This window comes from Limnobacter sp. UBA7229, from assembly GCF_002473065.1.
Taxonomy (GTDB): Bacteria; Pseudomonadota; Gammaproteobacteria; order Burkholderiales; family Burkholderiaceae_B; genus Limnobacter; species Limnobacter profundi.
Window position 1 is genome coordinate 115,195 of record NZ_DKTN01000020.1, and the last position, 46,983, is coordinate 162,177.

At 54.0% G+C, this 46,983-nt stretch carries 46 protein-coding genes and 1 pseudogene (1 of these 47 only partly in view); 28 read left to right on the top strand and 19 right to left on the bottom strand.

The genetic code is table 11. The features are described from left to right. Together pdxA and rsmA are read left to right on the top strand one after the other, a co-directional pair. A protein-coding gene (gene pdxA / locus B4C79_RS11340; protein WP_171100350.1) for a 4-hydroxythreonine-4-phosphate dehydrogenase PdxA crosses the window boundary here: on the top strand, nucleotides 1-573 show its 3' portion. 450 nt of this gene lie to the left of the window's left edge; only the last 573 of its 1,023 coding nucleotides appear in the window; its start codon lies off the left edge, out of view; the stop codon is at nucleotides 571-573. Beyond that, nucleotides 570-1,337: a 16S rRNA (adenine(1518)-N(6)/adenine(1519)-N(6))-dimethyltransferase RsmA gene (rsmA, locus tag B4C79_RS11345; RefSeq protein WP_105027137.1), complete on the top strand. Its 768-nt coding sequence runs from the start codon at nucleotides 570-572 to the stop codon at nucleotides 1,335-1,337. Before pdxA ends, rsmA begins: the two co-directional genes overlap by 4 nt. Here rsmA and murI read toward each other — a convergent pair. Continuing rightward, on the bottom strand, nucleotides 1,334-2,170 hold the full coding sequence (murI, locus tag B4C79_RS11350) for a glutamate racemase (protein WP_291740345.1): 837 nt from the start codon (nucleotides 2,168-2,170) through the stop codon (nucleotides 1,334-1,336). The two genes, rsmA and murI, sit on opposite strands and share 4 nt — an antisense overlap. Before the next feature lie 105 nt (nucleotides 2,171-2,275). Between murI and B4C79_RS11355 the strand changes: the two genes are divergently transcribed. Further along, nucleotides 2,276-3,133, top strand: coding sequence for a phosphate/phosphite/phosphonate ABC transporter substrate-binding protein (locus B4C79_RS11355; RefSeq protein WP_105027139.1), 858 nt, complete (start codon nucleotides 2,276-2,278; stop codon nucleotides 3,131-3,133). Further along, nucleotides 3,130-5,394, top strand: coding sequence for a response regulator (locus B4C79_RS11360; protein WP_291740348.1), 2,265 nt, complete (start codon nucleotides 3,130-3,132; stop codon nucleotides 5,392-5,394). Before B4C79_RS11355 ends, B4C79_RS11360 begins: the two co-directional genes overlap by 4 nt. On the opposite strand, the gene B4C79_RS11365 is transcribed toward B4C79_RS11360, so the two are convergent. Then, nucleotides 5,383-5,748 (bottom strand): RidA family protein, encoded by a 366-nt coding sequence (locus B4C79_RS11365; RefSeq protein WP_291740350.1) that lies wholly within the window; start codon nucleotides 5,746-5,748, stop codon nucleotides 5,383-5,385. The genes B4C79_RS11360 and B4C79_RS11365 overlap by 12 nt on opposite strands. A gap of 12 nt (nucleotides 5,749-5,760) precedes the next feature. On the opposite strand from B4C79_RS11365, the gene B4C79_RS11370 reads away from it, so the two are divergent. Continuing rightward, complete coding sequence (locus B4C79_RS11370; RefSeq protein WP_291740351.1) at nucleotides 5,761-6,279, top strand: SRPBCC family protein; 519 nt, start codon at nucleotides 5,761-5,763, stop codon at nucleotides 6,277-6,279. A 13-nt stretch (nucleotides 6,280-6,292) separates the two neighbouring features. On the opposite strand, the gene B4C79_RS11375 is transcribed toward B4C79_RS11370, so the two are convergent. From B4C79_RS11375 to B4C79_RS11385, 3 genes are read right to left on the bottom strand one after another with little or no spacing between them, the layout of a single operon-like run. Continuing rightward, on the bottom strand, nucleotides 6,293-6,631 hold the full coding sequence (locus B4C79_RS11375) for a TIGR01244 family sulfur transferase (RefSeq protein ID WP_008252062.1): 339 nt from the start codon (nucleotides 6,629-6,631) through the stop codon (nucleotides 6,293-6,295). A gap of 47 nt (nucleotides 6,632-6,678) precedes the next feature. Then, complete coding sequence (locus B4C79_RS11380; RefSeq protein WP_171100362.1) at nucleotides 6,679-7,677, bottom strand: cytochrome d ubiquinol oxidase subunit II; 999 nt, start codon at nucleotides 7,675-7,677, stop codon at nucleotides 6,679-6,681. 14 nt (nucleotides 7,678-7,691) lie between these two features. Next, nucleotides 7,692-9,080 (bottom strand): cytochrome ubiquinol oxidase subunit I, encoded by a 1,389-nt coding sequence (locus tag B4C79_RS11385; protein WP_171100364.1) that lies wholly within the window; start codon nucleotides 9,078-9,080, stop codon nucleotides 7,692-7,694. 135 nt (nucleotides 9,081-9,215) lie between these two features. Here B4C79_RS11385 and B4C79_RS11390 point away from each other — a divergent pair, with 135 nt between their 5' ends. From B4C79_RS11390 to B4C79_RS11405, 4 genes are all read left to right on the top strand, one after another. Beyond that, nucleotides 9,216-10,388 (top strand): multidrug effflux MFS transporter, encoded by a 1,173-nt coding sequence (locus B4C79_RS11390; protein WP_171100366.1) that lies wholly within the window; start codon nucleotides 9,216-9,218, stop codon nucleotides 10,386-10,388. A 149-nt stretch (nucleotides 10,389-10,537) separates the two neighbouring features. Further along, nucleotides 10,538-11,407 (top strand): alpha/beta hydrolase, encoded by an 870-nt coding sequence (locus B4C79_RS11395; RefSeq protein ID WP_008252055.1) that lies wholly within the window; start codon nucleotides 10,538-10,540, stop codon nucleotides 11,405-11,407. Between the two features lie 102 nt (nucleotides 11,408-11,509). Further along, on the top strand, nucleotides 11,510-11,806 hold the full coding sequence (locus B4C79_RS11400) for a hypothetical protein (RefSeq protein ID WP_171100368.1): 297 nt from the start codon (nucleotides 11,510-11,512) through the stop codon (nucleotides 11,804-11,806). 19 nt (nucleotides 11,807-11,825) lie between these two features. Beyond that, on the top strand, nucleotides 11,826-12,725 hold the full coding sequence (locus B4C79_RS11405; protein ID WP_291740358.1) for an NAD(P)-dependent oxidoreductase: 900 nt from the start codon (nucleotides 11,826-11,828) through the stop codon (nucleotides 12,723-12,725). A gap of 332 nt (nucleotides 12,726-13,057) precedes the next feature. Here the strand turns inward: B4C79_RS11405 and B4C79_RS11410 are convergent, their stop codons facing one another. After that, nucleotides 13,058-14,011 (bottom strand): CysB family HTH-type transcriptional regulator, encoded by a 954-nt coding sequence (locus B4C79_RS11410; protein WP_291740360.1) that lies wholly within the window; start codon nucleotides 14,009-14,011, stop codon nucleotides 13,058-13,060. 112 nt (nucleotides 14,012-14,123) lie between these two features. Here B4C79_RS11410 and B4C79_RS11415 point away from each other — a divergent pair, with 112 nt between their 5' ends. Genes B4C79_RS11415 through cobA form a run of 7 tightly spaced genes read left to right on the top strand, consistent with a single transcriptional unit; the run spans nucleotide 14,124 to nucleotide 21,156 of the window. After that, the gene (locus B4C79_RS11415) at nucleotides 14,124-14,921 is read left to right on the top strand and encodes a sulfite exporter TauE/SafE family protein (RefSeq protein WP_291740362.1); all 798 of its coding nucleotides are present in this window, start codon (nucleotides 14,124-14,126) and stop codon (nucleotides 14,919-14,921) included. Continuing rightward, a complete protein-coding gene (locus B4C79_RS11420) occupies nucleotides 14,922-16,601 on the top strand; it encodes a nitrite/sulfite reductase (RefSeq protein WP_291740364.1) in 1,680 nt (559 codons plus the stop codon). It begins immediately after the preceding gene. Further along, entirely contained in the window at nucleotides 16,602-17,141 is a 540-nt protein-coding gene (locus tag B4C79_RS11425) for a DUF934 domain-containing protein (RefSeq protein WP_291740366.1), read from the top strand. Between the two features lie 2 nt (nucleotides 17,142-17,143). Continuing rightward, nucleotides 17,144-17,941: a phosphoadenylyl-sulfate reductase gene (locus B4C79_RS11430; protein ID WP_291752312.1), complete on the top strand. Its 798-nt coding sequence runs from the start codon at nucleotides 17,144-17,146 to the stop codon at nucleotides 17,939-17,941. Nucleotides 17,942-17,980: 39 nt separating this feature from the next. After that, on the top strand, nucleotides 17,981-18,904 hold the full coding sequence (gene cysD / locus B4C79_RS11435; RefSeq protein WP_105027150.1) for a sulfate adenylyltransferase subunit CysD: 924 nt from the start codon (nucleotides 17,981-17,983) through the stop codon (nucleotides 18,902-18,904). Between the two features lie 52 nt (nucleotides 18,905-18,956). Further along, on the top strand, nucleotides 18,957-20,306 hold the full coding sequence (locus tag B4C79_RS11440) for a sulfate adenylyltransferase subunit 1 (protein ID WP_105027151.1): 1,350 nt from the start codon (nucleotides 18,957-18,959) through the stop codon (nucleotides 20,304-20,306). A gap of 55 nt (nucleotides 20,307-20,361) precedes the next feature. Further along, on the top strand, nucleotides 20,362-21,156 hold the full coding sequence (gene cobA, locus B4C79_RS11445) for a uroporphyrinogen-III C-methyltransferase (protein ID WP_291752314.1): 795 nt from the start codon (nucleotides 20,362-20,364) through the stop codon (nucleotides 21,154-21,156). 19 nt (nucleotides 21,157-21,175) lie between these two features. Here cobA and B4C79_RS11450 read toward each other — a convergent pair whose 3' ends face one another. The 4 genes from B4C79_RS11450 to lptF are packed head-to-tail and all read right to left on the bottom strand — an operon-like array spanning nucleotide 21,176 to nucleotide 24,207. Further along, nucleotides 21,176-21,436, bottom strand: coding sequence for a hypothetical protein (locus B4C79_RS11450; RefSeq protein ID WP_008252035.1), 261 nt, complete (start codon nucleotides 21,434-21,436; stop codon nucleotides 21,176-21,178). 22 nt (nucleotides 21,437-21,458) lie between these two features. Beyond that, nucleotides 21,459-21,836: a sirohydrochlorin chelatase gene (locus tag B4C79_RS11455; RefSeq protein ID WP_291739703.1), complete on the bottom strand. Its 378-nt coding sequence runs from the start codon at nucleotides 21,834-21,836 to the stop codon at nucleotides 21,459-21,461. Next, the gene (lptG, locus tag B4C79_RS11460; RefSeq protein ID WP_105027154.1) at nucleotides 21,833-23,071 is read right to left on the bottom strand and encodes an LPS export ABC transporter permease LptG; all 1,239 of its coding nucleotides are present in this window, start codon (nucleotides 23,069-23,071) and stop codon (nucleotides 21,833-21,835) included. Before lptG ends, B4C79_RS11455 begins: the two co-directional genes overlap by 4 nt. Then, complete coding sequence (lptF, locus tag B4C79_RS11465) at nucleotides 23,068-24,207, bottom strand: LPS export ABC transporter permease LptF (RefSeq protein WP_291739701.1); 1,140 nt, start codon at nucleotides 24,205-24,207, stop codon at nucleotides 23,068-23,070. Before lptF ends, lptG begins: the two co-directional genes overlap by 4 nt. Nucleotides 24,208-24,317: 110 nt before the next feature. Between lptF and B4C79_RS11470 the strand changes: the two genes are divergently transcribed. The 3 genes from B4C79_RS11470 to B4C79_RS11480 are packed head-to-tail and all read left to right on the top strand — an operon-like array spanning nucleotide 24,318 to nucleotide 26,604. Further along, nucleotides 24,318-25,919 carry a leucyl aminopeptidase gene (locus B4C79_RS11470; RefSeq protein ID WP_291752316.1) on the top strand — a complete coding sequence of 534 codons (1,602 nt, stop codon included), beginning with the start codon at nucleotides 24,318-24,320 and terminating at the stop codon, nucleotides 25,917-25,919. A 10-nt stretch (nucleotides 25,920-25,929) separates the two neighbouring features. After that, nucleotides 25,930-26,352, top strand: a complete 423-nt coding sequence (locus B4C79_RS11475) for a DNA polymerase III subunit chi (protein ID WP_291740339.1) — start codon at nucleotides 25,930-25,932, stop codon at nucleotides 26,350-26,352. A 21-nt stretch (nucleotides 26,353-26,373) separates the two neighbouring features. Further along, entirely contained in the window at nucleotides 26,374-26,604 is a 231-nt protein-coding gene (locus B4C79_RS11480; protein WP_105027157.1) for a hypothetical protein, read from the top strand. On the opposite strand, the gene B4C79_RS11485 is transcribed toward B4C79_RS11480, so the two are convergent. Beyond that, complete coding sequence (locus tag B4C79_RS11485; protein WP_291740337.1) at nucleotides 26,605-28,230, bottom strand: methyl-accepting chemotaxis protein; 1,626 nt, start codon at nucleotides 28,228-28,230, stop codon at nucleotides 26,605-26,607. A 261-nt stretch (nucleotides 28,231-28,491) separates the two neighbouring features. Here B4C79_RS11485 and B4C79_RS11490 point away from each other — a divergent pair, with 261 nt between their 5' ends. Continuing rightward, a complete protein-coding gene (locus B4C79_RS11490; RefSeq protein WP_291752318.1) occupies nucleotides 28,492-31,341 on the top strand; it encodes a valine--tRNA ligase in 2,850 nt (949 codons plus the stop codon). Nucleotides 31,342-31,403: 62 nt separating this feature from the next. Here the strand turns inward: B4C79_RS11490 and B4C79_RS11495 are convergent, their stop codons facing one another. The 7 genes from B4C79_RS11495 to B4C79_RS11525 all read right to left on the bottom strand — a co-directional run bounded on the left by B4C79_RS11495 (nucleotide 31,404) and on the right by B4C79_RS11525 (nucleotide 37,856). Beyond that, a complete protein-coding gene (locus B4C79_RS11495) occupies nucleotides 31,404-32,381 on the bottom strand; it encodes an MBL fold metallo-hydrolase (RefSeq protein WP_291741660.1) in 978 nt (325 codons plus the stop codon). Between the two features lie 23 nt (nucleotides 32,382-32,404). Continuing rightward, the gene (locus tag B4C79_RS11500) at nucleotides 32,405-32,878 is read right to left on the bottom strand and encodes a BLUF domain-containing protein (RefSeq protein ID WP_171100397.1); all 474 of its coding nucleotides are present in this window, start codon (nucleotides 32,876-32,878) and stop codon (nucleotides 32,405-32,407) included. A gap of 72 nt (nucleotides 32,879-32,950) precedes the next feature. Further along, nucleotides 32,951-33,604: a PIN domain-containing protein gene (locus B4C79_RS11505; protein ID WP_171100399.1), complete on the bottom strand. Its 654-nt coding sequence runs from the start codon at nucleotides 33,602-33,604 to the stop codon at nucleotides 32,951-32,953. A gap of 15 nt (nucleotides 33,605-33,619) precedes the next feature. Continuing rightward, on the bottom strand, nucleotides 33,620-33,847 hold the full coding sequence (locus B4C79_RS11510) for a sulfurtransferase TusA family protein (RefSeq protein WP_008252019.1): 228 nt from the start codon (nucleotides 33,845-33,847) through the stop codon (nucleotides 33,620-33,622). Between the two features lie 70 nt (nucleotides 33,848-33,917). After that, a complete protein-coding gene (locus tag B4C79_RS11515; protein ID WP_291741657.1) occupies nucleotides 33,918-34,430 on the bottom strand; it encodes an NUDIX domain-containing protein in 513 nt (170 codons plus the stop codon). A 21-nt stretch (nucleotides 34,431-34,451) separates the two neighbouring features. Beyond that, nucleotides 34,452-37,088 (bottom strand): alanine--tRNA ligase, encoded by a 2,637-nt coding sequence (gene alaS, locus B4C79_RS11520; RefSeq protein ID WP_291752320.1) that lies wholly within the window; start codon nucleotides 37,086-37,088, stop codon nucleotides 34,452-34,454. A 54-nt stretch (nucleotides 37,089-37,142) separates the two neighbouring features. After that, nucleotides 37,143-37,856 carry a glycerophosphodiester phosphodiesterase gene (locus B4C79_RS11525; RefSeq protein ID WP_291740545.1) on the bottom strand — a complete coding sequence of 238 codons (714 nt, stop codon included), beginning with the start codon at nucleotides 37,854-37,856 and terminating at the stop codon, nucleotides 37,143-37,145. 157 nt (nucleotides 37,857-38,013) lie between these two features. Between B4C79_RS11525 and doeB2 the strand changes: the two genes are divergently transcribed. From doeB2 to B4C79_RS11550, 5 genes are read left to right on the top strand one after another with little or no spacing between them, the layout of a single operon-like run. Beyond that, nucleotides 38,014-39,198 (top strand): N(2)-acetyl-L-2,4-diaminobutanoate deacetylase DoeB2, encoded by a 1,185-nt coding sequence (doeB2, locus tag B4C79_RS11530; RefSeq protein WP_291740547.1) that lies wholly within the window; start codon nucleotides 38,014-38,016, stop codon nucleotides 39,196-39,198. Nucleotides 39,199-39,203: 5 nt separating this feature from the next. Next, entirely contained in the window at nucleotides 39,204-40,481 is a 1,278-nt protein-coding gene (locus B4C79_RS11535; protein WP_240965806.1) for an aspartate aminotransferase family protein, read from the top strand. Then, the gene (doeA, locus tag B4C79_RS11540) at nucleotides 40,478-41,734 is read left to right on the top strand and encodes an ectoine hydrolase (protein ID WP_171100408.1); all 1,257 of its coding nucleotides are present in this window, start codon (nucleotides 40,478-40,480) and stop codon (nucleotides 41,732-41,734) included. Before B4C79_RS11535 ends, doeA begins: the two co-directional genes overlap by 4 nt. Beyond that, the gene (locus B4C79_RS11545) at nucleotides 41,731-43,104 is read left to right on the top strand and encodes an NAD-dependent succinate-semialdehyde dehydrogenase (protein ID WP_291740549.1); all 1,374 of its coding nucleotides are present in this window, start codon (nucleotides 41,731-41,733) and stop codon (nucleotides 43,102-43,104) included. Before doeA ends, B4C79_RS11545 begins: the two co-directional genes overlap by 4 nt. 25 nt (nucleotides 43,105-43,129) lie before the next feature. Beyond that, complete coding sequence (locus B4C79_RS11550; RefSeq protein ID WP_291740551.1) at nucleotides 43,130-43,447, top strand: EthD family reductase; 318 nt, start codon at nucleotides 43,130-43,132, stop codon at nucleotides 43,445-43,447. Here B4C79_RS11550 and B4C79_RS11555 read toward each other — a convergent pair. Then, entirely contained in the window at nucleotides 43,444-43,899 is a 456-nt protein-coding gene (locus B4C79_RS11555; protein WP_291740560.1) for a YaiI/YqxD family protein, read from the bottom strand. The two genes, B4C79_RS11550 and B4C79_RS11555, sit on opposite strands and share 4 nt — an antisense overlap. Before the next feature lie 116 nt (nucleotides 43,900-44,015). Between B4C79_RS11555 and B4C79_RS11560 the strand changes: the two are divergent. The 3 genes and pseudogenes from B4C79_RS11560 to B4C79_RS11570 all read left to right on the top strand — a co-directional run. After that, nucleotides 44,016-44,894 (top strand): annotated as a pseudogene (locus B4C79_RS11560) (NAD(P)-dependent oxidoreductase); the annotation flags it as partial. 36 nt (nucleotides 44,895-44,930) lie between these two features. Then, nucleotides 44,931-45,851 carry a DMT family transporter gene (locus tag B4C79_RS11565; protein WP_171100414.1) on the top strand — a complete coding sequence of 307 codons (921 nt, stop codon included), beginning with the start codon at nucleotides 44,931-44,933 and terminating at the stop codon, nucleotides 45,849-45,851. Next, on the top strand, nucleotides 45,848-46,834 hold the full coding sequence (locus B4C79_RS11570) for a quinone oxidoreductase family protein (protein WP_291740556.1): 987 nt from the start codon (nucleotides 45,848-45,850) through the stop codon (nucleotides 46,832-46,834). Before B4C79_RS11565 ends, B4C79_RS11570 begins: the two co-directional genes overlap by 4 nt. Nucleotides 46,835-46,983 lie beyond the last annotated feature (149 nt).

Below are 46,983 nucleotides of genomic sequence, written 5' to 3' on the forward strand. Positions count from 1 at the left end.
CGATGTGGGCAAAGCGATGTCGTCATGATGCTGATGGGCGGTCAAATGAAGGTAGCACTGGCCACCACCCACATTCCACTGGCCCAGGTACCGGCAGCAATTACCCGGGACAGCCTCACCCGCACGCTTGAAATCATGCTTCACGATCTACGCCTGTACTGGGGTTTGCCAAAACCCCGAATTCTGGTGACTGGGCTGAATCCGCACGCTGGCGAATCAGGCGACCTGGGGAATGAGGAATTTGACACCATCACACCGACCATCCGAGCCTTGCAAGCGAAGGGGCACGATGTGCAAGGCCCCTTTCCTGCCGACACCCTGTTTCAACCCAAATATCTGCAAAACAGCGATGCGGTGCTTGCCATGTTTCACGACCAGGGCTTGCCCGTACTAAAGCATGCAAGTTTTGGTCAAGGTGTGAACATTTCGCTGGGTTTGCCTATTGTTCGAACCTCGGTTGACCACGGCACCGCACTTGACCTGGCCGGTACCCGGAACATGGATGCGGGCAGCCTGAACGAAGCGATAGAATGCGCGCACCACATGGACCTTTGCCGCAGGAACGCGCAATGAAACATCAAGCAAAAAAACGATTTGGCCAACACTTTTTGACCGATCAAAGTGTGTTGTCAAACCTGATCGGTGAGATGCGACCGCGTGCAGACGACACGCTGGTTGAAATTGGCCCCGGTTTGGGTGCGCTGACATTCTGGCTACTCAAGGCAGTGAATCACCTGCAGGTGATTGAAATTGATCGGGACCTGGCAGAGAAACTTCGAACCGGTGGCTGGAAAGACAAGCTCACGGTTCACGAAGTGGATGTGTTGAAATTTGACTTCGGGCAACTCCCCGCGCCTTTTCGCGTGGTGGGCAACTTGCCCTACAATATTTCCTCGCCCATCTTGTTTGCTTTGCTTGAAGTTGCCGACCGGGTGATTGACCAGCACTTCATGTTGCAAAAAGAAGTAATAGATCGCATGGTCGCTGCCCCAAAAACCAGCGACTACGGCAGATTGTCGGTGATGTTGCAGGCCTACTACGACATGGACCATTTGTTTGATGTGCCGCCCGAGTGCTTCGACCCACCACCCCGTGTCATGTCAGCAATCGTTCGAATGGTGCCAAAACCCGCGCATGAACGTGCGGCAATTCCTGGTGAAATTTTTAGTCGGGTGGTCAGCACTGCTTTTTCACAACGCCGCAAAATGTTACGCAACACCTGGGCCAATGTGGTACCTGAACACATGGCAAACGCTGCGGGCATCGCACTTACCGCGCGCGCCGAGGAAATTGCACCCCAACAGTTTGTACAAGTGGCACAAATGATGGCCAGTTAAACATCCAACTGCTGCACATGGGCATTGCGCCAATCACTGCCCAACAAATTCACCAGCTTTGTCTTGAAAGACTCGGGTTGACCTGTTGTAAAAAAACTCACACGCTCAAGCAAAGGCACATGTTGGTTGCCCATATTCAACAAGCGCTCGCTTTCCAGACGTGTTTTTAACTGCTTGGCCACTGGCAAACCAGTCTCGATTACGGCCACGCCGGGGCCAGCCAGTTTTGAAATGAGATGTGCAACAAAAGGGTAGTGCGTGCAACCCAGCACAATGACGTCGGCCTGTTTTTGAAGCAACTCGGCTACCATGGGCTTTAACAAAGCCTCAATAGCAGGCTCGGGCATGGGTGATTGTTCGATCAGTTCAACCAGCCCCGGGCACGGGTGTGCAATTACCTTGGCCATGGGGTCAAACCTTTCAACCAAAGCCTTAAACCGTTCGCTGGCCACCGTGTTGGTGGTTGCCAAAATACCCACCACGCCCGTTTTGGTCAGCATGCTGGCGGGTTTGACTGCAGGCTCAATGCCCACAATCGGCCAGTTCGCATGGGCAGCGCGTGCCTGGTTTGCACCTGCGGCAGTGGCGGTGTTGCAAGCCATGACCATGGCTTTACAACCCTGGTTTCTCAGCCAATTGGACAGGGTTAATACACGGTCAGTAATTTCATGTTGCGGTTTGTCGCCATAGGGCAAATGCCGTTCGTCGGCCACGAACTGAAAGCGCTCGGCCGGCAAGTGATTCAACATCGCTTTCAGCACGGACAGGCCGCCAACACCTGAATCGAACACACCCACCGCATGTGCGGATTCAAGCAATACGGGCTTTGCCATTCAACACCTTTGAAATACCGGGTAAATCAATGCTTGTTTTCATGATTCGATGAAACCAATAAATCTTAAAATATTAATTACCAATTAATTTAACATTTATACATCATGCCCACTTTCTCGGCTTTCATCGCCCGCACAATATTGCCTTGTATTGTCACACTGTTTGGATTGACTGCAGGGCAATTTGCGCATAGCGCAGAAAAGAATTCAACTCTTCGTCTCTTGGTGGTTCCGCAATTCCCAGCCACTGAAATTCATGCTACCTGGAGCAAATTACTGGATGGGTTGAAGAAAGACGGTCTCCCAGAAATCGAACTGGTTTTCGCAAAAGACATTACCGAGTTTGAGAGCCAGTTCAAGGCTGGACAAGCCGAGTTGATTTACTGCAACCCTTATCACATGGTGATGGCCAAAAAGGCACAAGGCTACACACCGCTCATTCGGGACAGCAAACCATTGACCGGCATTCTGGTTGCAACAACTGGCAGTGCCCACGATGGCATCAAAGAACTCAGCGAGTTGAACGGCAAAACCCTGCTTTTTCCATCACCCAATGCATTCGGTGCTTCGCTGTATATGCGTGCCTTGCTAAAACGGGAGAAGGGACTGGAATTCACCACCAAATATGTAAAGACACACTCCAATGTCATTCGTGGCGTGGTACGTGGTGAAGGGCAAGCTGGTGGCATGGTCAACGCCACGCTACTGGCAGAAACGCCTGAGCTTCAACAGAAGGTCAAGGTGATTTACGAAACCCCACCCGCACCACCTCACCCGATTGCAGCGCACCCTCGCGTAGATGCCTCCACCCGGGAAGCAATTGCGGCCGCTATTTTGGGACACATCAAAACACACAAACAGGTGGGTGAAGACATTCAAATGCCCAACCCTGTGCGGGCCGATTATTTCAAAGATTACAAACCACTTGAAAACCTCGGACTTGAAGCATTTCTTTCCAATTGAAACCGTCTTTTCACACCATCACTCATCCCAGCCTGGGCACCAAACTGTTGGTGTTGGGCATTGGTTTGGTGTTGACGCTTGCGCTGGCATTTACCTGGTTTAACACCAAAACCCAGCGCAATGAATTGCAAGGCGTATTCAATCAACAAGCCACAGCCCTCGCGTTCAACATTGCAGTTTCAAGCAACAGCCATTTGCTTGAAAAAGACTTTGCCATCATTGAAACCTTGTTACTGAAGGCCAATGGATTCAAAGACCTGTATTCAGCCACTGTGGTTTCCGCCGATGGTCAAGTATTGGCCCAGGTTTTGCGCGACTCGAACACCCAGCGCCTGTCCCCCCGCTACGATGTTGCTCGCTTGCATGTGGACAAACGCGATCTACACACGCAGTTGCTCAGCAGCGAACGCCACCTGACCGTGATTGAACCGATTGAATCGGGGCGACTGATCGGTCATGTGGTGCTGGAGTTTGATTTGACACCGCTCCAGGCCCGCCAGTCTGAACTCATAGAGCGCAATATTCTGCTGGCTGTAATTCTGATTTTTCCAGCCGCCCTGGCCTTGTGGCTTTTCATCCGCAAAACCATTCTTGAATTGAATGCGCTCACCGATTTCGCGCAGCGTATGGTGAAAGACCAGGGTATTGAGCAAGCTACCTCCCCCACTTCCCGAGAGCTGGCCATGCTGCACCACACGTTGAATTGGGCATCGGTCACACTGAGAAAAAAGAACCGGGCACTGGAAGCTGCCAAACTGAAAGCCGACAAATCCAATGACTTGAAGTCGCAGTTTGTGGCCAACATGAGCCATGAAATCCGAACACCTTTGAACGGCATACTGGGACTGACTGAGATTACCTTGAGCAACAGCGCACTGGCCGAAAAACCGCGCCGCAATCTGGAACTGATTCAACTCAGCGCCGAGCACCTGTTAAGGGTGGTCAACGACATTCTGGATTTTTCAAAGATCGACGCCAATCGCCTGGACATGGACCCTCAACCCTTCGAGTTGCGCCCCAATGTGCAAGCCATGGTGAAAATGGTGTCCAGTGCCTACGCCAAACCCAGTGTTGCAACCGTGCTCGACATTGATCCCGCCATTCCGCACTGGCTGTTTGGCGATTGTCCGCGAATTATGCAGGTGCTGAACAACCTGCTGAGCAATGCGCTGAAGTTTACCCAGCATGGCCAAGTCAGCCTGACAGTTACTGCAAAACAGGGATCCGATAAACACTCAAAAATCAAAAGCAAAATTCATTTCGCAGTGCGCGATACTGGCATGGGAATTTCTGAGTCAGCCCGCACCGAGATTTTCAAGGCGTTTTCTCAGGCAGAGCCTGGCACGGCGCGCAAGTATGGCGGCACGGGCCTGGGCTTGACAATTACCCAGCGCTTGCTTGAATTGATGAATAGTCGGATACATCTCTGGTCTGAAGAAGGCATTGGCAGTGAATTCAGCTTTACACTGGAGCTGCCGATCGTCGAAGAACAAAAAACCACTGAAAATGAAACACTGGCTGTCGATATGACCTCGAACAACAACCCTGCCGCCCCTGAGTTTGGCCACGCCTCCACCGGCCTGCGTGTATTGGTGGCAGAGGACAATATGGTGAACCAAACCTTCATTTCGCATGTGCTGACCCAGCTCGGTATCTCCTATCGCTTTGCAGATGATGGTTTGGCAGCCGTGCAAGCTGTGGAACAGGAGAGGTTTGATATGGTGTTCATGGACATGCACATGCCCAATATGGGCGGGCTTGAAGCATGCCGTACAATTCTTGCCAAACCACAGCACAAAAACCTGCCGATTGTTGGGTTGACAGCCGATGCGATTGCCGACACCCGCGAGGCCTGCATGTCTGCAGGCATGCGCGAATACATTTCAAAACCATTCAAGCGCAGCGACATTGAGGCTGTACTTGCTCGCCTGAAATTCAACGTGTCGCCAATTCCCATGCAAAACTTTGACCACGACAAAGAATTGCTGAAAACAACCATCGACATGATTGCAGCGGAAATTCCGCAACTTGCCGACGAGACCGAAAAACAGCTTTTGGCCATGAATTTATCAGAGGCCAAACGCGCCTTGCACACATTGAAAGGGCATTGCAAACTGGTGGGGGAACTTGCGTTTGCCGACTTTATTCAACAACTGGAAAACCAGTTGGCGCAAAACCAGATGCCCGCGGCCGATTCAATCGAGCACCTGAAAACCAACCTGCGGGTACTTCAACAACGCCTGCGTCTGTTAAGCCAATAAAGCCTTGTCCATAGCTGCAGTCACCACCAGTTCGACTTTCCAGCCTGGCTTGGCCAGTCCCTTGACTTCCACGCACGCGCGCGAAGGCGCGGTGTCTTCGGGCAACCAAGCGTCCCACACGGCATTGAACCCCTCGTAATCGCGAACCATATTGGTTAAATAAACCTGAACCAATAGCAAATGGCTTTTGTCAGTGCCGGCACCCGCCATCGTGCGCTCCAGGCTATTCAACAGGTCTCGGGTTTGGGCCTGAATATCCCCTTCCTCGGTAGAAGGCACTTCAACCAAATAAACCACCCCGTTGAAGCTGGTGGAATCGGAGTAACGTTTTGTAGTACCTTGTCTGTGTATCACAGGACCCCCTTCATGAAATTTGAACATTTGGTGCAGATCAACGACCCAAGCTTGCCTGGTATTGACTGGTTAACACGGCAACAACTCTGGTTTGGTTTGGTTGCACGGGCCTGGAAACCCACCCGCTTCGTGCTCGGCCTCGAAGACGCGCAAGTGATGCAAACCAGTCAACAAGGCAATGTCACCACGCTTGCACGCGTGCTCAATTACGGCCCCTTTCAAATTGAAGACACCATTGAGCTGATCGAAGAAGACCGTACCAAGACCCGCATTTTAGCGAATCAGTTTTGCGGCGACAGCACACTGACCATTTCGATTGAAGAACCTGAATCGGGTGAACTGTGGCTGCGGTTTCAGTACCAGGTCAGCGATGCGCCAGTCAGCCAGGGTGGCCCCGAGGTGTCGTCACACGACGTGGACGAGATTCGAAAGCAGGCTTATCGCGCAGCAGACATTGACACCGTGCGAATGATTCGCGAGCTGGCCATGGCCATGCCAGCGAATCAACCTGACAACCGGAAAGACCACTAGGTGAAAAGCATGCTCATTTCAGGGCACAGGCACCCATGTAAATTTGGCCGGAACGATTGCCGCTGCGGCAGTAAGCCAAAACCGGTTTTTCCGCTGCATCCAGAATGCGTTTGAAGTCCTCAAGCAGCACTTCCGAGGGGGGTTGCCCCACTTCCATGGGCAAATAGTGAATGGCCAGGCCCAGGCTTTTCGCCTTGGCTTCAATGACTGAGTGGGCCAGTTGAGCGCCCACCTCGTGGTCGGGCCGGTTATTCACAATCGTTTTAAAGCCCAGTTCAGCGATTGCTTCCAAATCTTCCGGACTGATTTGGCCGCACACTGCGACCTCATTGCTCAGTTGCCTGATGCTCATTTCAACAAATTCCTTCGGTGCGTTGTCACAGCATGAAAGCTGCGCTGTTACTGATAAGACAGTTCTTTGGCCTTGCCCCAGAACACTTTGTAAGAAAACGCAGTGTACCCGAGGATGGTTGGCAAAGTGATCACCACACCCACCAGAATAATCTTCAATGCTTCGGGGGAAGAAGCAGCCTCCCACACGGTTAGCTGATTCAGCACCACGTACGGATACTGACTGTAGGCCAGACCCATGAAGGCCAAGGTCATGACACCCGCAGTGAGTGCAAACACCATCCAGCCGTAGCCAGCGTCCATCAAACGTTGACTGCCAAGCACATGGTGAATGCCCCACAGGCACAACATCGATGCGATCGGAATGGGTGCCAGCGCCACAATGTTGGGGAAGCTGAACCACTTGTCAAAAATTTCAGGCACCACCAAAGGGGTCATGGCCGAAATAAAAGCGATTGAAGCCAGCATGGGCCAAAAACTGATTCGCCCCCACCGGCGGGATTTTTCAATCAAATCGCCTTCCGTTTTCATGATCAACCAACCACTGGCCAACAAGGTGTACGCAAAAGGCAAGGTAATGGCCACGCCCAAATTGAACACCAATTGGGACCAATGGTTCGAGAAGCCCGTAATGTAGCTACCCAGCATCCAGCCTTGCGAAACCGACGTAACCAGTGAACCAATGAAAAAAATCCGGTTCCACAAAGGCTTGTAGGCAATATCCACCTTTACCCGGAAATCAAATGCCACTCCCCTTAACACCAGGCCCAGCAGCATGAAAGTAACAGGCAGGTACAAGGCCGTGAGCACCACACCGTGGGCTTTGGGAAAGGCCACCAGCAGCACGCCCACGCCCAGCACCAGCCACGTTTCATTCGCATCCCAGAACGGGCCGATAGAGTTGATCATTGTGTCTTTTTCGTCGTCGGTCGCATGGGGCAACAGCAGGCCTACGCCCAGGTCGTACCCATCCAGCACCACGTAAATCAACAGGGACAAACCCATTACACCCATGAAAAGCAAAGGTAAAAACTCATTGAATGTCATGGCAGGCACCCCTTTTATTGTTCACGGCGAAGTTTGTCAGCGGGCGTGGTGGCCGGTGCTGCACCGCCCCAATTGACTTTCTTCGACGAGCCAATGCCACCCAGCAGCATGTACCGCAACACCCACACGTACGAAATAATCAGCCCAATGTACATGGCCATGTACAACAACACCGTGAAAGCCAGCAATTGGGGCGGGTGTTGAGCCACCACATCGGCAGTACCCAACACGCCATACACCACGTAAGGCTGGCGACCAATTTCAGTGACCCACCAACCCGCCACGGTGGCCACCCAGCCCGAGAACATCATGAACATCAAAGCCGTCAATATTAGTCGATGGGTTTTGTTTTCAAGCACTGGGCCGGTTTTGCGGAAAGCCCATACCGACGCCCAAGAAACCAGCAGCATCAATACACCCATGCCCACCATCACCCGGAAGGAATAAAACACAGGCCCTACCGGGGGGTGGGTATTCAGGAAATCATTGAGCCCTTTGATTTCGCCGTTGAAGTCGTGCGTCAAAATAAAACTGGCCATTTTCGGTATGCCAATTTCAAAATGATTGGTGCGCGCTTCGCTGTCAGGAATGGCAAACAACAGCAGTGGTGCACCCTTCTCGGTCTCCCACACACCTTCCATGGCAGCCACTTTGGCAGGCTGGTGTTTCAAGGTGTTCAAACCATGCAAATCGCCCACAAAAATCTGGACAGGAATCAGTGCTGCTGCGCCATAAACACCCAGCTTCAACATGTGGCGAGTGAAAGGCTTTTCACGTTTGCGCAGAATTTGAAGTGCGCTACCGCCCGCAATCACAAAGAACACAGTCAAGCCGCTGGCCAGCAACATGTGCGTGAAGCGATACGGGAAAGATGGGTTCCAGATGATTTCCAGCCAATTGGTGGCGTGCATCTGGCCATCAATAATTTCGAAACCCTGCGGGGTTTGCATCCAGCTGTTCAGCACCAGAATCCAGAAGGCCGACAAGGTGGTGCCAAAAGCCACCAAGAAAGTCGCCAACAAATGAACCTTGGGCGACACACGTTGTTTACCAAACAGCATCACGCCCAAAAAAGTTGCTTCCAAAAAGAAAGCGGTCAACACCTCGTAGCCCAGCAGGGGGCCGGAGATATTTCCGGTCTTTTCCATAAAGCCCGGCCAGTTGGTGCCAAACTGAAAACTCATGGTGATGCCAGACACCACGCCCATGGCGAAAGTCAGCGCAAAAATTTTTGTCCAGAAATAATGGGCCTGCTCCCATTCGGTTTTTCCGGTGCGTACATGCTGCAAGCGCAGATAAAACATCACCCAGCCCAGGCCGATGGTGATGGTTGGAAACAAGATGTGGAAGGTGATGTTGGCCGCGAACTGAATTCGGGCAAGATCGAGCGACGTGAATTCCATACTGCACCCCATAAACCGAACTGGCTACATGATCATGACCATAAATAGGTAAACGCGCTCTGTCAAATTGCTTTACTCAATGGTGCGCTGCGCAACGCGTACAATGCCGAATTACCCAGAAAACGGAACCCGGTCTTGATTAACCGCCCCATGTTTTTCCTGCTGGCTGCACTGGCCGCATTCGCCCCACTGGCGATTGATCTTTATTTGCCCAGCCTTTCGGCAATCGGCAACGAACTACAGGCACCAGCAGGGCGTGTTCAACAAACAGTGACTGTGTTTCTGGCCGGGTTTGCCATGGGTATGCTCTTTTATGGACCACTTTCCGACCGGTTTGGCCGCAGGCGAATGATCTTCGCCGGCACCAGTGTATTCGTCGTTGCAAGCGTGGCCTGCATGTTGGCTCAAAGCATTGAACAACTTTTGCTGTTTCGCCTGATTCAGGCTTTTGGCGGCGGCGCAGCAGCTGTCATTTCGCGTGCTGTTATTCGAGACCTGTTTGGCGAAACCGATTCAGCCCGGGTCATGGCCATGATTGCCATGGTTACTTCGATCGCCCCCATGATTGCGCCACTTTTGGGGGCCTACATTCTGGAACTGGGTTCCTGGCGTTATGAATTCCTCTCCTTGGCGCTGTTTGGTGCAGCGTGCACGGTCGCCGCCTACCTGTTGCTGCCCGAAACATTAAGTCAAACCCACAGCCAAACTTCCATTTCCCTGGCCTTCCGGGGATATTTGACGGTATGTCAACACAGCGATGCACGCCTGCTGATCATTGCAGGTGGAGCGCACTTTGCCGCCATGTTCGCTTACATCACTGGCACGCCATTTGTGTACATCGAGTTTTTTGGTTTGAGTGAAAAAACATATGCTGTGCTGTTTGGCTCAAACGTATTGACATTGATTGGTTTTGGCTATGCCTCCACACGTTTGGTGAAACGCACAGGCACCACACCGCTCATTAAAGTCGGTTCTGCCTTGGGTTTGCTCGGTGCTCTCGTGGTATTGGCCAGCGCCTGGCATGCAGGCACGACCAGTGGGAATTTGGGATTGATGGTAGTTGGCTTTTTGCTGTGTGTGGGTTCACTGGGGTTTGTTGCACCCAACACCACGGCACAGTTGTTGAGCAAACATCCCAAAAATGCCGGGGCAGCTTCGGCCCTGTATGGCTGTGCGCAATTTGGTTTGGGGGGATTGGCCAGTTGGGCTGTTTCAGTGGTGCACGACGACACTGCCCTGCCCATGGCCGCTGCGGTGGTGGGCTTTGCAGCGCTTGCGTGTTGGGCAAGCATTCGACTAAAACGCTGAACTTTTCATTGTAAGCACAAAATTATTGCCATTGTGTTTAATCAACCGCGAAATTGGCATGAAAATTGGACTTTTTGGTCCCTTTACGGTATGTTGTGTCACGAATTTATTCTGCCCAACAACCTAAACACACATTTTTGCACTGCCATATGGCCGACACAAAAGCCCAAAGTGGCGAGAACCAGCCCGACGTGGCTTGGCTCGAGAGCCAGTACAACGTCCGCTCTTACCTGCCCGATCACCCCAAAACCTTTGCTCGCTGGGCTGAACAGTCCCGCTACGCCCGTTTTGATCTGGATGGGTTCTGGAATCAGTATTTCGGCGAATCGGAAGCAGAAACCGTGGATGTCATTCCTGGCAAACCCGGCAAGCCGCTGTTGATTTTCATCCATGGCGGCTATTGGCGTTCGCTGGACAAATACGACTTCACCTTTTTGGCCAAGCCGTATGTGGCCCGTGGCTACTCGGTGGCACTGCTGAATTACGGCCTGATTCCACGCGTGACAATTGAAGACAGTGTTCGCCAAACCTTACGCGGCATTGAGTGGCTCTATCGCCAGGCGGACCGCTTTGGCTTTGATGCCAACCAAATTGTGGTGTGCGGACATTCTGCCGGAGGGCATTTGGGCGTGATGAGCGCGCTGGCGTTTTGGCCCCTGTGGGCCTCTGACCTGCCCCAAGACGTGGTGAAGTCGGTGATCGCAATTTCGGGCATTTACGATTTGAGCCCCTTGGTGCACACACCCTTCATTCAGAAAGACCTGAAGCTGAATCAGAAACGCACCCGCATGGTCAGCCCGGCATTGATGCCCAAGCCCACCATTCCCGTGCACCTGGCCTTTGGCACCAAAGAAACGGATGCCTTCAAGGAACAAAGCGCTTATTTGGCGTCGCACTGGGGTCTGAACCCACCGTTGCAGGTGAATGCCGATCATTTCAGCATTTGCGACAGCATTGCCGACCCAAACAGTGAGCTGTTCATGCTGATTCAGAACCAGTTGCTGTTGCCATCTCACTAAGACAGCGCTAGAAACTGAACGGGTTATCCCCCCATGTTCGGTAAACTGCTTTTCAGGCTGGTGCCGTATAACTAAACTGTACACACCAGCCTGGAGGCAAGAATGCCCCTCACAATCGCCTACTCCAACGCCGCAGGTTCACTTGGGCCGCGTTACCCCGATGGTCAAACCCTGATGCGCAAACGTACACTTCGCCAAACCGCGAGGTTGTTCAAAGTAGGCGCTGAAGTACTGCTGAACACAGCGCCTGCCACGGTGATCGCCTACAACATTGCCGAGTTTGGCCGCTGGATTTCAACCAGCCACCCAGTACTGGTTCAGCTGCACACCGGCGAACTGCAATATTGCCGCTTAAGCGATCTGCACACTGCTGAAAACCCGAGCATGCAAACCCACTGACGCTGACTATAATCCGGGGATGAACTCAACATCCCCAACACCCAAAACCATTGGCTTCATAGGCCTTGGCAATATGGGGTCCGCCATGGCGGGCCACCTTTGCAACGCGGGCTACACCGTGCTGGCCTGGGCGCGTAACGCGTCTACCCTCGAAGCACTGGCTGACATCCCTCTTGTTGCGCAACCCAGTATTGCAGCCTTGTGTGCAGGCACCCGCCTGCTTGCTTTAAATGTCACCAACACCGCGGATGTTCAATCGCTGCTGTTTCGCGACGGCGGTATTGCGCAACATGCACAGCCCGGATCAATCATTGTGGATTTCAGTACCATAGACGCGGCCGCCGTGGCTGACATTGCGCGCCACTTGAAGTCTCGGAACGTTGATTACATTGACTGCCCCGTTTCCGGCGGCGCTGCGGGCGCGCGTGCTGCAACCTTGAGCATGATGGCGGGTGGGGATTTGGCAGCCTTCAATCAGATCGAGCCCATGCTGAAACACTTGGGCAAAACCATTCGACATGTGGGGCCGTCCGGCGCGGGTCAGGCCATCAAAGCAGCCAATCAAATGGCACTATGCATTCAATTGGTAGGCATTGCCGAAGCCATGAATTACGCACTGGAGCAAGGTGCTGAATTGAGCGTGGTACTTGAGCTGTTGCAAGCGGGCTTACCCGCGAGCCGTGTGTTGGATTGGGCTGGACCCCACATGGTGAAAGGTTTCACTGACCCGGTTTCCATTGAAGCGCACCTGCATGCAAAAGACGTTCGTATGGTGGCCGATGCTGCAAAGAAGCAGGGTTTGCATTTGCCGCTGTTGTTTAAAACCGCAGAACTGCTGGATGAACTGGTAGCCAATGGGCCGAAGAGTCAGGACACATCGAGAGTTTTTGAGGTGGTTCGCAAGCACATGCGAGCTTAGTGGCAAGCTACACAGCTGCACTATTCGGGCCTTGCGCTGGTCGAGTGCGGCAGTGTGCGGCCTGCAGCATACAGGTTTGATCGGGTGCGCATGTGCTTGTTGCGACAGTCAGGAAAATCTGCCCAAGCGTGCCAAGCCAGGCTGGTGCCCTTCAGGGCAGAAGCCGCCCCGACCGCCTTCTTCGAGGGGCGGTTTCAGGCAAGGCGAGGTTCAGCTTGGGGCCAACAGATTTTCCGTCGCAACAGGCACTGCGCTCCGAACAAATCAACCACGCCACACACCCAAACCACACCGCATAAACGAACAACGCAGCATACCCAAACCATGCAGCATCAAATGTCGTACGCCTGCCCGCCACCCAACACGCGGTCTATCAGCTTCGGGGTCAACATCGGTGCAAACACCGCAATGAATTCATACATCAGCGTGCGCATGAACACACCTTGCCGCAGGGCAATTCGCGTGGTGTTGCGGCCAAACAAGTGGTCCACTGGTACAGCCATCAACCCTTTGTCTTTCAACGCATCAAAAGCTACTTCAGCAATAATACCCACGCCCAAACCCAATCCCACGTAGGTTTTAATCACGTCCGCATCAATGGCCTCAAGCACCAGGTCAATGTTCACCCCAGCCTTCTGAAACGCTGCATCAATTTTCTTGCGGCCCGCAAAATGGGTTTCATAGGTGATGATAGGCATTTGATCGAAATCAGCCAGCGCAATTTGCCGCCCGCCCGATGCAAAAGGTTTTAACAGGGGCGAGTCGGTGGGCGCCACCGCAATGTGTCCCCAGTCGTAACAGGGAAATGTCACCAAGTCAGGCTCATCGGCCAAAGCCTCGGTGGCCACAGCCAAGTCGGCCTGGTCTTTGCGCACCCACTGGGCCAGTTGCTCGGGGGTGCCCTGCAACAAAATCAGCTTCACCTTCGGGAATTTTTTACGAAAAGCAGCCACCGCCTGTGGCAAAACGTAGCGTGCCTGTGTGTGGGTCACGGCCACGGTCAACTGCCCGCTCTCGCGCGCTGCAAATTCTTCGCCTACACGCTTGATGTTCTCAAGCTCGGCCAACACGCGCTCGCAGGCTTGATACACCAATTCACCGGGAGGCGTTAAACCTTTGATGCGTTTGCCGTGTCGCTTGAAAATCTGAAAGCCCAGCTCTTCTTCAAATTCGATGATTGCCTTGGACACACCTGGCTGAGAGGTGAACAGCGCTTTGGCCGCATCGGTCAAGCTGAAGTCATGGCGAACCGCTTCCCGAACGAATCGAAGCTGATGCAAGTTCATAAAAACCCTTTATTCCACAGGGGAATATATAAATGGAAATACTATCGTTTGAATTATAAGGGCTAGCGCTTACACTTCAAGTCCCAAAAAACCATTTTCATCGAGCTTTCACGTGCCTTTCGACATCAATTTAGTCTACGTAGCTTCTGGCCTGGCGGTCGGCCTTCTGGTCGGCCTGACCGGTGTGGGTGGTGGCTCGCTGATGACGCCATTGCTCACCGTGTTGTTCGGTGTACCTGCCACAACTGCCGTGGGCACAGACCTGGCCTTCGCTGCAATTACCAAGGGCGCGGGCACCGTGGTGCACCGCCTGCGCAGCACGGTGAAATGGAAAATTGTAGCCCTGGCCTGTTTGGGCAGTGTGCCAGCGTCATTGATTACAATTGCGATTTTGCACGGCTTGGACATTCAAAACGCTGGCAAAGGCAGCCCGATTGATGTGTTCATTCGCTGGTCCATTTCCATTTGCGTGATGTTGACCGTGGGCGTGCTTATTTTCAAAACAAAAATTGTTCATTGGCTGCAAAACCATCCACAGGCCCAATTGCAAGACAAAACGCGTACTATCGCGACCGTGGTTGCATTTGCAGTCATCGGCATGTTGGTGACCGTTTCATCGATTGGTGCCGGTGCAATTGGCGCCATGGTGCTGATCATGCTGTATCCGCACCTGAAAGCCTCTGAAATTGCGGGTACCGACATTGCTTATGCGGTACCACTTACGACTGTGGCGGCCTTTGGTCACTTTAGCCTGGGCACAGTTGATTTTGGTTTGTTGGGCGCACTGTTGCTGGGGTCCATTCCCGGCATCACGGTGGGCAGTTATTTAAGTCGCGCAGTGCCTGAAAAGTTCTTGCGCGGGGTATTGGCCACGACCCTCACCGCCGTGGCCGCAAAACTGGTGATGTAAATGTACAAATACGACGACTACGACCACGCCCTTGTACGCGAACGCGTGGCTCAGTTTCGCAACCAAACCGAGCGCTTTTTGAAGGGTGAACTGACAGACGAAGAGTTCCGCCCCCTGCGCCTGCAAAACGGCCTGTACATTCAGCGCCATGCGCCCATGCTGCGCGTGGCCATTCCTTACGGCCTGCTGGGTGCAAAACAATTACACAAGCTTGCCGATATTGCGGCCAAATACGACCGCAACTACGCACACTTCACAACGCGCCAGAATATTCAGTACAACTGGCCTGCACTGGAAAATGTACCTGCGATTCTTGCTGAACTGGCTGAAGTTGAAATGCACGCCATTCAAACCAGCGGCAACTGCATTCGCAACACCACCAGCGATCCGTTTGCAGGTATTGCGAAAGACGAATTTGTAGACCCACGCCCATTCTGCGAATTGATTCGCCAGTGGAGCACCTTCCACCCTGAGTTCGCTCACCTGCCCCGCAAATTCAAGATTGCAGTGAATGGCGCAGCAGAAGATCGCGCTGCCGTGCAAGTGCACGACATTGGTGTGAATTTGACCCGCAATGCTGCTGGCGAAGTGGTAGCACAAGTGCTGGCGGGCGGTGGTCTGGGTCGTACACCCGTGATCGGCTCTGTCATCAAGAACGACCTGCCCTGGCAGGAACTGCTGACCTACATCGAAGCGGTGATGCGCGTGTACAACCGCTATGGTCGCCGCGACAACCTGTACAAAGCACGCATCAAAATTCTGGTGCGTGCCATTGGCCCCGAAGAATTCTCCAGGCAGGTTGAAGAAGAGTGGCAGCACATCAAAGGTGGTGTGTCGGTGATTCCCCAGAAAGAATTTGACCGTGTTTCATCTTTCTTCACGGCCCCCGCCTACGAGCAGTTCAGTGCTGAACAGGTGGCCACCATTGCAGAGCAAAACCGTGGCCTGCGCGCCAAGCATGTAGGCTTTGACCGCTGGCTAACCCGCAATGCACGTGAACACCGCCAGCCCGGTTATGTGGCCATCAGCATTTCACTGAAGCGCCCTGGTATCGCCCCTGGCGACGCCACCACCGATGAAATGCACTTGATCGCAGACCTGGCCGAGCAGTATTCATTCGGTGAGCTGCGTGTGACTCACGAACAAAACTTTGTGCTGTCCGATGTGGCTGAGCAAGATTTGTTCGAGTTGTGGAGCACCCTGAAAGAACACAATTTGGCCATGCCGAATATTGGTTTGGTCAGCGACATGATTGCCTGCCCGGGCGGTGATTTCTGTTCACTGGCCAACGCCAAATCCATTCCGATTGCCTTGGGCATTCAGGAAGCCGTGGACAACCTCGATTACCAGTTTGATTTGGGCGATCTCAGCTTGAACATCTCGGGATGTATCAACTCCTGTGGTCACCACCACATCGGCAACATCGGTATTTTGGGTGTCGATAAAAACGGTGAGGAGTGGTACCAGGTTACGCTGGGCGGCCGCCAAGGAAACAATGCATCCATCGGTAAGGTGATCGGCAAATCGTTTTACGCCGAAGACGTACCCGGTGTGGTGGTGAAGCTGCTTGAAGTTTATGTGCGGGAGCGTCATGAAGATGAACTGTTCATCGACACCCTTGACCGCATTGGCGCCGAGCCCTTCAAAGACCACGTGTACGCCAACAAGGAGGCTGCATAAATGAGCCAAATTATTGTTAAGCCGTTAAACGGTGAAGCCGCAATTGTTACCGATGAATTTGTGGTTGTTGAAGTGGGTACGGCTGAAGCACCTGTGGCAGTTCCCTCCGAGGGCAAAGTGCTGGTGCACTTGTCCGTGTGGGAAGCAAGCAAGGCAGAATTGACTGCACGCGCCGAAGCGGGCGATTTGGGTGTGTACCTGAACCCCGAAGACAACCCGGAACAATTGCAGGGCGACGCGAATGTGCTGAAGTTGATTGCATTTCACTTCCCGGTGTTCAAATACGGCCAGGGTTATTCAGGCGCAGTATTGCTTCGCACACGCTATGGCTTCAAAGGCGAAATTCGTGCATTTGGCGACATTTGGCGCGACCAGTTTTTCTACCTGGCGCGTTGCGGCTTTACGCAATTCGACATCAAGGAAGGCAAGTCGCTTGAAGACGCATTGAATGCGTTTTCCGATTTCACCATTCCATACCAAACCAGTGCCGACGGCTCGCTGCCTGTGTTCAATCGCAGGGCAGCCGCCGCGGGAGCATAAGCATGAATGCAGTGAACACTTCACGCTTTCACAGTGTTGAAGCAAGCCCTGAAAACAACGCTGCATTCGAGCAAGTGATTGCTGTGTTTCGTGGCCCGCACCAGCCTGCTACCGACATTGCAGGCAAAGTGCAGGCGCTGGAAACCCTGTTGACCCAAGCCGCGCAAGAGTTCGACAACATTGCACTGGCCAGCAGCCTTGCGGCTGAGGACAATGTGTTGTTCGATGTAATCGCACGCTTGAAGCTGAACATTCGCGTATTCAGCCTGAACACGGGTCGCCTGCACCAGCAAACACTGGATGTAGCCCCAGCCTTGCAAGCCAAGTATGGTCAAACAGTGCAGTGGTTTGAACCGCAGGCGCAAGCTGTTGAAACCTACGTGAACACCAAGGGTAAAGATGCTTTCTATGAAAGCACCGCGCTGCGCAAAGAATGCTGCGGTATTCGCAAGGTAGAACCTTTGGCGCGTGCCCTTCAAGGTGCAAAAGCCTGGGTAACCGGCCAACGCCAGGCGCAGGCAGCGACCCGCGCCGCACTGCCTGTGCGGGAATTCGATGCCGACCGCGGTATTGAAAAATTCAATCCGCTGGCGGATTGGAGCGAGGCCGATGTGTGGACCTATGTTCGCCAGTTTGAGGTGCCCGTGAACAAGCTGCACTTCGAAGGTTTTCCGTCGATTGGCTGCGAACCCTGCACTCGAGCAATCACCATTGGTGAAGACATTCGCGCCGGCCGCTGGTGGTGGGAAGACCCAAGCAGCAAGGAATGCGGTTTGCACAACGCAAATTTAAAGAAATAAGTTCAAGAAACACACTGAATCTACAAGTTGAGAAAAATCATGAGCACGCAAGTGAGCACGCAAAAACACACCATGTCCCATCTGGACTGGCTTGAAGCAGAAGCCATCTACATCATGCGCGAAGTCGCGGCGGAATGCGCACGTCCCGCCATGCTGTTCTCGGGCGGCAAAGATTCCATCGTGATGCTGCGCCTTGCGGAAAAAGCATTTCGCCCTGGCAAGTTTCCATTTCCCCTGGTGCACATTGACACCGAACACAACTTCCCGGAAGTGATTGAATTTCGCGACTGGAAAGCCAAGCAATTGGGCGAAGAACTGATTGTTCGTTCACTGGAAGGCTCCATCAAAAAGGGCACCATTCGCCTGCCGCACCCAGACGCTTCACGCAATGCGTTTCAAAGCGTCACACTGCTTGAGACCCAGGAAGAATTTGGCTTTGACGCACTGATGGGCGGCGCACGCCGTGATGAAGAAAAAGCACGTGCGAAAGAACGTATTTTTTCGTTCCGCGATGGCTTTGGTCAATGGGACCCAAAAAACCAGCGTCCTGAACTTTGGGACCTGTACAACACCCGCGTTCACCCCGGCGAACACATGCGCGTGTTCCCGATTTCCAACTGGACTGAACTGGACGTGTGGCAATACATTGAACGCGAAAAGCTGGAACTGCCCAACATTTACTACGCCCATGAACGCGAGATTATCGAGCGCAATGGTTTGTTGGTGCCTGTTACCGAGATGACCCAACCCAAGGCCGGTGAAACTGTCACAACGCGCACAGTGCGCTTCCGCACTGTGGGCGACATTACCTGCACCTGCCCAGTGGCAAGCACTGCAGCCACGCCGGCTGAAATCATTACTGAAACAGCGGTGACCGACATTACCGAGCGCGGCGCAACCCGCATGGACGATCAAACTTCCGAGGCCTCTATGGAGCGCCGCAAGAAAGAAGGTTATTTCTGATCCCCGGGCCTACGAGAAACACACGCGCGAAATAAACAACGAGATGAATACCATGAATGCAATTAACGAAGCCTTGAAACTGAGCACCCAAGACCATGGGGTACTGCGCTTCATCACAGCCGGTTCTGTCGACGACGGAAAGTCTACCCTGATCGGCCGCCTGCTCTTTGACAGCAAAGGTATTTTTGCCGACCAGCTGGCTGCCATTTCCAAGGCAAAAAACAAGCGCACTGCCGGCGATACCATCGACTTTTCATTGCTAACCGATGGCTTGGAAGCCGAGCGTGAGCAAGGCATTACCATCGACGTGGCTTACCGCTACTTCGCCACGCCTGCGCGCAAATTTATTGTGGCCGACACACCGGGCCACGAGCAGTACACCCGCAACATGGTGACTGGTGCGTCCACAGCCGACGTAGCGATTGTGCTGGTCGACATTACCCGCGTTACTTTTGAAGAAAGCACAGAAGGCCTGAAAGCCACGCTGCTGGCCCAAACCAAACGCCACAGTGCAATTGCCGGCAAGCTGGGTATTCCCGCCATTTTGTTTGCCGTAAACAAAATGGACCTGGTTGATTTTGATCAGGCCAAATTCATTGCGACTGAAAAAGCCGTGCGAGAACTGGCTGTTACCGTTGGCGTGCAAGAGGCGCTGGTGCTGCCCATTTCCGCCCTCACGGGTGACAACGTGGTTACTGCCAGCCCCAAAACACCTTGGTACACCGGCCAGCCCCTGCTGCCCATTCTGGAAAACATCCCCAGCCGTGCTGACCGCGCAGAGGCTGCTCACAAAGTGGGTTTCCGTTTCCCGGTGCAATTGGTGGCACGCCACGATGGTCACAAAGCCGAAGATTTCCGCGGCTACATGGGCCGAGTCGAAGGCGGCAGTGTGAAAGTTGGCGACACGGTGGTGGTGCATCCTTCAGGCCAAAGCGCCGTGGTATCTCGCATCGTGTTTTTGAATGACGACTTGCCAGAAGCCCACCTGGGTCAGTGCGTAACACTGGTGCTGGACCGCGATGTGGACGTGTCCCGTGGGGATCAAATTGTCAGCAGTGGCGACACTGTAAACCACGCCCCGGTGAAGGCATTGACGGCCGACATTTGCTGGCTGGACAATGAACCATTGAACCCTGCACGCAAGTACTGGATCAAGCAGACCACTCGCCAAACCCAAGCCAAAATTAAATCGGTGAATTTGGTGCTCGACATTCACACCCTGCTGCATGGCGAAAGCACCAAAACGGTGCAAATGAACGACATCGCACAGATTGAATTGGTGCTGGCCCAGCCTATCGTGGCGGATTTGTACACAGAATGCCGGGCAACAGGCAGTTTTATCTTGATTGACGGGGCCACCAACCAAACCGTGGCCGCTGGCATGATCGTTGCAAAGAACTAAGCAACGACCCTTCACCCGGTTGTTGGTTGCTTGTTCTTAAATAGGGACTTTTGAGATGGGACGCGTTGTGTTGATTGGAGCAGGACCTGGAGCGGAAGATTTAATCACCGTTCGCGGCCTGAAGCTGTTGATGCAGGCAGACTGTGTGTTTTACGACGCGCTGGTCAGTCCCTCTCTTCTTTCTGAAGCCCATCCCAATGCAAAACTTGTCGCCGTTGGAAAACGATGCGGCAAGAAATCGACTGCCCAGCACTTCATCAACAAACAGCTTGTTGAAGCGGCTGAGAAATACCGCTTGGTTGTGCGCCTGAAAGGCGGCGACCCCATGGTGTTTGGCCGTGCCGATGAAGAAATTACCGCACTGAAAACCGCAGGCCACACCGTTGAAGTGGTGCCTGGTGTTACTGCTGCACTGGCGGCGGCCAGCAGCCTGCAAGCCTCGCTCACCTTGCGTGGTGTGGCCCGCAGCCTTACTTTAACCACCCCTTCAGTGGGCGCTGATGAAGTACCCAGCACCGAATTGTTCACCGGCACTGAAAACGACACCGTGGCTGTGTACATGGGTTTGCGTCAGGCTGGGCCTTGGGCTGCTGCCTTGCTTGAAAAAGGCCGCAATCCCAACACTCCCGTCATTCTGTGCGAGAGCGTGTCATTGCCCTCCGAGAAATTTACACCACTGAACCTGGGCAAGCTGCCCTTGTTTTCTTCGGAACAACTTACCGATGGACCTTGCCTTATCCTGATTGGGCAAGCGCTGGCCAAAGCGCAGGCTGAATTGCTCACCGGCAATAAAAACCCGGCCAGTGTTGAATTGACCGGGTCGTTATTCGGATCGAACAAAGCTGCTTGATCGTCGGTAAAGCGGGCATTTAACCCGCAGCGGCCTCGCACTTCTTCATAAATGAGTTCTTGGCTGCACCGGCCAGCTTCTTTCCGTCTTTACCCACCGCGCGTTCTTCGCAGCTGGCCTTGTTTTCAGCCAGGCATTTTTTCATGAACGAATTTTTTGCAGCACCCGCCAAGGGCTTGCCCTCTTTGCTCACAGCCTTGGCCTGACAAGCGGCCTCGGTCGATTGTGCGTGGGCGGGAATGGAAAAACACAGCGCAGCCAACAGCAACCATTTCTTCATGTTGTATCTCCAGTTGTTTTGATTAAACCTGCTGAACAATTTCAGTGGCAATTGCTTGCCACACTGCATCCCACTGACCCACAGCCGTTGTGGCTTCAATGTTCAAACCCGGGTGTCTGGCTTTCATTTCAGCCATGATCACCGGGAAATCATTTTTCAAGTGTCCGCCCCGACCAAAGAAAATAGGCACCACTTGAATGTGCTTCACCCCACCTTGCGCCATGCAATCCACGGTATCAGGCAAGCTGGGGGCCATCAGTTCCAGAAAGGCCAGTTCGACCTGCACACCGGGCAACTGCGCCACCAACAGGCTCTGCAAATGTTTCATGGGCTCGGCCCACTGCGGATCGCGCGCGCCGTGGCCAAACAACACGATCGCTTTTTTTCCGGTACTGCTCATCGGTTCCTCAATACATTCAAAGTACGCCAAGGCGCTGGTTGCGACACCCACCACAATGCCCCCATACCCACCACAAATCCCAGCAGGCTGGGCAAAGCAGCGCTCACAAAGGGCGGGAAACTGGCCACCATGCTGAGGTGGGAAAACAGGTTGTTGACCAAATGGAAACCCACGCCAATCATGATGCCCGCAAACACCTTTACGCTGACACTGCCCGAGCGGAAATGCAGGTAGGCAAACGGCAGCGAGATCATCATCATGATGAGAATGGCAAACGGGTACATTATTTTTTTGGCGAAGGCCAAATCAATGTTGTCAGTGGCCTGCAAATTACTGCTCAGGAATTTCGAGTAGTTGTACAACTGCCAGGCGCTCATGCGGTCAGGGCGAACGAATAAACCCGTGAGCAACTCTGGGGACAAATTCGAGGTCCAGCGCATGGTGTCGAGTGATTCAAATTCACTGGCCTGAATGGTTAAACCCGCACGGGCCGCATCGGGGTTGTTCACTGCCTCATCGAAATAACGCTGCAGCAAAACATTGCGCAATTCCCAATCGCCACTGTCCGGATCAAACTTTGCACTTTCAGCGCGAACCCAAGCACGAATTCTGGATTCAGGATCGAGCTCATAGTATTCAAGTTTGAGCAATTCGCCGTCTTTGTTGAATGAATCAAAATTCACGAAACGCACCCTCGACTCTGCATCCGGGGCACTGTAGGTGTCGCGCATCCAGTAACCACTGCGGAAATCTCGATCTACCTCGTAACCCAGTGCCTTGGCGCGCATGGGCACTGCTGCCCTTTCAGCCAAGGGTGCCACGCCCTCGCCAAACAACACCGTAATCACCACCACCCCAGCTGCAATTCGAACCAGCATTTTCAGCATGCTGGTGGTGCTTAAGCCCGCGGCTCGCATGGCAGTCAATTCACTGCTGGCGGCCAATTGAACCAGCGCGTATATGGAACCAATCAGCGCGGCGATGGGCGCTATTTCGTAAACCCGTGCGGGCAGGCCCAGCAACACGGCGATGAAATAATAAAACCAGCTGGTGCCGGGCAAACTCAAACGGTCTACCTCGGCGATCAAATCAAAAAACGCGAATAAACCGACAAACGCAACCATCACAAAACTGATGGCTTTGTACAGCTCGCTGCGAAAATACACCAGCAGCGAATGGGGTACCTGAAATGGTTTGCTGACCTGTTTGCGAACATCGCGGGAGGACATTTTCATCGCTTGATCTCCTGGCCCGCCACCACGTCTTGCAAATCAAGGGCACGACCCGGTCTGCGCCAGCGAAGCAGAGGCGCACCCGCAGGGCGGTTGCGCTTCACCATCAACAGGTAAAACATCAGCAATACGCTGGCATGTGGCAGTACTAAAGCCACCCAGAAGTCGAGGGTTTCCTTGGTGACCATGCTTTGGGTGACCGACACGATGTTGCTGTAGGTGAGATAAATCAACAGGGCAAAAAGCTGGTTCAGTGAATTGCCGCCGCGCGGATTGACAAAGGCCAATGGAATGGCCAGCAAACCCAGTGCCAGGGCAGACAAGGGCAAGCTGATTCGCCACAACAGTTCGCCTTGAGCGGCGGGTGAAAAATCGGCGATCAGCAAATCGACACGGCGATGTTGCAACTGAAAACTGGGCGCTGCACCCAATGTGTTGTCAATGGCCAAGCCATAAGTTTCAAACTCGGTGCTGGTAAATCGCTCACCGGTGCCGTCCAGAGTAGCGCGGCGCCCGCCACTCAACACCAGGTAGGGCTGGCCGCCGGCATCCACTTCCACGCTGCCACGTGCAGCCGAAACTACTGTTCGGGTATCGCCTTTGGAGTCGACCACAAATACATTTTCGACCTGCTTGGTCACTTCAGATTGACGCTCTACGAAAAACACGCGGTTGCCTTCGCCTGATTCCCTGAACTGCCCTGCGCTGACCTTGCTCACATCACTGCGTTTGGCAAAACGATCTTTGGCAGCATCCAGTTCGGCTTTGGCCCACGGCGTAAGCCACACCGAGCACACCATGGCCAACACGGTGAGCGGCACGGCAAAGCGCAGCACGGGCCGCACCAGCGAGAACAGCGACACACCCGAGGCAAACCAGGCAGTCATTTCCTGTTCCTTGAAGGCACGCGATACCACACCCATGACGGCGATGAACACAGTGATGACCAAGGCAGCCGGCAGGTATTGAAGACCGCCCAATAAAATGAGTGTAAATACTTCAGCGTTGTCAACCTTGCCGCCCGCAGCCTGACCCAGGGTGCGAACCAGCACAGTGGTCACAATGATGGTGAACAGGGCCACGAAGGTGGCGCCTGCTGTTTGTGCGAAGTCTTTTCGAAAAGTGGATCGAAACAGCATGCAATGCAGGTGGGCTGTGCTTTGACTCGCCAACCCAGCTTGTTAATAATGGTAGATTGTCGCATGCATTCGTTTTGAATGGTCGAGCATTAATCGCAACAAGGAACACCATGACAACAACACCAGCCACACCCAAAGCCAAAAAACCCAGCTCCCCACGTGTTGCCAAAAAAGCGGCGCCCACGCCGCCACCCATGTTCAGCTTCAAGGCGGGTACGGGCGCTGTTGCCGAAGTGACTGCTGGCGGGCCGGTGCCAACCAAGGGTTGCGATGTGGCAGTGGTTGCGGTGTACAAGGAGGGCGAACTGACCGCCGCCGCGAAACGGGCCGATGTTGACACAGAAGGCTTGGTGGCCAATGCCTGTAAAACCGATAAAAACCTGGGAAATGCTGGCAGTTGCCGCGTGGTTTTCAACACCGCGAAAGCCGGCGCGCCGGTGTACGTGCTGGTGGGTCTGGATGAAGCCGACAAGCTGAACACCAAAACCCTGCGAAAAGCCACCAGTGCCGCCTGCGAAGCACTCAAAGGCCTGAAGCCTGCGAAGGTATTTTTCGCCGTGAACCAAGAAGTGCCCAAGAAAAGCAGCGACAAGGAAATTGCGGCTTTGTGCGCACGCACCATCACCGAGAGTTTTTACAGCTTCTCGGCCTGCAAAAAACAGGATGAAGACGCAGCCGCCCCTCCCGCCTTCGAGCTGGCCTGCACCAAATCCACCCAAGAGGCTGTTGAAAAAGGCGCCGCGATTGGCCAAGCGATTGGCAATGGCATGCAGCTGACCAAAGACCTTGGCAACTTGCCCGGCAATATTTGCACTCCAAATTACCTGGCTGAAACAGCCAAAGCCCTGGCCAAGCAATACAAGCTGGGCGTTGACGTGCTGGACCACAAAAAAATGGAAGCGCTGGGCATGTTCAGCCTGTTGTCGGTGGGCAAGGCTTCCAGTGAACCCCCAAAGCTGATTGTGCTGAAGTACAACGGCGCAAAAGACCCCAAAGAAGCACCCGTGGTTTTGGTTGGCAAGGGTATTACCTTTGACACCGGCGGCATTTCCCTGAAGCCTGGCGCTGGCATGGACGAAATGAAATACGACATGTGTGGCGCAGCCAGCGTGTTGGGCACCATGAAAGCCGCCGCTGAAATGAAATTGGCCCTGAACCTGATTGTGGTGGTACCCACGGCCGAAAACATGCCGGCCGGCAACGCCAGCAAGCCCGGTGATGTGGTGGTGTCCATGAGTGGTCAAACCATTGAAATCCTGAATACCGATGCAGAGGGCCGCCTTATTCTGTGTGACGCACTCACCTACGTTGAACGGTTCAACCCCGCCGCAGTGGTTGATGTCGCCACACTGACAGGTGCCTGTATTGTGGCGCTTGGCCACGTCAACAGTGGCTTGTTCAGCCCCGATGACGAGCTGGCCAATGAATTGTTCAAAGCAGGCCAAAACGCATTGGACACCGCTTGGCGCATGCCCTTGGACGAGGAATACCATGAACAGCTGAAAAGCAATTTTGCCGACATGGCCAATATTGGTGGCCCACCCGCAGGCAGCGTGACCGCAGCCTGCTTCCTGCAGAAGTACACCAAGGCCTACAGCTGGGCCCACCTGGACATCGCGGGTACAGCCTGGCATTCCGGCAAGGCCAAGGGTGCCAGTGGTCGACCAGTGCCCTTGCTGGCCGAGTTTGTCATGAAGCGTGCAAAATCCTGAGGGTTGTGAATTGACCCGAATTGACTTTCACCTCAATGTGTCGGACCACCTGCTGTACACCTGTCGATTGATTCGAAAGGCGTACGGCAGCAGTTTAAAAATTGTGTGCTACAGCACCCGCTCCGAGGTACTTGAAAACCTGGACAAGCTGCTGTGGACGTTCTCGGAAGAGGACTTTTTACCCCATGTGGTCAGTGGCCACCCCGGCGTGGCCGACACGCCCATTGTGTTGACCGACAAGGCCGATGACATTGCCCACTACGATTTGTTGATTAACCTGGATGAGCAATGGCCACCGTTTTTTGCGCGGTTTGAACGGCTCGTTGAAATTGTGGGCACAGACGAAGACAACAAGGCATTGGCGCGGCAACGCTACAAGTTTTACAAGGAACGGGGTTACCCGCTGAATACCTTTGACCGCGCCAACGGTTAATCGGGGCTTAAGGACAACAACATGAGTGAACATTTTGATGGTGGCCCGCCCCTGTTGACCGAGGTAATTGAATCGGGTTTGCGGGAAATTGAACAATCCACGGGTAACCGCCTGAGTGGCAACTTGAGCGACCCGCAAATTGAAATTTTGCGGGCGCAATTGCCTGAACTGTTCGAACGCGCCCTGCTACGGATCAAACCCCAGCTGATGCAAGAGTTTGAAAAAGTAGTGCTGGACGCGCTGAAAAAATAATCAGGTTTTGAACACCTGCACAGACTGCGTCAAGCTGCCTGCCAAGTCTGAAATTTGCTGAGCCACATACTTGTTTTGCGCAATGGCCGCTGTGTTTTCTTCGGTCATTTGCGCAACACGCTCCACGTTGCGGCTAATTTCAACACTCACATTGCTTTGCTCTTTCATCGACACGGTAATGGCCTGAATGGCCTCATTCACGCGGTCCGCATTGACCTTGATCTGGTCAATGGTTCCCGATACCGAGTCTGCCTGTTCAATGCCCTGCTTCACCATACCCACCGAATCTTCCATGGACTTGGAGGCCTGCTGGGTAATGCTCTGAATCTGGAACACCATGGTTGAAATGCGCTCAGACGAGCCCTTCGTTTGCTCAGCCAGTTTGCGTACTTCATCGGCAACCACTGCAAAACCACGACCGCTTTCACCTGCACGTGCCGCCTCAATGGCCGCATTCAAGGCCAACAAGTTGGTGCGGTCGGCAATGTCGGTGATGGTTGAAATAATCTCGGAAATTTCATTGGACTGCTGCTCAAGCGAGCGCACTGTGCTGGCACTGCCTTGCACCGAGCTGGCAATTTTCCGAATGCCGTCCACCACCTGGCCCAAAGTGACGCTGCCTTGATCGGCAGACTGCTTGGCCTGCATGGCTGTGTGTGACGCATCGTTGGAGTTCTCAGTGATCTGGCTGATCGACACAGTCAATTGCTCGACTGCCGCAGCCATGGACGACGTGGCATCCGCCTGCTCAGAAGCCGCCTTGTTCATTTCATCGGACGAAGTACGCACGGCACTTGCACTCTCAGTCAACGAGGCAGTGGAACCACGAATACCCTCAATCAAACCACGCAAATTGGTTTGTGCCTTGCCCAGTGCAAGCAACAGCCCGTCCACTTCGTCTTTGCCCTCAACCTTGATGTTGCTGTTCAGCCTTCCCTCTGCCAAAGCGTTGATGTGAATTGTCGCAGTGCCTAACTTGCGTTTAAACAAACGGGAAATCAGGAAGTTCAAGGTTAAACCAGTGAACAGGGCAAACAATGTAATGGCCACGGTAATCCAGATGGATTGTTGGTAAACACCCTGGCTGGCCTCTTGGCGCTGCTTCAATAAACGGTATTCTTCAGCTTCCACTTTGGCCAAAGCCTGACGCATTTTGTCCATCAGCGGCTTGCCCGGGGTGGCGTCCACCAAAGCATTGAAATCTTCCGGGGCCATATTGCCCTCAATCACCAAGCGCTTGGCGTCGATCAGCGGATCCACCACGGAATTCAACCAAGTGCGATAGTGGGCATTGAATAAACGCAATTCCTCCGTCACCACCGCGTTGTGCGCCGTGAGTTCGGCCGCCTTGTCCAGGTGTTTGCGAACCTGCTCTTTGCCCTCGTTGTAGGGTGCCAGATAAGAATCATCACCACGCAGCAAAAATCCGCGTTCGCCAGTTTCAATATTCACCAGATTTTCACGAACCCCAAGCACATTCTCGATCACCTCATGGGTGAATTCGTTTTTGGCATTGGCATCCATAATCCGCTTGCTGTTAAACACACCCAAGCCACCCACCACCACGCCCAGCAGAATCACCGTGACCAGGCTGGCACTGAATTTGGCACTAATGGAACTCAACATGAGACACCCCTCTTTGAACTGTCATTGGTTTACAACATAACGTTGTATTTCTAAAAAAGCCTCACTCGAACAGGGCTAATAGAAGACAGCCACCCAGTCGGACGTATGAACATTGTGCAGTACAAGGGGGGGACCGAAATTGGGGAATAAAGGGGCTTTCATGGTCCAGACCAAACAACTCAAAGCCGGGAACACCCCCGCAAACGCTATAATGCCGGGCTAAGCCATTGTTGACGTTGTTCATTTTCAAGTACCACTGCCATGACCCTTGCCAAAAGTTTCGACCCGAATGCCATTGAATCCCACTGGGGCCCTGAATGGGAGCGCCAAGGCCATGCCAAGGCCACCACGGTGGAGGGCAAGCCCGACTTTTGCATTCAACTGCCCCCACCCAATGTAACCGGCACCCTGCACATGGGCCATGCGTTTAATCAAACCATCATGGACGGGCTAACGCGTTATTACCGCATGCGTGGCCACAACACCCTGTGGCAACCGGGCACAGACCACGCAGGCATTGCCACTCAAATTGTGGTTGAACGCCAGTTGGCCGCCAAGAACACTACCCGCCACGATTTGGGTCGCGAAAAATTCGTGGAAAAAATTTGGGAATGGAAAAACGAGAGCGGCAGCAAAATTACCGAGCAAATGCGCCGCATGGGTGCGAGTGTGGATTGGCAGCGCGAGTACTTCACCATGGACCCCGCCTTGTCCAAATCGGTTACTGAAGTGTTTGTTCGGCTGTTTGAACAAGGCCTGATTTACCGTGGCAAGCGATTGGTGAACTGGGACCCTGTGCTGAAAACAGCGGTGTCTGATCTGGAAGTGGAAAGTGTGGAAACCGAAGGCCATTTGTGGGAACTAAAGTACCCACTGGTGGAGGCAGACCCGGTGAAAGGCCTTACCCACCTTACAGTGGCCACCACGCGCCCGGAAACCATGCTGGGCGATTCAGCCGTGATGGTGCATCCCGAGGATGAACGCTACCAGCACCTGATCGGCAAGAAAGTACAGCTTCCCTTGTGCAACCGTGAGTTGACCATTATTGCCGATGAATACGTAGACAGCAGCTTCGGCACGGGCGTGGTGAAGGTAACCCCGGCGCATGATTTTAACGACTATGCCGTGGGCCAGCGCCACAAGCTTGAGCTGATCAACATTCTTACCCTGGATGCCACCATTGCGGACAATGCGCCTGCGAAATATGTGGGCATGGACCGCTTTGTAGCCCGCAAGCAGATTGTGGCCGACCTGGAAGAACTGGGCCTGCTGGGTGAAATAAAACCCCACAAACTGATGGTACCCAAGGGCGACCGCACCGGCGTGGTGATTGAACCCATGCTGACCGACCAGTGGTTTGTGGCCATGACCAAAGCCGCTGAAGGCGATGCCACTGGCAAAAGCATCACCCAAAAAGCGATTGACGCAGTAGAACAAGGCCAGGTGAAGTTTGTGCCCGAACAGTGGGTGAACACATACAACCAGTGGCTGAACAACATTCAAGACTGGTGTATTTCCCGCCAATTGTGGTGGGGCCACCAAATCCCGGCCTGGTACGGCGAGAACGGCGTGGTGTTTGTGGCGCGTACTGAAGAAGATGCCCGCGCCAAGGCCGCCGCCGCTGGCTACACAGGTGCACTGAAGCGCGACGACGATGTGCTGGACACCTGGTTCAGCTCTGCACTTGTGCCCTTCAGCACGCTGGGTTGGCCCGAGGAAACCCCAGAACTGACGCACTTCCTGCCCTCCTCCGTGTTGGTGACTGGTTTTGACATCATTTTCTTCTGGGTGGCCCGAATGATCATGATGACCACCCACTTCACGGGCCAGGTGCCTTTCCACACCGTGTATGTGCATGGCTTGGTACGGGATGCTGAAGGCAAAAAAATGAGCAAGTCGGTGGGCAACACCCTGGACCCGGTCGATTTGATTGATGGGTGCAGCCTGGACACCCTGCTGGTGAAACGCACCACGGGCTTGAGCAAGCCGCAAGACGCGCCGAAAATCGAAAAGAAAACCCGCAAGGAATTTCCGGAAGGCATACCCGCCTACGGCGCCGATGCGCTGCGCTTTACCTTCGCAAGCCTGGCCACTTTGGGCCGAAACATCAACTTTGACCAGAAGCGTTGCGACGGTTACCGCAACTTCTGCAACAAGCTGTGGAACGCCACCCGCTTTGTGCTGATGAATACCGAAGGGCAAGATTGTGGCCTGAGCGACCACGATGCAGACGCCTGCACGCCCGGCGGCTACCTGGATTTTTCGCAAGCGGACCGCTGGATAACAAGTACCCTTCAGCGCGTGGAAGCCGATGTGGCACAGGGTTTCGAAACCTACCGCTTCGACTTGATTGCGCAAAGCATTTACCAGTTTGTGTGGGACGAGTACTGCGACTGGTACCTTGAAATTGCCAAAGTGCAAATTGCCAATGGCACGCCCGCACAGCAACGCGCCACCCGCCGCACCCTGGTACGCGTGCTGGAAACCATATTGCGCTTGGCCCACCCGATTATTCCGTTCATCACCGAGGAACTTTGGCAAACGGTCAGCGTGGTGGCAGGCCGCCGAGAAGAAGGCGTACAAGCCAGCCTGATGACCCAGGCTTACCCGGTCAGCGTGCCCAGCCGCATTGACGAAAAAGCTGAAAACTTTGTGGCCCAGCTGAAAGCCACGGTAGACGCCATTCGCGCACTGCGCGGCGAAATGGGTTTAAGTCCGGCCGAAAAAGCACCGCTGATTGCCAGCTGTGAAGGCAATGCCGAGCAACGCGCGTTTCTGGAAAAAACCGGCCCGGTATTGGCTGCGCTGGCCAAGCTGAGCAAAGTCGATGTGGTTGATTCACTGCCCGCAGACTCCATGGCGCCCGTGCAAATTGTTGGCGAACTGAAATTGATGCTGCACATTGAAATTGATGTGGAGGCCGAGCGTGCCCGCATTGGCAAAGAAGCAGAAAAAATTCGTATCGAGATTGCCAAGTGCAATGGCAAACTGGGCAACGCCAGCTTTGTAGACCGTGCACCCGCAGCAGTGGTGGATCAGGAAAAAGCCAGGCTGGCCGAATTCAGCGCTTTGCTTGAAAAGCTGGAGAGCCAGCTAAACAAGTTGAAATAGGCACAAAAAAAGAGCACCGAAATGAACCATTCGGTGCTTTTTTTTCCACAATCGCTGGGTAATCAACAACCCGCAGTGCACCTGCCCTTGCCATCAAAACTCATGGTTCTATCACTCAACGGCACGTACACAGGCACCTTGCTGGCCTTCATGAATTGCTCGGTTTTTGTACCCGCAATTACCTTGCCATTCTGGGTGGCCACTTCATTGGCATGGCTCGCAATGACAGCTTTGGGCTCTACCAACTCATTCACCACATAAGCCGCCTCCCGCGGACCAGTGGTGAAGGTGTCACCGATGTTCATCACAGCCAATTGCGGCTTATAGAATTCACCCACCACTTCTTTTTGTTCTCCAGTGATACCCGTGTCGCCACTCAGATACACCGTTAAACCATTGCTGAACTTGACCACGTAGCCAGTGGCGGGGCCAGCATAGGCCGTGATCCCTGTTTCTTTGAGCATATCTCCCAATCGTTGCCCAACAAAATCACCCGCAATGCCGTTGCTGTGCGCAGCAGGTACGGTGGTAATGTCCACACCGTTGATGGTTTGCATTGCTCCGAAACGAACCAGTACCGAGTTTTTCTCGTCACCGCCGGCTTGTTTCAATTTGGCTGCAAAGAAGGAAGGCATTTCACTGCCAGTCACAATTTTTGCACCGGTTTTTACAGCAATGTTCACACTGTTGGAGTTGGGCAAAGCACTGGCGGAAATATCGGGTTTGTCACAGCTGCCTGCATTCGGAGCCGGGTTGTGCCGGTCGCCCAAGTGGTCACCGTGCATGTGGCTCACCAACACCACATCAATTTTTCCCAAGCGGGGGTCTTCAGCACCCGCCACTGTGCGGCCAGCGTCGTACAAAATCCGGGTGCCATTCGGATCTTCGAAAATCATGGCGCGGTCAAAGCGACAAAACTCGCCCTGCTGGCCACCCAAAGGGGTCACTTTGACCAAGCCTTGGGCTGGGGCTTGCGCCTGAGCAGCGAGGGGAAGCATACACAACAGGGGAATTGCACGAAGGAGGGAAGGAATTGTCATACTGCGACCTGCTTGAATCTTGGTTAATACACGTCGAACACCTTGCTCAGCAGACCCATTTCACCTGCTTTTTCTAACTCGGCTTTGACCTTGGCATATTCATAAATTAAATCAGCTGCACCGAGCCCAAGGGACTTCCAGGGGCGATACAAGCGATGATCAAGAAGTGTATACGCAATAGACTCGCCACTCAACGCCGATTGTGGCCGGGTGCCCAAGCCCACCATAGACCACTTTTCAAACATCAGCTCTTCGGTGGTCTCAGACACCAGCAGACGAATGTCAGAGTGCCGGGGGTCTTTCACTATCTTTTTATAGACTGAGCTCACCGCTTCCCGGGGGCCTTCAAGGCACTGCATAAACTCCATGCCATTGCACAACAGCAGGCCCTCGATACCCAGATTTCGGTTGTTTTGAGACGCCTGCTCACACAATTGCTCAAAGGCCAGGCGATCAAAGCCCGGCACTTGAACCGATGTGTAAATTAGTCTCAGCATACAATTCCCGGAATTTGTGTATGACAATCATATGACGCCCGTGGCCTAATCTAACTAACCAGAACGGGGTAGTCAATTTGGACGAGAATAAACCTTTGCGGTCTTGTGCATGCGGTTTCTTCCCAAAAACTGGATCCAGTCCTCGCTGTTTTGTGGCAAAGGACTCGCCTTGCTTTGATAAGCCGTGGGGTTTTGGCTGGGCTGTGTGGCCAAGCTGGCCTGCATCAACTGTACGCTTTGTTCCAGACAAGCCTGCAGGCCAGTTTTGGTTTTCGCCAGCTCTACACAAAGCTCATCGGGACACATCCGCACCACACCAAGCTTCAACAGCGGCTTTCTCGGAAAGTCTTTCAAGTTCCAGGTGAGCAAACCAACGGGTTGTTGCAATTGGTGCCGCAGAGCCAAGGCCGATGCAGCAACATGGCGGTCCTTTTCATCCACCTGCCGAACATCAGCCAGATAAGGTTCGTGGTTTTGCGGCAACAGCACTGCCTGTAAACGGCTGGGTAAGGCGTGGCGCTCCTGGTCCGCATCGTCGGCATGTAAACGCCCCAAGCGAACCAAATTTCGGTAACACTCGTTTTCGATGTGGGGAGTCCAATACAAGGTGGCCTGCCTGCGCTCAGCCAGCGCAACCATCAGCCAACGGGTCCATTCAGAGAACAGCACATTGGCGTCAAGCAACCAATGTTGTGGCACCTCGGGCTTGCCGAGAACAACGCTCACCAGGTGCCGGCCGGTTTAACGGCGCTTCATGTAGAAAACGAATGAGCCAGACTGGTCAGCCTGCTCTACCAATTCGTTGCCGGTCTGTTTGGCAAACATGGCGAAATCGCGCACCGAGCCTGGGTCGGTGGAAGTCACTTTGAGCACCTGGCCGCTCTGCATTTCTGCCAAAGCCTTCTTGGTTCTCAAAATGGGCAGCGGGCAATTCAATCCGCTGGCGTCGACTTCACGGTCAAAATTCATGTCTCTTACTCCTGTTTGTGTATCGCTCACTGCTCTTGAGTTCGCTTGTGAGCTTACTTGTGATTTTTCACTATTTTAATTCAATCCAGTTGACAGGCAGCTGACGGGCGCTTAGCCAATCGGCCATGGCCAAACCAGTGCCCATGCGCCAGGGGCGCAATTCAGCGGGTTCTACCAGCTTGTAGTCGGCCAGTTCTTCCGACAAGTTAATGTTGCCCACCGCCTTGATGTGATAACAAATAATCACTTCATTTTTCATCGGAAAGGGATACACCCCAATCAAGCTGCTTTCAACTGCATCCAGATTGGTTTCTTCTTTCAGTTCGCGAATGGCACCTTGCTCAGGTGTTTCATTGCGTTCCAGAAAACCGGTAATGAGCGCGTAAAAATGTGCGGGCCACGCCACGTTGCGGGCCAGCAGCACCTTGCCCTCGAACTCCACCAATGCAGCCACCACGGGCACCGGGTTGCCCCACTGCACGAAGCCACAAGCACTGCACGCCATGCGGGGCTGACCAGAATGCTGCAGCTCGTGCAGCTTTGTGGCACACATGGGACAGTACTGATAAATGGCTTTGCTCATGGTGCGTCCCGGTCTGATTGATTATTTATTTTTAACCCAATCCACAACACTGGCCAATGCCGCATCCAGATTCTCCGGCTGTGTGCCGCCAGCCTGCGCCATGTCGGGTCGACCACCGCCTTTACCACCCACTTGTTGGGCAACAAAGTTGACCAGGTCACCTGCTTTAACCTTGGCGGTTGCCTCTTTGCTGACCGAGGCAATCAAACTGACCTTGCCTTCCAGCACCGTGGCCAATACCAAAGCGGCATTGCCCAATTTGTCGCGCAGTTTGTCAGCGGCTTCGCGCAGCTGTTTCACATCTGCACCTTCCAGCTTCGCAGCCAGCACTTTCACGCCGCCCACATCCACTGCCTGCCCAGCCAAATCATCGCCCTGGCTCGCCGCCAGCTTGCTTTTCAAGCGGTCCAGTTCCTTTTCCAGGTTTTTCACCTGATCCATGATCTGGCCAATTTTGGCAGTTGCCTCGGCAGCGGGCACACGCAGACTTTGCGCAATTGCATCCACCTGCGCTTGCGCCTTCTGGGCAAATTCCATCGCCCCCAGACCAGTGGTGGCTTCCACACGGCGAATGCCGGCTGCCACACCGCTTTCGCTGGTAATTTTGAACAAGCCGATGTCGCCGGTGCGCTGCACGTGAGTGCCACCACACAATTCCCGAGAAGAACCAATGTCGAGCACACGCACGGTGTCGCCATACTTTTCGCCAAACAACATCATGGCGCCGGCGCTCTTGGCGCTTTCAATGTCCATGATGCGGGCTTGCGTTTCTGCATTGGCCAGAATTTCTTCGTTCACAATTCGCTCAACCTGGGCAATTTGCTCGGGCGTCATGGCGCTGTGGTGTGCAAAGTCGAAGCGGGTTTTTTCAGCGTCCACCAGCGAGCCTTTTTGGCTGACGTGTTCGCCAAGCACTTCACGAAGGGCCTTGTGCATCAAGTGGGTGGCACTGTGGTTGCGAATGGTGCGATTGCGCTGGTAGTGGTCAACCTGTGCGCCTACTGCATCGCCCACTTTCAATTCACCAGTCACCAATTCGCCATGGTGGCCAAACACATTGGCTTGAATTTTTTGTGTGTCCAATACGCGGAACAAATTCAGGCAAGCTGCGCCACTTGAAATTTCGCCCTGATCGCCCACCTGGCCACCACTTTCGGCATAGAAAGGGGTTTGGTCCAACACAACAACGCCCTGCTGCCCGGCAGTGATGCTGTTCACCGAGGTGCCGTTCACATAAATGGCGGTGATGGTGGCGTTGGCCACTTCAAGCGCATCGTAGCCCTTGAATTCAGTAGCCACGCCGCTGTAGGCCAGGTCAGCGTCCATCTTGAACTTGCCTGCTGCGCGGGCCTGCTGCTTTTGCTTGTTCATGGCCGCGTCAAACGCAGCTTCATCCACACTCATTTCGCGTTCTCGACACACGTCGGCGGTCAAGTCCAGCGGGAAGCCGTAGGTGTCGTGCAATTTAAATGCCGTTTCACCATCGAGCATGCCACCCTTGGGCAACGCACCCAGGGCGGAATCCAGAATGGCCATGCCGTTTTCAATGGTCTCGAAGAAGCGTTCTTCTTCGGCCTTCAAAATGCTTTGCACCTGTGCGGCCGCTTTGGCCAATTCAGGGTAGGCTTCGCCCATTTCTGCCACCAAATCACCAACCAAGGCGTTGAAGAATGGCTTGCGGCAACCCAGCTTGTAGCCATGGCGAATGGCGCGGCGAATGATTCGGCGCAGCACATAGCCGCGACCCTCGTTACCGGGAATAACGCCATCCACCACCAAAAATGAACAGGCGCGAATGTGGTCGGCAATTACCCGCAGTGAATTGTTGGTCAAATCAACCGCGTTGCCCTGCGCAGTCACTTCTCGCGCGGCCGCTTTAATCAAAGTTTGGAACAGGTCAATTTCGTAGTTGCTGTGCACATGCTGCAGCACTGCAGCAATACGTTCCAGGCCCATGCCGGTGTCAACGCAGGGCTTGGGCAGCGGGTGCAACACACCGTCGGCGCTGCGGTCAAACTGCATGAACACCAGGTTCCACACTTCAATGTATCGGTCACCATCTTCTTCAGGGCTTCCGGGTGGACCACCCCACACTTCGGGGCCATGGTCGTAGAAAATTTCGGTGCAAGGGCCGCAAGGGCCGGTGTCGGCCATTTGCCAAAAATTGTCGGAAGCGTAACGCGCGCCCTTGTTGTCGCCGATGCGAATAATGCGCTCGGCGGGCACACCCACTTGCTTGTTCCAGATGCTGTAGGCTTCGTCATCTTCCTGATACACCGTGACGTACAGGCGTTCAGGCGGCAGCTTGTAAACCGTGGTCAACAATTCCCAGGCGTACTGAATGGCGTTTTCCTTGAAGTAATCGCCAAAGCTGAAGTTGCCCAGCATTTCAAAAAAGGTGTGATGGCGGGCCGTGTAACCCACGTTTTCAAGGTCGTTGTGCTTGCCGCCCGCGCGAACTGAACGCTGGCTGGAAGTAGCCCGTGTGTATGGGCGTTTGTCTTTGCCGGTGAACACGTCTTTGAACTGCACCATGCCACTGTTGGTGAACAACAGGGTGGGGTCGTTGCCCGGCACCAGGCTGCTGGAAGCCACCTTGGTGTGGCCTTTGCTGGCAAAGAAATCAAGAAACTTTTCGCGAATGTCAGCGACTTTCATGTTGGGGCTACCTTCCTGAGTAAAGCGGCATGCGGTTTTTGGTTTAACCCTCGATTATAAGGTCATTCGATCCGTAAAAAGCCCTTTTACACCCAAGGCTTGCAGCGTTTTCGCCTGTTCCGCGTCGTTCACGGTATAAACCCGAACCAGCCGCCCTGTGGTGTGTATGCGGCGCAAAGCAGTGGGCTCCGCCCCGCTCCAGTGCAAATGAATGGCACTGGCCTGCAGCGCATCGGCATGCAGCGCCCAGTGGTCGGGCAACTGCTCGTACAACAAGGCAAGGTCATAACCTTTCAGTGGCAACAGGCTTGCATGGTAGAAACTGGAAAACACCCAGTTCTCGCAAATGTGGTGCTGTTGATCGGCAGGCAATTCTTCAACTGCGACCTTCACCGCCCGCCCCAAGGCAATCGCGTTGGCTGGGTGGGTGGCTTTCAGTTCCACATTGGCGCGCATGCCATGCTCTAAGCAGAACTGAATGGTTTGGGCGAGGCTGGGTATGGGCTCGCCCTGCACCGAGTAATGCCGAAGGTCGCGAGCACGAAGACTGTCAAAACGGGTTAGCGGATCGGTGGACGCCATGGCGGGGTCAACAGACCGGGCGCAACGCCCCATTACCCAGTCGTGGTGAATCATGGGCACGCCATCGGCCGTCAACATCACATCAAACTCCACGGCTTTAAATCCGGAATTTAATGCAATCTCAAAACCTTTCAGCGTGTTTTCAAGCTCGCCTTTTCCGCTGCCGCGATGCGCCCAAAGTTGCATTTTCTGTCATCCACGTATTGTTAATCCTTGACCTAGACCTAGCTTGGTCAAAGTAAATTTATTTACTTTTTAAAGGGTTATCCCGGAACTTCAACGGTTTTAATGCAGTCCCTTCTGGTGTTAAGGTAAAAGGATAGTCCATTTAACAGGGAGGGCAATGTCTGCGTTCTGGCAAAACACCATTAGCCAAGCGATACGTTTGCGACGAGAGCTACACAGCGAGCCTGAACTAAGCTGGCATGAAACACGCACCGCTCAAAAAATAAGAACAACGCTCAGCGAACTGAATATTAGCTGGTCCCCATGCGCGGGCACCGGCACCTTGGCGCGCCTGAATACTTCGGCCACTGCATTCAGTGCGCGCCACATTGCCTTGCGAGGCGACATTGATGCCTTGCCCATTGAAGAACAAACCGGCAAAACCTGGGCCTCCCGCCAATTGGGTTGCATGCATGCCTGCGGGCATGACGGCCACACTGCCGCCCTACTGGCCACAGCCAGATACTTGAAAAGTATTGAACACACATTGCCAGGGCCAATCACCCTGATATTCCAACCCGCCGAAGAAGGTGGGCACGGTGCGCTGCGCATGATTGAGGACAGCGCACTGGAAGGCATTGATGAAATTTACGGTTGGCACAATTGGCCTGCCATACCTGAAGGCCAACTGGTTTGCCCTGACGGGATTGTGATGTGCGGTAACGGTACATTCGAAATTACCGTAAACGGCCAGGGCGGCCACGCCAGCCAGCCTGAATTGTGCCGCGACCCTGTGTTGGCGGGCAGTGCCATGGTGCAGGCCTTGCAACAGGTAGTGGCGCGCAGGCTTGCGCCCCAACAAACCGCTGTGCTTAGTGTTACCTCATTTAACGCACCCGGCGGGCCCACGGTTATCCCTCAACAAGCTGTACTGGGTGGCAGCATTCGTGTGCCCAACTCCACCACCCGAGAGCAAATTAACGCCTTGATTGTTGAAGTGGTGGAGAACACCGCCCACGCTTATGGCGTAAGCGCCGAAGTCACCATTGAACCGCGCTACAACGCCACCATCAACCATGCCGCGCAGGCAGGCAAGTTAAGGGCCGCTTGGCGTGCAGTGATGGGCGACGCGGCCTTTGATGTTGCCACACCCGTGCCAATTATGGCCTCGGAAGATTTCAGCTATTACCTGCAGGAAATTCCAGGGGCTTTTGCCCTGGTGGGCGCAGGCAAAAAGGGGGAAGAACCCGTTCCCTGCCACAGCCCTTTCTACGACTTCAACGACGCCTTGATTGAACCGGTTGCCCGCCTTTACGCGCACCTGGCTGGCGCGCCCGACCCAACACACAACAACAAGGAGTGATGTGAATGAACATGCAAACTTTTGAGCGACGAGAAAGCGATGTGCGCGGCTATAGCCGCACCTATCCAGTGGTGTTTGACAAGGCATTGAACGCCCGACAAACCGATGAAAACGGCAAAGAGTACATCGACTTTTTTGCAGGTGCCGGTGTGCTGAACTTTGGGCACAACAACGAGCGCATGCAAAAAGCAGTGGTGGATTACATTCAATCCAACGGTGTTACCCACAGCCTGGACATGGCCACAGTGGCCAAGCGTGCCTTTATTGAAAAATTCGAAGAGGTTGTGCTCAAGCCCCGGAACATGCCGCACAAAATGCAGTTCATGGGGCCCACAGGCACCAACTCCGTCGAGGCGGCTTTAAAAATTGCACGACGCGTCACGGGCCGACAACAAATTGTGTCCTTTTCGCATGGCTTTCACGGAATGACTCTGGGTTCGCTGGCTTGCACCGCCAATGCGTATTTCCGTGGCGCTGCGGGTGTACCTTTGCAACATGTGACCCACCAAGCCTTTGGCTGCGAAACGCCCTGCAAAGGTTGCACTTTGGGCTGCGGTGAAGAAAGCATTGAACGCATGCGCGCCTTGTATGCCGACACATCCAGCGGCGTGGCACCACCCGCCGCATTCTTGATTGAAACCATTCAGGCTGAGGGTGGTGTGAAGGTGGCCAGCGCCAAGTGGCTTCAAGCACTCCAACAACTTGCGCATGAATTGGGTGCCCTGTTGATTGTGGACGACATTCAAGTGGGCTGCGGCCGCACAGGCAGCTATTTCAGTTTTGATGAACTGGGTATTGACCCCGACATTGTGTGCCTGGCCAAAGGCATCGGCGGCTGGGGCACACCCATGGCGCTGAATTTGGTAAAACCTGAAATTGACAAGCACTGGGCGCCGGGGGAACACACCGGCACCTTCCGCGGACAAAACCTGTCGTTTGTGGCCGGTCGTGAAGCGCTCACCTACTTCGAAAACGATGAACTCATGACCGAGGTGAAGCGCAAGGCAAAGGTGATGCACGCGGCCATGCAAAGTGTGGTGCACCGTCACCCACAACTGGAGCTGACCGGCAAGGGCATGATTCTGGGATTGAACGTGGGCAGCACCGAGACTTCGAAAGCCATTGTGAACCAGTGTTTCGAGAACGGCCTGATGATTGCAAGCTGCGGCACTGGCGGGCGAGTCATCAAACTGATTCCACCGTTGACCATTCCTGACAGCGACTTGGAAGAAGGCCTGAACACCTTGATCAAGGCGGTGAACCGCGTGATGGAGGCCGCATGAAAAAACGTGATGACATGACCTTTCCTTTCGAGGAATACGAGCGGCGCATCGCGGAATTGCGCATGCGTATTGCCCAGCGCAGGCTGGATGCGGTGGTGATCACCGATCCTGAAAACATCATGTACCTGACCGACTATCAAACAACGGGGTACTCATTTTTTCAGGCACTGGTGGTACCGCTTGAAGACGAGCCGTTCATGATTACCCGTGCGCTGGAAGAATCGAATGTGTTTGCGCGCACATGGGTAGAACAATCGCGCCCCTACCCCGACACTGGCGATGCCATTCAAATGTTGCTGGATGCCCTTCGGGAATTCAGGCTGGATGACAAACGAATTGGCTACGAGAGAAACAGTTATTTTTTCCCGGCCTATCAGCAAGACTTTGTCCACACCCGCTTGAGCAAAGGCAAACTGCTGGACTGCTTCGGCATTGTTGAACAAGGCCGCTTGCGCAAATCGCCGGTTGAAATTGAGCTCATGAGAAAAGCCGCAACTGCAACGGAAGCGGGCATGAAAGCGGGCCTGGAGGCCTGTGTTCCCGGCGCCACCGAAAATGACATTGGCGCTGCCATTTCGTCGGCCATGTTCAAGGCTGGTGGAGAGCCACCCGCCGTGATGCCTTACGTCACCAGCGGACCACGCACCATGATAGGCCACGCCACCTGGGAAGGCCGTGTGGTGAAACCCGGCGAACACGTATTTCTGGAAGTGGGTGGATGCTACAGACGCTACCACACCGCCATGATGCGCACTGCAGTGCTGGGTGAACTCAGCGACTCCATGTACAAAGCGCAAGAGACCATGAAGCATGCTCTGGATGCCGTTCATGAGTATTTTCAACCGGGCATGACCGTGTCGGATGCCGACAACCTGGTGCGCAATATCATTACCCACAACGATGTGGGCGCTCGGCTGATTACCCGCTCCGGGTATTCAATCGGCATTGCATTCCCACCCAGCTGGGATGAAGGCTACATTATGAGTTTGAAGCAGGGCGAATCGTCCATCCTTGAAGAGGGCATGACCTTTCACATCATTCCGTGGATGTGGGGTGTGGATGGTGACAAAACCTGCGGCATCTCCGACACCATCATCATCACAAAAAACGGTTGCGAATCATTTTTTTCGCTCGACCGCGATTTCACCGTGAAACCTGAAAAAAACGTTCACACGCTCAGTGCAGTGAACACCACACCCGGCAAGAAAAAAGCGGCCACTGACACAAATACGCAGGAGGACCAAGCTGTATGACCACTGCCATGCTCACATCAACCAACCCATTCACCGGCGAAAAAATCAGCGAGCATCTTGCCCTGCAAGGTGAACAAATCAGCGCACAAATTGGCATTGCTGCTGCAGCCTTTCCTGCGTGGTCCTCGAAATCATTTACTGAGCGCGGCAAAGTGCTTCATGCAGTAGCTGCTCAATTGCGCAAACACAAAAGCAGGCTGGCTGAACTAATGGCACTTGAAATGGGCAAACCCGTGAAAGAAGGTGGCCCGGAAGTAGAAAAAGCCGCCAGCTGTTGCGAGTACTATGCTGAGCATGCCAGCAGGCATTTGGCCGACGAATGGATCGCATCCGATGCATCGGAAAGCTATGTGAAGTACCAGCCATTGGGCACCTTGTTAGGCATATTGCCCTGGAATGCACCAGCCTGGCTGGCCTTTCGCTACCTGGCCCCGGCACTGATGGCGGGCAATACCTGCGTCATGAAGCACGACCCGAACGTACCGGCCACGGCGCAGGCATTGGCCAACTTGTTTCAGGAGGCGGGTGCGCCTGCTGGCGTGGTGGTGAATTTGCCGCTGCGCACCGAGCATGTGGAACAAGCCATTCGCGACCCGCGCATTGTGGCGGTCAGCTTTACAGGCTCAAGCGCGGCAGGTCGAAAGGTTGCAACCACCGCCGCATCGGAGCTCAAACCTGCGGTGCTAGAACTTGGGGGCTCTGACCCCTGTATTGTACTGGCCGATGCCGACCTGGAACGCGCAGCCGATGTGGTGGTGTTGTCACGCATCATCAATGCCGGTCAAAGCTGTATTGCGGCCAAACGCATATTGATTGAAGCGAAGGTTTATGAAGAATTCACCACCTTGCTCAAGGTGCGGCTGGCCAAACTGAAAATGGGCAACCCGCTGGAATCTACAACCGACATTGGCCCCATTGCCCGCCAGGACCTGCGCGATAACCTTCATCGCCAGGTGCAGCAAACCATTGAACAAGGTGCAAAGTGCCTGCTGGGCGGTCAGCTTCCCGATGCGCCTGGCTACCACTATCCCCCTACTTTGCTGGCCGATGTGAAGCCCGGCATGTGTGCATTTGAGGAAGAAACCTTTGGTCCGGTCATGGCAGTGATGAAAATAGAAAATATTGATGAAGCACTGGCAGTGGCCAACAACACAAACTACGGTTTGGGCTCTAGTATATGGACAGCCAGCACCAGCAAAGCCATGCGTGCAATCAATGAATTGCAGGCCGGACAGGTGGCAGTCAATGGCATTGTAAAAACCGACCCCCGACTGCCCAGTGGTGGCATCAAGCAATCGGGTTACGGCCGCGAGCTTGGGCCACACGGCATTCGCGAGTTTGTTAACGCCAAGCAGGTCTGGATTAAATAGAGGCAGTCGAGGAGACAAACCAAAAATGATCAAAGTCAGTGTGATGTACCCCAATGCGCAAGGCGTCAGCTTTGACCACGATTACTACAAAACCACCCACATGCCGCTGGTGAAAAGCAAAATGGGCAAAGCCCTGCACCATTACACGGTCGACAAAGGCCTGGCTGGTGGCGCTGGGGACGCGCCGGCGTTTGTGGCCATGGGGCATTTGCTGGTGGATTCCGTCGAAGCATTTCAGGCCGCTTTCGGCCCACACGCCAAAGAAATCATGGCGGACATTCCCAACTACACCAATTCCAGCCCTGTAATTGTAATTAGTGAAGTGACTGTTGAAAAAGGCTAAACAGCCTTGGGAAACTTCGCGATGATTCGGTCGAACTGACTGGCGAAAGTTTTTCGGTCCGCCTGGCTGTAGGCGGGCGGACCGCCTGTATCAATACCGCTTGCCCGCATGGTGTCCATGAAATCGCGCATCGTGTGTAGGGCCTTGATATTTTCTGCGGTGAACATGTCCCCACGCGGGCTTAAAACCTGCGCCCCTTTGTCGACCAATTGGGCAGCCAGAGGAATGTCGCTGGTAATCACCAAATTCCCGGCCTCAACGCGGCGTACAATTTCATCATCGGCCTCATCAAAACCACGCGGCACCTGCAACAGCTTGATGAATTTAGAGGGTGGCGTGCGAATGTACTGATTGGCCACCAAGGTGGTTTCAATGCCAGTTCGATCGGCCGCACGAAAAATGATTTCCTTCACTGCAACAGGGCAAGCGTCGGCGTCGACCCAGATTTTCATCATTTGACCACGCAAAAATGCAACAAGCTCCGATCGTATCAAATCGCAAAACCTAGGGATGATCCGAAGCGCAATACCGGCTCTATTCCGATACAGTTCAATCAAGAACTAAAACTTTTCAGGTGGTCAATATGGGTTTCAAAGTTGCTTTTCTGGGTTTGGGCGTTATGGGATACCCCATGGCAGGTCATTTGGCAAAGGCCGGTCACGAAGTCACGGTGTACAACCGCAGCTCGGCCAAAGCGGAAAAGTGGGTTTCACAACACGGCGGCAAAATGGCAAGCACGCCTGAACAAGCTGCGACAGGACAAGACTTTGTATTCGCCTGCGTAGGCAACGACGACGACTTGCGCCAAATTTGCACCGGCATCAATGGCGCTTTCCACGGCATGAAGCCAGGCGCGGTGTTCATTGACCACACCACAGCCAGCGCAAAAATTGCCCGCGAACTTTTTGAACATGCGAAAGACGCAGGTTTCGGGTTTATCGACGCCCCAGTGTCTGGCGGACAGGCTGGCGCAGAAAATGGCCAGTTGACTGTGATGTGCGGGGGAACTCATGCGGACTTTGAACAGTCCAAAGACGTAATTGCTGCATTTGCCAAGGCCGTTACCTTGATGGGTGAATCGGGCAGCGGTCAGCTGACAAAAATGGTGAACCAGGTGTGCATTGCCGGTTTGCTGCAAGGTTTGTCAGAAGCACTGAAGTTCGGCATGAATGCTGGGCTTGATGTCAACAAAGCACTTGAAGTGATCGGCAAAGGTGCCGCACAAAGCTGGCAAATGGACAACCGTGGCAAAACCATGGTGGAGGGAAAATTCGATTTCGGCTTCGCAGTAGACTGGATGCGCAAAGACCTGAGCCTAGTGCTGGAAGAAGCACGCCGCAATGGTTCTCAGCTGCCAGTGACCGCACTGGTTGACCAGTTTTATGCCGAGGTACAGGGCATGGGCGGCCAGCGCTGGGACACCTCGAGCCTCATCAAACGTTTGTAAAAGCGCGCGCCAGCCTTGAGCCGAACGCGCGCTTTATTGGAACGATCACCCACGGCTTGGGGCGTGGGTTTGGCGCTCTTGGGCGCCATCTTTTTTTCTGGCAAAGCGATTGTGGTGAAGCTGGCGTATGCCTACCCGGTTGACGCATCCACCCTGCTGGCCATGCGCATGCTGTTGTCGCTACCGCTGTTTCTGGGCGCGCTCATCTTCACCGTGTTGCGGGAAAAAAATGCCGCAAAAATGACAGCCAAAGATTATGGCTTGATTACCTTGGCAGGCCTGCTGGGCTACTACCTCGCCAGTCTGTTTGATTTCATGGGCTTGCAATACATCACGGCCGGGCTTGAACGGCTGATCTTGTTCACCTATCCCTCCATCGTGTTGCTGATTGCCTGCATCATCAAACACCAGTGGCCCCAACCCTGGCAGCTTGTGTGCATGGCGCTTAGCTACGTGGGGCTGGCAGTGGTATATGGCCATGAAACCGTACTGGTGGGCGACAACACGGCCCTGGGCGTGGTGCTGGTTTTTGTATCTGCCATTTGCTATGCCAGTTACTTGATTGTGGGCGAAAGGTTGCTTAAGCGACTGGGCACCATACGCGTTACCGCCATGGCCACCCTGGTTTCCGCAGCAGCCATACTGATACAAATCAACTTGCAGCAGCCATTGAGCATCATTGTTGAACAACCTTTGCCCGTGTGGGGCTGGTCGCTCGTGAATGCGGTGTTTTGCACCTTTGTACCAGTATTCGCCGTAATGACTGCCATCAGCTTGATCGGCGCACCACGTGTGTCGCAACTGGGCATGATTGGCCCCATCGCCACGATTGCGCTGGGCACCTGGATTTTAGAAGAACCATTTACCGTTTGGCATGCTGTGGGGACCGCACTTGTAATTGCAGGTGTAGCCTTACTCAGCATGAAAAAAGAAGCAAAAGAAGGAGCGATGACATGAGTACTACACCTGCAAAAATTGTTCGTTTTTACAACCCCGGTGCACCTGATGTGTTGAAAATGGAAGACATCGAAGTGGGTCCACCCAAAGCCGGTGAAGTGCAGATTGAACACAAAGCAATTGGCCTGAATTACATCGAAGTGTATTGGCGCACTGGCGTTTACCCACAACCCCTGCCCTGCTGCCCCGGCACCGAAGGTGCAGGCATTGTGCGTGCAGTTGGAGAAGGCGTAACTGACCTTAAAGTGGGCGACCGCGTGGCCTATGGCTCCGGCCCGGTGGGTTCGTATACCACCGTGCGCAACATGCCGGCACACCCGCTTGTAAAAATTCCGGACAGCATTGATTTTGAAACCGCCGCCGCCATGATGCTGAAAGGCTTCACAGCGCAGTACCTGCTGCGCCGCGTGTACAAAGTACAGGCAGGTGAAACCATCTTGTTCCATGCCGCTGCGGGTGGCGTGGGCACCATTGCTACCCAGTGGGCAAAGTCGCTGGGCGTGCGAGTCATCGGCACTGTTTCCACTCGAGAGAAAGCGGAGTTGGCCAAAGCCAATGGTTGCGCCGAAGTGATTATTACCAGCGAAGAAAATATCGTCGATCGCGTGAAAGAACTGACCGACGGCAAGGGAGTGCCGGTGGTGTACGACAGCGTGGGAAAAGCAACCTTTCTTGATTCCTTGAATTGCCTGAAACCGCGCGGCATGATGGTCAGCTTTGGCAATGCCAGTGGCAAAGTAGACCCAGTGCCATTGCAATGGCTGGCCGAGCGCGGTTCATTGGTGCTGACCCGCCCAACCGTGGCATCGTTTACGGTAGACAAGGCTGAAATGCTGGAAAGTGCGGCTGAAATGTTTGGCGTGGTGGCCAGTGGTGCTGTGAAAATTCAAATCAACCAGCGGTTTGCGCTGGCCGATGTGGTGAAAGCGCACACCGAACTTGAAGGACGACGCACGACGGGTTGCACAGTGCTGATTCCTTAACGCGCTGAGTGTTACATGCCCGATCGGCTTGGGTTCCGCTCTCTCGCCTGCCGGTTAACTGCCCGATCGGCTTGGTTTCCGATCTCTTGACTGCCTGTTAACTGCCCGATCGGCTTGGGTTCCGCTCTCTCGCCAGAAAACCTGTTGAT

What these genes read in the sequence shown, in the direction of transcription:
- B4C79_RS11385 (WP_171100364.1), bottom strand. Translation starts at nt 9,080, where the DNA reads ATGGAATTCACGTCGCTCGATCTTGCCCGAATTCAGTTCGCGGCCAAC.
- B4C79_RS11485 (WP_291740337.1), bottom strand. Translation starts at nt 28,230, where the DNA reads ATGTTGAGTTCCATTAGTGCCAAATTCAGTGCCAGCCTGGTCACGGTG.
- B4C79_RS11515 (WP_291741657.1), bottom strand. Translation starts at nt 34,430, where the DNA reads ATGAGCAAAGCCATTTATCAGTACTGTCCCATGTGTGCCACAAAGCTG.
- B4C79_RS11455 (WP_291739703.1), bottom strand. Translation starts at nt 21,836, where the DNA reads ATGAGCAGTACCGGAAAAAAAGCGATCGTGTTGTTTGGCCACGGCGCG.
- B4C79_RS11410 (WP_291740360.1), bottom strand. Translation starts at nt 14,011, where the DNA reads ATGAACTTGCATCAGCTTCGATTCGTTCGGGAAGCGGTTCGCCATGAC.
- lptG (WP_105027154.1), bottom strand. Translation starts at nt 23,071, where the DNA reads ATGAAAATGTCCTCCCGCGATGTTCGCAAACAGGTCAGCAAACCATTT.
- B4C79_RS11450 (WP_008252035.1), bottom strand. Translation starts at nt 21,436, where the DNA reads ATGAAGAAATGGTTGCTGTTGGCTGCGCTGTGTTTTTCCATTCCCGCC.
- B4C79_RS11545 (WP_291740549.1), top strand. Translation starts at nt 41,731, where the DNA reads ATGACCACTGCCATGCTCACATCAACCAACCCATTCACCGGCGAAAAA.
- murI (WP_291740345.1), bottom strand. Translation starts at nt 2,170, where the DNA reads ATGGCAAAGCCCGTATTGCTTGAATCCGCACATGCGGTGGGTGTGTTC.
- B4C79_RS11510 (WP_008252019.1), bottom strand. Translation starts at nt 33,847, where the DNA reads ATGAATTTTGACCGTGAAGTCGACGCCAGCGGATTGAATTGCCCGCTG.
- B4C79_RS11425 (WP_291740366.1), top strand. Translation starts at nt 16,602, where the DNA reads ATGAGCCAAATTATTGTTAAGCCGTTAAACGGTGAAGCCGCAATTGTT.
- B4C79_RS11490 (WP_291752318.1), top strand. Translation starts at nt 28,492, where the DNA reads ATGACCCTTGCCAAAAGTTTCGACCCGAATGCCATTGAATCCCACTGG.
- B4C79_RS11570 (WP_291740556.1), top strand. Translation starts at nt 45,848, where the DNA reads ATGAGTACTACACCTGCAAAAATTGTTCGTTTTTACAACCCCGGTGCA.
- B4C79_RS11370 (WP_291740351.1), top strand. Translation starts at nt 5,761, where the DNA reads ATGAAATTTGAACATTTGGTGCAGATCAACGACCCAAGCTTGCCTGGT.
- B4C79_RS11420 (WP_291740364.1), top strand. Translation starts at nt 14,922, where the DNA reads ATGTACAAATACGACGACTACGACCACGCCCTTGTACGCGAACGCGTG.
- B4C79_RS11405 (WP_291740358.1), top strand. Translation starts at nt 11,826, where the DNA reads ATGAACTCAACATCCCCAACACCCAAAACCATTGGCTTCATAGGCCTT.
- B4C79_RS11375 (WP_008252062.1), bottom strand. Translation starts at nt 6,631, where the DNA reads ATGAGCATCAGGCAACTGAGCAATGAGGTCGCAGTGTGCGGCCAAATC.
- B4C79_RS11440 (WP_105027151.1), top strand. Translation starts at nt 18,957, where the DNA reads ATGAATGCAATTAACGAAGCCTTGAAACTGAGCACCCAAGACCATGGG.
- B4C79_RS11380 (WP_171100362.1), bottom strand. Translation starts at nt 7,677, where the DNA reads ATGACATTCAATGAGTTTTTACCTTTGCTTTTCATGGGTGTAATGGGT.
- B4C79_RS11495 (WP_291741660.1), bottom strand. Translation starts at nt 32,381, where the DNA reads ATGACAATTCCTTCCCTCCTTCGTGCAATTCCCCTGTTGTGTATGCTT.
- B4C79_RS11395 (WP_008252055.1), top strand. Translation starts at nt 10,538, where the DNA reads ATGGCCGACACAAAAGCCCAAAGTGGCGAGAACCAGCCCGACGTGGCT.
- B4C79_RS11430 (WP_291752312.1), top strand. Translation starts at nt 17,144, where the DNA reads ATGAATGCAGTGAACACTTCACGCTTTCACAGTGTTGAAGCAAGCCCT.
- lptF (WP_291739701.1), bottom strand. Translation starts at nt 24,207, where the DNA reads ATGCTGTTTCGATCCACTTTTCGAAAAGACTTCGCACAAACAGCAGGC.
- cysD (WP_105027150.1), top strand. Translation starts at nt 17,981, where the DNA reads ATGAGCACGCAAGTGAGCACGCAAAAACACACCATGTCCCATCTGGAC.
- B4C79_RS11400 (WP_171100368.1), top strand. Translation starts at nt 11,510, where the DNA reads ATGCCCCTCACAATCGCCTACTCCAACGCCGCAGGTTCACTTGGGCCG.
- doeA (WP_171100408.1), top strand. Translation starts at nt 40,478, where the DNA reads ATGAAAAAACGTGATGACATGACCTTTCCTTTCGAGGAATACGAGCGG.
- B4C79_RS11535 (WP_240965806.1), top strand. Translation starts at nt 39,204, where the DNA reads ATGAACATGCAAACTTTTGAGCGACGAGAAAGCGATGTGCGCGGCTAT.
- B4C79_RS11550 (WP_291740551.1), top strand. Translation starts at nt 43,130, where the DNA reads ATGATCAAAGTCAGTGTGATGTACCCCAATGCGCAAGGCGTCAGCTTT.
- B4C79_RS11555 (WP_291740560.1), bottom strand. Translation starts at nt 43,899, where the DNA reads ATGAAAATCTGGGTCGACGCCGACGCTTGCCCTGTTGCAGTGAAGGAA.
- rsmA (WP_105027137.1), top strand. Translation starts at nt 570, where the DNA reads ATGAAACATCAAGCAAAAAAACGATTTGGCCAACACTTTTTGACCGAT.
- B4C79_RS11355 (WP_105027139.1), top strand. Translation starts at nt 2,276, where the DNA reads ATGCCCACTTTCTCGGCTTTCATCGCCCGCACAATATTGCCTTGTATT.
- cobA (WP_291752314.1), top strand. Translation starts at nt 20,362, where the DNA reads ATGGGACGCGTTGTGTTGATTGGAGCAGGACCTGGAGCGGAAGATTTA.
- alaS (WP_291752320.1), bottom strand. Translation starts at nt 37,088, where the DNA reads ATGAAAGTCGCTGACATTCGCGAAAAGTTTCTTGATTTCTTTGCCAGC.
- doeB2 (WP_291740547.1), top strand. Translation starts at nt 38,014, where the DNA reads ATGTCTGCGTTCTGGCAAAACACCATTAGCCAAGCGATACGTTTGCGA.
- B4C79_RS11500 (WP_171100397.1), bottom strand. Translation starts at nt 32,878, where the DNA reads ATGCTGAGACTAATTTACACATCGGTTCAAGTGCCGGGCTTTGATCGC.
- B4C79_RS11480 (WP_105027157.1), top strand. Translation starts at nt 26,374, where the DNA reads ATGAGTGAACATTTTGATGGTGGCCCGCCCCTGTTGACCGAGGTAATT.
- B4C79_RS11470 (WP_291752316.1), top strand. Translation starts at nt 24,318, where the DNA reads ATGACAACAACACCAGCCACACCCAAAGCCAAAAAACCCAGCTCCCCA.
- B4C79_RS11525 (WP_291740545.1), bottom strand. Translation starts at nt 37,856, where the DNA reads ATGCAACTTTGGGCGCATCGCGGCAGCGGAAAAGGCGAGCTTGAAAAC.